The organism is Mesorhizobium sp. M0800, from assembly GCF_040320095.1.
In the GTDB taxonomy this organism is placed as follows: domain Bacteria; phylum Pseudomonadota; class Alphaproteobacteria; order Rhizobiales; family Rhizobiaceae; genus Mesorhizobium.
In genome coordinates this window covers 168,360-223,516 of the sequence record NZ_JAMYOZ010000007.1, presented here as the reverse complement: position 1 = coordinate 223,516, position 55,157 = coordinate 168,360, and the positions used below count along the sequence as shown (strand labels likewise).

Below are 55,157 nucleotides of genomic sequence, written 5' to 3'. Positions count from 1 at the left end.
ACAATGCCCAGACTGCTCTACGCGTCTACTTCCCCCTACAGTTCCAAGGTGCGCATGGCAGCACTTCATGCCGGCATTGCGATCGATCTCGTGCCGATAAAGACCGAGGAAAGGCCGGCCGAACTGATCGGCGCCAATCCGCTCGGCAAGATCCCGGTGCTGGTGCTCGATGACGGCCGCTCGGTCCACGACAGCCGCGCCATCACCCAGCATCTCAACCGGATGTCGAAGAACGCATTGTTTCCGCGCAATCCCGACAAGCGCCTTGAGGCGGAGGTGCTGGAGGCATTGGCCGACGGCATCTGCGACTGCGCGCTGTCGATGGTCTATGAGCGGCGCACACGGCCGGAAGAGATGGTCTACCAGCCTTGGCTCGAGCGCCAGTGGACGAAGATTTCGGACGCGCTCGATCTGCTCAACGCGAACCCGCCGAAGCTGCCGAAGAAAATCACCCTCGGCCAGATCGCATTGCGCGCCTGCCTCGGCTATCTCTCGCTGCGCTTCGCTGGAAAATGGGAAAAGGGCCGCGGCCGGCTGACGCGCTGGGCGGCACGCTTCGACGAGAAATTCCCGGAGCTGAAGCCCGCCATCCCGGCTTGAGGGCGGGCGGCCTCAACCGGTGCCACAAAAAAAGCCGGGCGCGAGGCCCGGCTTTTTCGTGTCGTGGCTTGGACGACTTAGAACTTCATACCGACGCCGAAGGTGACGCGATTGTCGGTCGACTTGACCTTGCCGATACCGTCGAAGTCCTTCCTGCCGAAGTCCGTGTAACGATACTCGACACGGCCGAACACATTGTCGGTGATCTTGATGTCGGTACCCACGCCGGCTGTCCAGCCAAACTGCGTGTTGGTGTCGCTTACGCCGGCAGCTTCAATCTTCTGGTTCTTCAGCGCGCCACCGGCGGTGCCGTAGAGCAGGATGTCCGGGGTGACAGCGTAGCCGAGGCGGGCACGCAGCGAGCCCTCGAAGCCACCCTTGGCCTCGATGCCGGCATCGTCGCCCTTGACGCCGTTGTAGCCGATATCGGCTTCGGCACCGTAGACGAAGTTCTCCTGCTGCCAGTTATAGCCGCCGAAGACGCCGCCGACAAAACCCTTGGTGTCGACGTCGACGCCAATGTCTTTGGCTTTGGCATGGCCAGCGAAGCCGTAGCCGACGCTCACACCGGCATAGGGACCGGCCCAGGATGCGACCGGAAGTTCTGCGATCGGGGCAGGTGCCGGCGGCTCTTCCTGAACCACGTCCGCGGCATAGGCGGTTCCGCCGAGGGCGAACAGCCCAAACGCCACCGCGAGCGGTCGCGCAAATTTAAGATTGGCTTGCATTGTTCTTTACTCCTTAAGCCACAGGACACAGGCTTGTTTTTTCATGAGCGCCCTCAACCCGTCCGGGGGGTGAAACGGATCCGGCGTTCAACGGTTCCAAATGTCGTGTCGAAATGCGGCTGAAGCGAACCTGAACTTGGGTCATTACCTGGCACGAATGAGGCAGAACCTTGACGTTGCATCTTCGCAACAGCGAATGTCAGCAGGTTCGCCGTGCTGCACTGCACACGGCTTGGTGTAAGGGCTCCAGCGCCCTATATTGCGGGCGGGCTGGCCCGAATTCCGGTCGAGCCAAAACGCCCACTGGCCACTTTGCCACAATCTTGCCCCAGGTGGAAATGGGATTTAACGCTTGGCGGGCCATAATTTGCCGGCGCGATCCCGGCAGGTCGGAATCGGCATCGGATTAAGGATTGACAGATGAGCAAGGTCGCCGCGACGGCACTGGTGACGGGCGGGGCGAAGCGGATCGGCAGGGCGATCGTCGAAGATCTTGCCGCGCATGGTTTTGCCGTCGCCATTCACTGCAATCGCTCGCTGGCCGAGGCGGAGGCACTGGCGGCCGAAATCAACAGTGGTCATTTTGGTCGACATGGCCGGGCCGCAGTGGTTGCTGCCGACCTGACCGAGATGGACGCCGTCGGCGACCTAGTCGGTCGCGCGGCGGCGGCGCTCGGGCCGGTGTCGCTGCTGGTCAACAACGCCTCGCTGTTCGAGCACGACAGCGTTGAGGATTTCGACTGGCCGGCCTGGGATCGCCATTTCGCCATGCATGTCAAGGCGCCGGCGCTGTTGGCACAGACTTTCGCTCGGGCCTTGCCGCAGAACAGTGAGGGGCTGATCGTCAACATGATCGATCAGCGCGTCTGGCGACCGACGCCGCGTTATTTCTCCTATGCGCTGTCGAAGTCGACCTTGTGGGCGGCGACCGAGATGATGGCGCAGGCGCTGGGTCCCCGCATCCGTGTCAACGCCATTGGTCCTGGCCCGACCTTGAAGAACACGCGCCAGCACGACAGCGATTTCGATGCCCAGATTGCCGGGCTCATCCTGAAACGCGGCCCGGAATTGCCGGAATTCGGTGCCACTATCCGTTATCTCTGGGCGGCACGCTCGGTCACCGGCCAGATGATCGCGCTTGACGGCGGCCAGCATCTTGCATGGCAGACGCCCGATGTGACAGGCATGACGGAATGAGCCCCATGGACCAGAAACAAAAAACGCGCGGTGGCGCCGACGACCTGCCGCCCGAAATCGACCTCGAGGACGAGGCGGCCGAGGAAGTCGTCGAGCCTGCAGCCAGCGGTCCGGACGTTACCTTCACCGCCATCGACTGGACCCCGCATGCCGGCGACGCCGACGGCATGGTCGGCGCCGAGGTGATCCAGACGCTGGTAAAGCGGCTGCCCAATGCGCCCGGCGTCTACCGCATGATGAATGCCGCCGGCGACGTGCTCTATGTCGGCAAGGCACGCAGCCTGAAGAAGCGGGTCACCAGCTACGCGCAAGGCCGGTTCCACACCAGCCGCATCGGCCGCATGGTGCGCGAGACGTCGACCATGGAGTTCGTCGTCACCCGTACCGAGATCGAAGCGCTGCTGCTTGAAGCCAACCTCATCAAGCGCTTGCGGCCACGCTTCAACGTGCTGATGCGCGACGACAAGTCGTTCCCCTATATCCTGTTGACCGGCGACCATGTCTCGCCCGGTATTTACAAGCACCGCGGCGCGCGCTCGCGCAAGGGCGACTATTTCGGCCCCTTCGCCTCGGCCGGCGCAGTTGGCCGTACCATCAACTCGCTGCAGCGCGCCTTCCTGCTCAGGAGCTGCACCGACTCCTTCTACGAGAACCGCACCCGGCCTTGCCTTTTGTTCCAGATCAAGCGCTGCGCCGGCCCGTGCACCGGCGAAATCTCGCACGGCGACTATGCAAGGCTTGTCGCCGAGGCGAAGGATTTTCTCTCCGGCCGCAGCCAGAAGGTGAAGACGGAGATCTCCGCCGCCATGCAGCAGGCTTCGGAGAACCTCGATTTCGAACGCGCCGCCATCTATCGCGATCGGCTGGCGGCGCTGTCGCATGTGCAGAGCCATCAAGGCATCAATCCGCAGACCGTCGACGAGGCCGATGTCTTCGCCATTCATCAGGAGGGCGGCCAGGTCTGCATCCAGGTGTTCTTCTTCCGCACCGGCCAGAACTGGGGCAACCGCGCCTATTTTCCCAAGGCCGATCCGGCGCTCGAAGCCGGCGAGGTGCTGGGATCGTTCCTGGCGCAGTTCTACGACGACAAGCCGACGCCGCGCACCATCCTGTTGTCGCATGGCGTCGAGGACCAGGAATTGCTGGCGGAGGCCCTCTCCACCCGCGCCGGCCGCAAGGTGTCGATCTCCGTGCCGCAGCGCGGCGAGAAGAAGGACCTGACCGACAATGCGCTGCAGAATGCGCGCGAAGCGCTCGGCCGGCGGCTCGCCGAAACCTCGACCCAGGCGCGGCTGCTCACTGGCTTTGCCGAGACCTTCGGCCTGGAAAAACCGCCGGTGCGCATCGAGGTCTATGACAACTCGCACATCATGGGCACCAACGCCGTCGGCGCCATGGTCGTCGCCGGGCCGGAAGGTTTTGTGAAGAACCAGTATCGAAAGTTCAACATCCGCTCGACCGAGATCACGCCGGGCGACGATTTCGGCATGATGCGCGAGGTGATGCAGCGGCGCTTTTCGCGGCTGTTGAAGGAACATGGTGACGCCCCGCAAACCGAGGGCGCGGACGAGGCGAGCCCTACCGAACCGGGCGACGATATCGAGGACGCGGGCGGCTTCCCCGCCTGGCCCGACGTCATCCTCATCGACGGCGGCCAGGGCCAGATGACGGCGGTGCACAAGATCCTCGCGGATCTCGGCATCGAGGACCGCGTCGTGGCCATCGGCATCGCCAAGGGGCAGGATCGCGATGCCGGCCGAGAACGCTTCTTCGTCAAGGGCAAGGTCCCATTCTCGCTGCCCGTACGCGATCCGGTGCTCTATTTCGTCCAGCGGCTGCGCGACGAGGTCCATCGCTTCGCCATCGGTTCGCACCGCGCCCGCCGCAAGAAGGAGATGGTCAAGAGCCCGCTCGACGAGATCAGCGGCATCGGCCCCGGCCGCAAGCGCGCGCTGCTAATGCATTTCGGTACGGCCAAGGCCGTCAGCCGCGCCGCCGTCGAGGACCTGGTCAAGGTCGACGGCATTTCCGAGCAGGTGGCGAAATTGGTCTACAATCATTTTCACGAGAGCTAAGACCTATTGCCGATATTTCGGCTGGCTAATCGATTCTGGCCTGTTGACCCCCCACATTCGCTTCTGATTTGACTAAGCAGGCAGAAAGAGTTCCCAAAACATGGCTCAGCGCGCGTTCAACTTGCCCAACATGCTCACTTACGCCCGCATCCTGGCGGTGCCGCTGGTGGTGCTGTGTTTCTTCCTGGAAGGGCATCTGAAATCGAGCGACTTCGCGCGCTGGTCGGCGCTCATCATTTTCCTGCTCGCCTCGATCACCGATTACTTCGACGGCTATCTGGCCCGCGCCTGGCAGCAGACCTCCAACATCGGCAAGATGCTCGACCCGATCGCCGACAAGCTGCTGGTCGCCACTTGCCTGCTGCTGCTTGCCGCCGACACCGACCGCCATGCCGGCATCGCCGGCTGGTCGCTATGGGCGGCGATCATCATCCTGTGCCGCGAGATCCTGGTCTCGGGCCTGCGCGAATATCTGGCGGCCTTGAAGGTCTCGGTGCCGGTGACGCAGCTCGCCAAATGGAAGACCACCATCCAGATGATCGCCATCGCCTTCCTGCTTGCAGGTCCCGCCGGCGACAAGATCTTCCCGCTGACCACCCAGACCGGGCTGGTGCTGCTGTGGATCGCAGCCCTGGTGACGCTCTACACCGGCTACGACTATTTCCGCGCCGGCCTCAAGCACATCATGGATGAATAAAATGTCGACGAAGCTCATCTATTTCGCCTGGGTGCGCGAGCGGATCGGCAAACCGGAGGAAGAGGTCGAACTGCCGGCCGGCATCGAAACGGTCGCCGACCTGTTGCGCTGGCTGAAATCGCGCGGCGAGGAGTACGAGAACGCGCTGCAATATCCTGACGTGATCCGCGTCGCCATCAATCAGGAACATGTCGAGCACTGCGAGAAGATTGCCGGCGCGCGCGAGATCGCGCTGTTCCCGCCGATGACCGGTGGCTGAACCATGTCCGCGGTGGTGCCTATCGTGCGCATCCAGGCGGAGGATTTCGACGTCGCCGCCGAGATCGCCAGGATGACCAGGGGTCGCAACGACATCGGCGCTGTGGTGACCTTCTCCGGCCTCTGCCGCGACGAGCAAGGCAGGCTCTCCGCGCTCGAGCTCGAACATTATCCCGGCATGGCCGAAGCCGAGATATCCCGCATCGCCGGCGAGGCAATCGAGCGCTGGCCGCTGCAGGGGCTCACCGTCATCCATCGCCACGGCAAGATCGCGCCCGGCGAAAACATCGTGCTGGTGGTGGCCGCTTCCGCCCACCGGCAGGCGGCGTTCGAGGCCGCGAATTTCCTGATGGACTATTTGAAATCACGGGCGCCGTTCTGGAAAAAGGAACACCATAGCGACGGTTCCGAGGGCGGCTGGGTCGACGCCAAGGAAGCCGACGACAAGGCGGCGGGGCGCTGGAAGCAGCCGCCGTCCAAATAAATCCCTGGACAGCCATGCCCATACCCCGCCAGCCATTCATTGACCGCAATCCTGCGAGACCCTTGGCCGGAAGGGGAGCAGGATCATGCTGGACAGGATCGCCGAGTTCTTCATCTTCGGACTGGTGCCGCTGGCCGTCGGCATACTTGCCGTTCCGGATCATTCCGCGGCTGCCGAAAAGACCCTCAAGGGCGAGGTGATGTATCGCGAGCGCATCGCGCTGCCGCCCAATGCCGTGCTTTCCGTGCAGCTTGCCGACGTCTCGCTGGCCGACGCGCCGGCCGCAATCATCGGTGAGCGCAAGGTGGTGCCGGCCGGCCAGGTGCCGATCAAGTTCGAGATCAGCTTCGACCCGCGGGTGATCCGGCCTGATATGACCTACGCGCTGCAGGCGCGCATCACTGTCGATGACCGGCTGCTATTCGTCACCGATACGCGCCATCAGGTCGACCCGCTCAGCGACGCGCCACAGACCATCATGCTGAAAATGGCGGCGCCGAGCGATGCGCCGGCGGCAGCCTCGGTGTTCGGCCAAAGCTGGCTGGTCGAATATATCGACGGCATCGGCGTGATTGCCGAGCCGCGGGCGACATTCCGGATCAGCGAAGCCGGCAAGGCCGGCGGCAGCGGCCCTTGCAACGTCTATTTCGCCACTGCCAAGGTAGACGGCTCGACGATCGCCGTCAGCGACATCGGCTCGACCTTCAAGGCCTGCGCGCCTCAGGTCATGGCCGAGGAAAAAGCGCTGTTCGAGGCGCTGGCCAAGGCGGCATCCTACCACGTCGACGCCGGCAAGCTTGTCATCGCCGACAGAAACGGCCACGACATCCTGCGCTTCAACGCCGCGAGCTAGCGCATTGGCCCACGCCGATTGGCGCTTGCGGCAGTGCATGCCGATCACGTTGTGTTTCAGCGGGAATAGGCCGGGCAGAGGGCGCGTTAGTTCCACATAAAATGGCGGGTAAGGCAAAAGGGACGTAGTCCCTTCGTTGAAGCCGCCAGAATGGCTGCGGCTTGTTCTGGCCTTAACTCAAAGGAGTCCAGAGATGAAAACGTACGCGCTTATCCTTGCTGCCACAGGTGCATCGCTCCTTGCCGTTACCGGCCTTGCCAAGGCGGACGACCATCTGTTCGACGCCCTTCAGCATGGTCTCAGTCCTGATAGCCAGCCTTTCCAGACCAACAAGGCTGGTAATAGCGGCGATCTCGCGCCCGGGCAGGGCAGCCCGTTCACAGGTCACGATACACAGACGCCGGCCACCGACACGGAAGCGGCGAACGAACATGCGAACGTGAAGGAACGCCAGGCGAAATAGACCGGCAGAACCCGCCGCTAGGGGGCGGCGGGCGACATGTATCGGGCGACGATGCCGCATCTCATGCGATATTCTCAATTCGTCGCGAGTTTGAATACCGCGCCATAATGATAGGGCGGCACATCAACCAGCTCGGCGAGCTTGAACCCGCTCGCTTCCACCGACGCGGTGGTCTGTTCGGGTGACAGCCTCAGCTCGGTCTTTGGCCCGCGCGGCTCGCCCAGGACCGTGGTCTGCTCGCGCGGCTGCTGGTGCCAGTTGACGATGGCAAAACGACCCGCAGGGCCAAGCGTCGCGCGCACGGCGCGGGCAAGCCGCGGCCGATCCGGAACGCCGTGGAAAGCGTTGGCGATAAAGACGAAGTCGACGGTTTGAGGCACCAGCCTGGCAAGTTCATAGGCGTCGCCCGCCAAAAACTCGCAATTGCCCGCGCCTCCTTCGGCCAGCCGCCGCCTGGCGACTTCGAGCAGATCGGCATCGATGTCGATGGCGATCACATGACGGGCGACCCTGGCGATTGGCAGCGTGAACCAGCCGTCGCCGCAGCAGAGATCGACCACGTCCCTGCCGGGCTTCATGCCGACTGCCGCCAGGACGCTGGCGGGCTCGGGCCACAGCGCTTCCCACCAGCCGCCGGTTGGCATTTCGGTGCCTTGGAAGAAACCGGGAATGGTGCTGGTCATGGCTTGGTCGGCTCCATTGTCGGTACCGCGTTTGATCCGCCCCTCCGAGCTTAACGCACCCGTGACCCGTCGAGGAGCCTGAAGCTGAAAATGTCGGCTACTGCATGTCGCGCAAAACTGTGCAGCGGTTTTGCGATACCGACATGCATCAAGACAAGAAACCTGACGCGCGTCGCAGGAGGCCGGTCGAACGCTACGCGCTTTAGCAAAAAAGGCCGGCGTTGTGCCGGCCTTCTTGATGGGGTTCGGGATGCCGGCTCAGCCGACGATCTCGGTATCCGAGAACCAGTATTTGATCTCCTGCGCGGCGGTTTCCGGCGCATCGGAACCATGTACGGAATTCTCGCCGATCGACAGCGCGTGCAGCTTGCGGATGGTGCCTTCGGCAGCGCTTGCCGGATTGGTGGCGCCCATCACTTCGCGGTTCTTGGCAATGGCGTTCTCGCCTTCCAGTACCTGCACGACTGTCGGGCCCGACGACATGGATTCGACCAGCTCGCCGAAGAACGGACGCTCCTTGTGGACGGCATAGAAACCTTCCGCCTCGCGGCGGCTCATCCACACCCGGCGCGAAGCGACGACGCGCAGGCCGGCATCTTCCAGTATCTTGGTGATAGCGCCGGTGAGATTGCGACGGGTCGCGTCCGGCTTGATCATGGAAAAAGTGCGTTCGAGCGCCATGGGATCGTCCTTGTGACGGAGAGTGGAATTGAGGGTGGCGGGCTCTATACAAGCCGCCCGCCGGCTTGCCAAGGGGAGGCCGGTGCAGCGCGCATTTCTGCGCTGGGGCGGCGGACTTTCAAGTCGAACCATGCCGCCGCTCATCTTTTTGTTGAGCATCGGATTTTCCGACAACCGGTACCCACTTTGGATCCGACCGACTGGCCGCCCTATAGCGCGTCGTCGTCAGCCTGACCCAACGTCGTCATAACTGCATCTTCTCGATCGTCAGGTTGGCCGTGTCGCCAGCCCCGAGGCCTTCGCGGACCCGCACCGCGGTCTTGATCGGCAAGAGCAGGCTGCCGGATTTCTTGTCGGGAAACAGCGATGTCCGCCATCTGGTCTGGCCGATGACGGCTTCCACGCCAAGCGAGCCCCAGGGCCTTGCCATCCCCACCATCGCCGTCTTGATCCGGGCTCCCAGCTCCGGCGGCAGCGTCACGAAATGCCAGCCGCCCTTGCCCGGATAGACCCAGATCTCGGCCTGCATGTCGTAGCGAAACATTCTATGCCCTTCCTCAGGTCAAGCCCGTCACGACTGGCTTTGCCATGGTGTCTTGCTGGCAATGCTGACGATCGGCGAAACCATCCATGACATCCACAGCCCTGCAGGGAGGAGTCATTCTTCCCCGCGCAGCGCCGCCATTCCACTACCGCCTTGTCACGATAGACGGTCGCCGGGTTTCCCAGCCTTCCCGTTCCAGTTCCGGCACGCTGTGTTCCTCCGAGGGATAGCCGATGCAGAAGTAACCGATCAGCGTCCACTCCGGCGGCACATCCAGGATCGTCGCCATCTCGGCCGGATCGAGGATCGAGACCCAGCCCATGCCTATTCCTTCGGCGCGCGCCGCCAGCCACATCGTGTGGACCGCCATGACAGCGGAATAGTCTATGGTGGCTGGCATGGTCAGGCGGCCAAGCCCATGCCCTTGCTCGGTTGCGCGGTCGGCGAAAACCGCAAGCTGGCAGGGCGCCTCATTCAGGCCGGCAAGCTTCAGGCGCGAATACAGGGCGGCGCGTTCATCGCAAAAGCTTTGGAGTGCCTCCGCATTGCAGCGCTCGAAGCAGGCCCTGACGGCGGCGCGGCATGCTTCGCTCTCGGCGACGACGAAGCGCCAGGGCTGGCTCAGCCCGACGGACGGTGCGGCGCTGGCAAGCTCGAGCAGCCGCTCCAGCGCTCCATCGGGGAGCGGCGTCGGCTTGAACCGCCTGACGTCGCGCCGCCACAGGAAGAGGTTGGCGAGCGCAGCGCGAAAATCGGCCGGGAACTCTGGGTTTGCGGTCATGGCGCGCTGCCTTTGTTGTGATTGCCCGGTTCGCCGGATGTTCGTCTTGTTTGCTTCGATCCAGGCGCTGATGAGGCGCTTCGAGCGACACTTCGTCTACCCGCATTGTCGCATTTCGCCGGCTGGCAACTTTCAGCTAAGGCCGGACGACATCGCCACGATCTACGCCGTTGGACCTCGATCGGCAAAACAAAACCCGCCTCGGCAGGCCGGGCGGGCGTCGGTGCGAATCATCACCATATCGAGATTAGTAGCATAGCTGCCGGCACAAAGCAAGAACAAAATGTGCCGCCGCCGATGAAAACTGCCGATTTCAACTCTCAAGGCGGGAGATCGCTGCGGCCGCAACTGTGCGGCCGAGGCCGCCATGCAGATCGAGGCATCGTTCGAACCATTGCGCCACGACATCGGTGTCGTCGAGCAGCCGGTAGGGCGTGGCGATGCGCGCCCATTGCAGCGCGCCGAAAACGATGTAGTCGGCAAATAGCGGCGACCGGCCTCCGATGAAGGGCTGATAGCCAAGCATCGAGCGCAGCGGCTCCAGCGAGGCACGGAAGCTGGCGAGCCCGGCGTCGCGGGTGGCGTAAACCGCCTCCAGGGGCTTGCCGAAGCGCTGCTCGCGGTTCTGCCGGAAATAGGCGGCGTTCGCCTCGTCCTGCCTGGCGTGCAGGTCCAGTATCGCAGCGGTGGTGACGTAGGGATGGATGGTCAGCTGCGACCAGCGTTCGATGAAGCGCGCCGTCGCCTTGCCGCCGTCGCCGGAAAACAATGTCGGCCGCTCGGGATAGGTCTCCTCGAGATAGAGCGCGATGGCGAAGGAATCGGCGACCACCGTCTCGCCGTCGCGGATCACCGGAACGAGCTTCGAGACGCCGCCTTCCACCTTCGGCACTTCAAGGAAACGGGTCGGCACGCTGGCGATGTCGAGCCCTTTGTGGGCCACCGCCATCGCCGCCTTCCAGCAATGTGGGCTGAACGGGCGGGCGGCGTCGCGTCCGACAAGGTCGTAGAGCAGAATGGTCATTGGCGGCAGCGTCCTTGCAGTCTAACTATGGCCGAAACGGACCCGCGCAGGGGGTCTCGCAGGTCGAGAGAAAATGAAACAGCATTTCAGGATGTTTGCGGCCTACAATCAATGGGCCAACGGCCGCATCTACGATGCCGCTGCCGATCTCGACGAGGAAGAGTTCGACCGCAATATCGGCGTCTTCTTCGGTTCGATGATGGGAACGCTCAACCACCTCCTGGCAGCCGACCGTATCTGGATGAAACGCTTCACCGGCGAGGGCGACGCGCCGGCAAGGCTCGACACGATCCTGCACCGCGCCTTGCCAGGCTTGCGGCTGGCGCGCGAGGCCGAGGACAAACGGATCATCGACTGGGTCGACGGCCTGAGCGACAAGGCGCTGTCGGGCCGCTTCTCCTACATGACCGTCTCGGATATGCGCACCGTCTCGCAGCGGCTGGCGCCGGCGCTCGACCACTTCTTCAACCACCAGACCCACCACCGCGGCCAGGCGCATGCGATCCTGACCATTCTGGGCAAGCCAAGCCTCGGACTGGACCTGACGATGTTCCAGCGCAGCGAGGAGGGCAGGGCTTTCGCCTGAACCTGGGGCGGCTGGTGAAGCGGACGGTGGATAGAGGACGATCTGCCGAGATTGCAAAACGCGCCGAAACATTTTATGGAGCGGACGGTCGTGAGGGCGGCCGCTTCAGCAGCATTCAGCAGCAACAGCGAGAATTGGCACGCATGCCCAATGAACCCTTGCGCCTTGTGGCGTTCTTCGCCGTGGTCCTGGCGCTTCTCAACTCCGGTTATTATTTCCACCAGGGCGACATCGTCGCGACCATCTATTTCATGATCGGCGCCATTCTTGTGACCGCGGTGACGCGGATGAGCATCAGAAGGCAGCTGATTTAGGATCCGCCGGGCCAGCACTGATGACCGGAATCCGGCCGGCCATGATGACGAAGAGGCTTGTCAGGCGGCGTAGCCGCCGAGGCCGCGGGCGACCGGCTTGACCGAGACCGCCGGCTGGGCGGCCGGCCAGAGGATGCCTGCCGTCACGGCGAAGGTGATCAGGGCGTCGCGTGCCGCTTCGGCCGAGATATCGCCGGCACGTGCCGCCTCGCAGGCCTTCACCGCGGCGCCATAGCTCAGCCGGCGGCGCGAAGGCGGGAACTCGGTCAGGAATTCGTGCATCTCGGAGAACGAAGCGATCGTACGCTTGTAGCCGGCGCCGACGGTTAGGGCGACCGGGGTGGAAAACGTCCTGTCGTGCATTCTGGCCTCTCGAATGGGCGGAGGTCACGGCGGACGCCGTTCTCCGGTCTGGGGGTCGGGCAGAAACGCGGATCACGGCGCGAGGTTCCATGTTGCCGGGATTGTTTTTTCGCCGGCTCTGGGAGCGGTCGCCGGGCGAGCAGCGCCGACGTCGAGGCGGGTGCCTATTTCCACATGCCGCGCATGCGGGCGCCGAGGTCGACACGCACCTGCGGCTGGCGGCGCGGATCGTCTCTGGCCTGGACGCTGGCCCATGCCACCTGCTCGAAGGCGCCGAGGATAGAGCGCGGGATGAAGCGCGTGCGCGAGGCATAGACATGGCGGTCGCCGCGCGCCGCCTGGCCGTGGACGAAAAAGCGATGCGGCATGACCAGGTGCAGGCTGTCCTTGGCCCGCGTCATCGCTACGTAGAGCAGCCGCCGCTCCTCGTCGACGTCCTCCTTGCTGCCGACGCCGAGATCGATCGGGATGCAGCCGTCGACGGTGTTGAGCACAAAGACGTTCTTCCACTCCTGGCCCTTGGCCGAATGGATCGTCGACAGGATCAGATAATCCTCGTCGCGGTGCGGCGGGCCGGCCTCGTCGCTGGTCGCGTCCGGCGGATCGAGTGTCAGCTCGGTGAGGAAGCGCTCGCGCGACGCATAGCCGGAAGCGATCTGCTCGAGCTGCAGGAGATCGGCCCGGCGCGTCGTTGCATCCTCGTGGATACGTTCCAGATGCGGCTCGTACCAGAGCCTGACCTGTTCGATGTCGGCCGGCCATTTTTGCGCGCCTGCGCGCAGGCCGCTATAGAGCGCGACAAAGCCCGGCCAGTCGTCGGCGGCACGCTGCGGCGGGCGATAGCGGGCAAGCCCCATCGTCTCGTCAAGCGAATTTGCCATGGTCTCGACGATCGCATTGGCGGCCGAAGGGCCGATGCCCGGCAGAAGTTGCAGCACGCGAAAGCCGGCGACGCGGTCGCGCGGGTTTTCGGCAAAGCGCAGTACGGCCAGCAAGTCCTTGACGTGAGCTGCATCGAGAAATTTCAGCCCGCCGAACTTGACGAAGGGGATGTTGCGGCGCGTCAGCTCGATCTCCAGCGGGCCGCTATGGTGCGAGGCGCGAAACAGCACCGCCTGTGCTTTGAGAACGGTGCCGGCCTCGCGCTCGGTGAGTATCGCCTGGCAGACATAGCTCGCCTGCTCGGTCTCGTCGCGCACGCTGACCAGCTTCGGCTTTTCCGCAGATTTGCGCTCGGTCCAGAGATTTTTGGTGAAACGTTCCGACGCTTCGCCGATCACCGCATTGGCGGCCGCCAGAATGGTCGCGGTCGAGCGGTAATTGCGCTCCAACATGACGACTTCCGCCGGCTGCGCGAACTGCTTGGGAAAATCCAGGATATTGCGCACTTCCGCGGCGCGGAACGAATAGATCGACTGCGCGTCGTCGCCGACCACCGTCAGCCCCGATCCGTCGGGCTTGAGCGCCGTCAGGATCGAGGCCTGCAGCCGGTTGGTGTCCTGGTATTCATCGACCAGCACATGGTCGAAACGTGCACCCAGATGCGCGGCGATTTCCGGCTCGCCGGCCATCTGCGCCCAGTAGAGCAGCAGGTCGTCGTAATCGAGCACGTTCTGCGCCTGCTTGGCCTCGACATATCGTGCGAATAATTGCTTCAGCTGTTCGGCCCAGCCGACGCACCACGGGAACACCGAACCCAGCATCTCGCCGAGCGGCGCCTGTGCGTTGACGGCGCGCGAATAGATCGCAAGGCAGGTGCCCTTGGTCGGGAAGCGGGCTTCGGTCTTCGAAAACCCAAGCTCGTGGCGGGCGAGGTTCATCAGGTCGGCGGAATCCTCGCGATCGTGGATGGTGAAGGCCGGATCGAGACCGATCTCCAGCGCATAATCGCGCAGCAGCCTGGCGCCGATGCCGTGGAACGTGCCGGCCCAGCTCAGCGCATCGGTGATCACCGAGGCATCGCGCCCCAGCACCTCGCCGGCGATGCGCTCGACCCGCTTGGCCATTTCCGCTGCGGCACGGCGCGAAAATGTCATCAAAAGGATGCGGCGCGGGTCGGCACCCCTGACGATCAGATGCGCGACCCGGTGCGCCAGCGTGTTGGTCTTGCCGGAGCCGGCGCCGGCAATGACCAGCAACGGTCCGGCGATCTTGCCGTCGCCATGTTCGACGGCAAGCCGCTGCTCGGCGTTGAGCTTCGCCAGATAGGCCGGCTGGAAGGACGAATCACGGGCGGCGAGGTTCATCGCCCATCAAGCATCGTTTCTGCTTTGTTCGCAACGGTTTGCGGAGCCGGAATAGGGCCCGTGAGCGAAGAAGCCTTGCGGGCAGGCCTGTCGACTAACGCTCGGGCTCGACGCCCATCCTTGCCGATTGCCGCCGCAGCGCCTCGCGATCGTCCTGCGGCGGTGGCAACAGCAGCGGATCGAAATCGTCGGGCACCTCGTCGATCACTTTCTTGGCGACGCGATAGGCAATATAGACGATTGCCCCGGCGATGAGCAGACGGATCATGCCTTCCTCCATTGATTGTGCAGCAACCGGAGACGCGGCATTTTGTTCCCAGGCCCCTTGGCGAATGCAGGAACGACACCGGCCGCGCAACCAAATCGCCGACGCCTCGTTGTCGGGCGAGAGGAGACTGCGATGAAAAAGCGCTCAATCCTGCTGCTTATGGCAGCTCTGACTGTTGCGGGTTGCGACAACAATATCCAGCCGACCAAGGCCCCTGGCGACACGGTCGATCAGAACCCGCAGGTCGACAAGAATCCGGTGCCGAAGTCGACGACCGGCGGCGATCAGCCCGGCACGCCGCCGAAACAATGACCGCCTCAAATGGCGTCGGCGCCGGTCAAGGAAGGTGGCCGGCGCCGCTTGGGAGGAAGCTGATGGCGCCGGCCAGGCGGAGATCAGGCCCGCCGCACATCCAAGGATAGCCGAGTCTTTCCGCAGCGTCATGGTCGATAGCGTACAGACGGCACGCCCCTGTGGACAAACCTGCCGGCCACAGCAGCGTTTGTTCATCACATAGTTCGTTCTTCCCATGGAACAAACCAAGCTGCTGCGTGTTTGGATGTCGATCGGACGCTCCCAAGGCCGCCGTTCACGAAAGAGCCCGCTCTCCTTGTCCCCCCTCAGGATAGCGGGTTCTTTTTGCGTTTTGCGGGAAGTCGCGGCGCGGCCGCTGACTTGCTTGCCGGTTTTCGCGGCTTATGCGGCGAACCGGGGCTCAAGCCCTTGCGAAGCATGGTTGTCCCGTGCAAAAGCCCGGCCATGCTGATCATCAACGACCTTTCGCTCCGCATGGCCGGACGCCTGCTTCTCGACCATGCCTCGCTGACCTTGCCGGCCGGCAGCAAGGCTGGCCTTGTCGGCCGCAACGGCACCGGCAAGACGACCTTGTTCAAGGCGATCACCGGCGATCTCGCCTCCGAGACCGGCTCGATCAGCCTGCCCAAGAACACGCGCATCGGCCAGGTCGCGCAGGAAGCGCCGGGCACCGAGGAGCCGCTGATCGAGATCGTGCTCAAGGCCGATCTCGAGCGGAGTGCGCTGCTCGAAGAGGAAAAGACGGCGACCGATCCGCACCGCATCGCCGACATCCACATGCGGCTGGCCGATATCGATGCGCACTCGGCCGAGTCACGCGCCGCCACCATTCTCGCCGGCCTCGGCTTCGACGATGCGGCGCAGCGGCGGCCGGCCTCGTCCTTCTCCGGCGGCTGGCGCATGCGCGTCGCGCTGGCCGCCGTGTTGTTTGCCGAGCCCGATCTGCTGCTGCTCGACGAGCCGACCAATTATCTCGATCTCGAAGGCACGCTGTGGCTGGAAAACTACGTGTCGAAATACCCGCACACCGTGCTACTGATTTCGCACGATCGCGACCTGCTCAACCGCGCCGTTAATTCGATCGTCCATCTCGACCAGAAGAAGCTGACCTTCTGGCGCGGCGGCTACGACCAGTTCGAGCGCCAATACACCGAGCAGCGCGAATTGCAGGAGAAGGGCCGCGTCAAGCAGGAAGCCGCGCGCAAGCACATGGAATCCTTCGTCGAGCGCTTCCGCGCCAAGGCATCGAAGGCGAGGCAGGCGCAGTCGCGCATCAAGGCGCTGGAGAAGATGAAGCCGATCGCCGCGATCGTGAACGACACGGTGCGGCCGTTCTCCTTTCCGGAGCCGGTGAAGATGGTGGCCTCGCCGATCATTGCGCTGAACAACGTCAACGTCGGCTACACCGAGGGCGAGCCGATCCTGAAGAAGATGACGCTGCGCATCGATGCCGACGATCGCATCGCGCTGCTCGGCGCCAACGGCAACGGCAAGTCGACTTTCGCCAAGCTTTTGGCCAGCCGGCTGAAGCCGGAGACCGGCAGCATGACGGTGGCGCCCGGCCTGAAGGTAGCAATCTTCGCCCAGCACCAGCTCGACGACCTCAGGCCCGACGAAAACGCCTATGAGCATGTCCGCCGGCTGATGCCGGATGCGCCGGAATCCAAGGTGCGCGGCCGCGTCGCCCAGTTCGGCCTGACCACCGAAAAGATGAACACCGCCGCCAAGGATCTGTCCGGCGGCGAAAAGGCACGGCTCCTGATGGGCCTGTCGGCCTTCGAGGGGCCGAACCTGTTCATCCTCGATGAGCCGACCAACCATCTTGATATCGACAGCCGTGAATCGCTGATCCATGCGCTGAACGATTTTCCCGGCGCGGTCATCCTGATCTCGCACGACCGCCATCTGCTCGAAGCGACCGCCGACCGGCTGTGGCTGGTCAAGGACGGCGCGGTTAATCCGTATGACGGCGATCTCGAGGATTACAAGACGCTGGTCACCGGCGTCTCCGGCGACCGCCGCGGCAAGCGCGAGGCGGACAAAGCCTCGAAGGCCGACCGCCGCCGCGACGCAGCCGCGCGCCGCGCCGCCTTCGAGCCGCTGGCCAAGGAAATCCGCGCCACCGAAGCGCTGATGGACCGCCTCCGCAAGCGCATCGACCTGATCGAGGACGAACTCGCCAACCCGGCCGTCTACGAAAAGGACCCCTCGACCGCGACAAGGCTGGCCAAGGAGCGCTCACAACTTGCGCAACAGCTGGCCGGCCATGAGGAAAAATGGCTGTCGATGTCGGCGGAGTACGAGGAAGGCACGGCGGAGTAGGAAGAGCGTAATCTCCCCCCTCGTGGGGGAGATGCCCGGCAGGGCAGAGGGGGGCGCTGTCCCGCCGGCTTGGCAGCTGTTCGCCGCGGCCGACTGCCGTCTTGGTCAGAGCGGCATCATCCCCAATGGTTGGCGATCCTTCACGCCCCCCTCTGTCCTGCCGGACATCTCCCCCACTTGGGGGGAGATTGGCTCGTCATCTGGCCCTACACGTCGCCATAACAACCGGCTAGTTTGCACCCATGAATCAGCATGCCAAGCTCAAAATCGGCCATTCGGCCTGCCCGCATGATTGCCCTTCGACCTGCGCGCTCGAGGTCGAACTGCTCGACGCCAAGCGCATCGGCCGTGTCCATGGCGCCAAGACCAACAGCTATACGGCCGGCGTCATCTGCGCCAAGGTCGCCCGTTACGCCGATCGCGTCCATCATCCCGACCGCCTGCTGAAGCCGCTGGTGCGGGCCGGCGCCAAGGGCGAGGGCGCCTGGAAGGAATCCAGCTGGGAGGCGGCGCTCGATCTGGTCGCTGAAAAATTCATCGCGGCGGAGGCAAAATATGGCTCGGAGACGGTCTGGCCCTATTACTATGCCGGCACGATGGGTCTGGTGCAGCGCGACGGCATCGAGCGGCTCAGGCACGCCAAAAAATATTCCGGCTTCTTCGGTTCGATCTGCACCAATCTGGCCTGGACCGGCTGGATGATGGGCGCCGGCGCGCTGCGCGGCCCCGACCCGCGCGAAATGGCGAAGTCCGACTGCGTGGTGATCTGGGGCACCAACGCCGTGGTCACGCAGGTCAACGTCATGACCCACGCCATCAAGGCGCGCAAGGAACGCGGCGCCAAGATCGTCGTCATCGACGTCTACGAAAATGCGACGATGAAGCAGGCCGATCTCGGCCTGGTGCTGAAGCCCGGCACCGACGGCGCGCTGGCATGCGCTGTCATGCACGTGCTGTTCCGCGACGGCATGGCCGACCGCGCCTATCTGGAAAAATACACCGACGATCCGCACGGTCTGGAAGCGCATCTCAAGACGCGGACGCCGCAATGGGCCGCTGACATCACCGGGCTTTCCGTCGACGAAATCGAGGCGTTCGCCCGTCTCGTCGGCACGACGAAGAAGACCTATTTCCGCCTCGGCTACGGTTTTTCGCGGCAGCGCAACGGTTCGGTCAACATGCATGCCGCAGCCTCGATCGCGGCGGTCACCGGCTGCTGGCAGTATGAGGGCGGCGGCGCCTTCCATTCCAATTCGGGCATCTTCAAGCTCAACCAGGAGCTGCTCGAAGGCACGCGGATGCGCGATCCCGCGATCCGCCATCTCGATCATTCGCGCATCGGCCCGGTGCTGACCGGGGCTGAGGATGCGCTCTATGGCGGCCCGCCGGTGACGGCGCTGCTGATCCAGAACACCAATCCGGTGAATGTCGCGCCGGAGCAGCGGCTGGTGAAGCAAGGTTTTCTGCGCGACGATCTGTTTTCCTGCGTGCACGAGCAGTTCATGACCGACACCGCCAAGCTCGCTGATGTGGTGCTGCCGGCGACGATGTTTCTCGAGCATGACGACGTCTACAAGGGTGGCGGCAACCAGCACATCACACTCGGGCCGAAGCTGATCGACCCGCCGGAAGGCCCGCGCACCAACCATTTCGTCATCGAGGAGCTGGGCAAGAGGCTCGGTGTCGCCGATCGTCCTGGCTTCGGCATGACCGAGCAGCAGCATATCGACATCATTCTGGGCAAGCGCGGGCTGGGCAGCTTTTCGAGCCTGAAAGAGCAGAAATGGGTCGATTTGCAGCCGGATTTCGCGGCCGCGCATTTCCTGGAAGGCTTCGGCCATGCCGACAAGAAATTCCATTTTCGCGCCAACTGGACCGGGCAGGCGTCGCCCAATCGGCCACCGAAAAGCATGGGCCTGTTCGGGCCGGTGGCGCGCCTGCCGGAATTCCCCGATCATGTCGACCTGATCGAGGTGGCGGACGAGGCGCACCCGTTCCGGCTGACCACCTCGCCGGCGCGCAATTTCCTCAATTCGACCTTTGCCGAAACGCCGGTATCGCAGGCAAAAGAGCGCCGGCCGGAGCTGCTCTTGCATCCCGATGATGCGGCGGCACTCGGCGTCGCCGACGGCGGCCGTGTCGAAGTCGGCAACCAGCGTGGCGAAGTGGTGCTGCACGCAAAACTGTTCGACGGCATCAAGCGCGGCGTGGTCGTCGCCGAAGGCATCTGGCCGAACAGCGCCCATGAGCGCGGCGAGGGCATCAACGTGCTGACCGGCGCCGATGCGCCGGCGCCCTATGGCGGCGCCGCCTTCCACGACAACAAGGTCTGGCTGCGCCCGGCGGATTGAGCGTCGGAACGATATCTCCATCCGGCCGTTTTCGCGTGGCGGGTGGAGGCATTGTCATGGCAGAAGTGTTGCCGGCGCCGGATCCCATCGGAAGGACACTGTCGTCCGGCGAACTCGTAACCACGATGTCCCACTTTCATCGCGCCGAGATTGCGCGCATGGCTGGGTGGCGCGACCGCCTGGACCGGACGAGCAACTGGGCGATAACCGTTGTCGCAGCCATGCTGTCCGTTTCGCTTTCGACAGCCAGCGCTCACCATGGCGTGCTGCTGTTTGCCATGCTGCTTGTTCTGCTGCTGCTGTGGATAGAGGCCCGCCGATATCGCTTCTTCGACTTCTATCGGGCTCGCGTGCGCCAGTTCGAACGGCACTATTTCGCGCAGATATTCTCGCCGCAGCCGGACTTCGCGTCCGATTGGCTGTTGATCGTCGGCGAGAGCCTGCGCGCGCCGAAATTCCTGATTTCGCAACGCGTGGCTTTGGCGCGCCGCCTGCGTCGCAATTACATTTACATGCTGCTGATTCTGCTGCTGGCCTGGATCCTCAAACTGTCGACCCCCAGTCTTCTGACCGAAGGCGTCCGCATCGGCTTCGTCGGGTCGATGCGTGAGGCCGTCACCAGTGCTGCCCTGGGTCCCGTTCCTGGTGGCGCCATCGTCGTGCTGGTCGCCGTCCTCTATGCAGGCCTGCTGGTGACAGCCTTTCTGACAGAGAGCGACGACGGCGAACTCTCCTTCGGTGACGTCCACGTCTAGCAACGCAACGCCCTGTCGCGCGTTGTTGGACACGTGCATTGGGCGATGGGGGTTTCATGGCTTGGCAGGCTCCGACACGTTCCAGCCTGGCGCTGCTGGTTTGCGCTTTCGTCCCCGCGGGCGCGGCCTGGGCAGCGGAGACGCTCGTGGCCGGTACCCGGGCCTCCGGCATGGGTGGTTCGGGCGAAGGCGCTTTCGTCGCCGAGATCGTGCTTCTGCTGCTTGTTGGGCGCGGCCTGGGCGAAGTGCTGCAGCGTTATGGCCAGCCGGCAATCATGGGCCAACTGATCGGCGGCATCCTGCTCGGTCCTTCGCTGTTCGGCTGGCTGTGGCCGTCGGCCCAGCACCTGATCTTTCCCAGTGATCCTGCGCAAAAGGGCATGATCGACGCCGTCTCGCAGCTCGGCATCCTGATGCTGCTTTTGCTGACCGGCATGGAGACGGACCTGCGGCTGGTGCGCCGGGTTGGCGCGGCCTGTTTTTCCATTTCGGCTACCGGCGTCGTGGTGCCCTTCATCTTCGGTTTCGCGCTGGCGCAGTTCCTGCCGGACGCATTGCTGGCTGACCCCACGCAGCGCACCGTCGCCGGGCTGTTCCTGGGCACGGCGCTGTCGATCTCGTCGGTCAAGGTCGTCGCCATGGTGGTGCGCGAGATGAACTTCATGCGCCGCAACCTCGGACAGGTGATTATTTCCTCGGCGATCATCGAGGACACGATCGGCTGGCTGGTCATCGCCGTAACCTTCGGCATCGCCACCAATGGCAAGCTACAGTTCGCGCCGCTGGTGACCACCATCGCCGCGGTGGCACTGTTCATGGTGTTCTCCTTCACCATTGGCCGCCGTCTTGTCTTCACCTTGATCCGCTGGACCAACGATCAATTCCGCAGCGAGTTTGCGGTGATCACCATGATCCTCATCATCATGGGAGCGATGGCGCTGATCACTAATCTGATAGGCGTCCATACCGTGCTGGGAGCGTTCGTCGCCGGCATCCTGGTCGGGGAATCGCCCATCCTCTCCAGCCATATCGAAGGCCAGCTGCGCGGCGTCATCACCGCGCTGTTCATGCCGATCTTCTTCGGCATGGCGGGGCTTTCCGCCGACCTCACAGTGCTCGCCGATCCGACCCTTGCCATGCTGACGGGCGCTCTCGTGGTCATCGCCAGCATCGGCAAGTTTGGCGGCGCCTTCATCGGCGCCAAGCTCGCCGCCATGTCGTTCAAGGAAGCAATCGCCGTCGGCAGTGCCATGAACGCACGCGGCTCGACCGAGGTGATCGTCGCCAGCATCGGCCTGTCGATGAACATCCTGTCGCACAATCTCTTCACCATGATCGTCACCATGGCCGTGATCACCACCTTGGCCATGCCGCCGATGCTGCGCTGGGCGCTCGGCCGGCTGCCGGTTGGGCACGACGAGCAACAGCGTGTCGAGCGCGAGGCGTTGGACGAATACGGCTTCATTTCCAGGCTGGAGCGGCTGCTTGTGCTGGTCGACGACAGCAGGATCGGCAAGTTCACTGCATATCTCGCCGGACTGGTCGGCGGAGGCAGCGGCATGCCCACCACCTTGCTTCGCCTGCCCACCACCTTGCTTCAGCCGAAAGACGGCCGAGTTGACAGGCCGACCGACAGCAAGGGACAGGAGCGCGCCCTGCAGGAAATCAAAAAGGGCGCAAAAAAGAGCGCCCGGGCAGTGAAACGGATCGAAGATACGCTTGTCGAGAAAGTCCACCTGACGGCCCGCACCGAATTGGAAGCCACGGGTGAGACGATCGCCGAAGAGGCCCGCAAGGGATACGGCCTGTTGCTGGTCGGCCTGGACAATGTGCTGACCGCCGATGGCGCCTTCGCGCCGGCCCTCAACGACATTGCCGCAGGATTTGACGGCCCGCTTTGCCTGGTCCTGAACGGCGGCAATGCTGGCGAAAAGATGCCGACGCTGAAGGCCGGCACCAGCATTCTCGTCCCCGTCAACGGTACCCAGGTGGCGCGTCGCGCCGCCGACTTGGCGCTGGCGCTGGCCCGTCCAAACCGGGCGCGGATCAAGGTTCTCTACGTCTCGCAAAAGGCAGCCAAGGACCGCAGGTCGATATCGGTGTCGCATAGCCGCGAAGAGGCCGTCCTGAAAGACATCGCTGATCTGGCGGGCCGCTACGGCCTGCATATCGACACAGCGTTCCATACCCGCGTTACACCCGACAAGGCGATCACCCGGGAGGCGGCCAAAGGAGCGGTGATCGTCGTGATGGGCGTCACCCAACGTCCGGGTGAGGACCTGTTCTTCGGTGAAACCGCCGGCGCTGTCTTAGCCGCCTGCAACTGCCCGGTCGTGCTTCTGGCCAGCGCGCGGCCCAAGCACGACGCCGCTGGCGCTGAGCTGGCAGCGTGAATTTCACCGCGCATTGATCGGTCGGCAGGAATGTCGATCGAGCCTCTGAAAGCGCTGATCAGCCAAGCGTAAAAGAACTCGAACCGAACGGCTCGGTTCCGTTAGCAGAGAGTACAGGAAAGGGTGAACGCCGGCTCAAAGAATGTTCGCGCGGCAAATCACCACTGACCGCATAACTAATTGAAAAGAAATCAGAAGATTGTGGCAGAAGGGACCTTATGCCGGATTTTCAAGCGGCCAATTTGGCGCACCGGCACAAAATTTTCGTGATTGGAAACGACAGACTTGCCGACCCATCTCGGGGTGGTCCGAGCGACGCGAATTCCTCCCGAGGCACGCCACTTGACGGACAGACCAAAGAACTACCGGAGTACCGAAATGACCAAGCTCGCTCTTACCGCCGCCGCCATCCTCGTTGCCACCGGCACTGCTTTTGCCGGCAGCGACCATTATGGCTCGGACAACGTCAACCAGCCGGCCGCTGCTGCTGCCAACGTCGACAACACCTTCACCGGTTCGATCCGCAAGCCAGTTACTTCCGAGCATACCGGTGCCAAGACAACCTCCGAGTCGGTGGCGCCTGAATCCGGCCAAGGCATCTGGGGCCGCTGATTATCACGGCCCGCAACACAAAGAGCGGCGGGCTTGGCCCGCTACTCTTGCTGTCGCGTATCAACGGGCGTGTGCGCCGAATAGCATCCTGCGCCAATCGAATACTTTGATTTGCAGGTTTCATCTGTAGCCACAATCTCGGTTGCTGAAATCGTCCAGCAACGTGCACATCGGAAAAAGCCGGGTGCGTATTCGTCGGCGCGGACAGCGCTCTCATCTCGAATGCGTCGAAAGCAACGACAACTCACGAATGACCAGTACATTGGAGTACCTGAAATGACCAAGACTGCTCTTACCGTCGCCACCATCGTCCTCGTCGCCACGGGCAGCGCCTTTGCAGGCAGCGATCACTATGGCTCGGACGGCGTCAACCAGCCGGCCGCGCCTGTTGGCAACGCGCCTGTCGGCACCGTCGACAGCGGGTTTACCGGTTCCATCCGCAAGCCGCTGACGGCCGAGCACAACGCCGTCGACACCGAGGCGACGACCTGGTTCGGCACGGATCAGCCCGTAGTGCCCCAATCTGGCCGGGGCAATTGGGGCCGTTAGTTCCTTAACCGGGAGCACAAAGAGCGGCGGGCCTGGCCCGCCGCTCTTGTTTGGGCAAAGCCCGGTCGGTCGAAGGGGTCGGCGATCCCCGGGCCTGTTGGTAAATCCCTAACGCAGATCCTTCGGCCAAATGCAGTGCGTCAGCCGGGCGCTGCCGAAGGTGAGACCGGCCCAATCGCCATCGACGTCGAACCGAGCCAGGGCCGCGGTGGGGTATTTTTCCGCCAGTTTTTTCAGCGCCGCTTCATCAGATCCAGCCCCGGCAAGACCGCGCGCGAACTCCTCCAACCCGGGATTGTGGCCAAGCACCAGCAGCGTTCCGGTCCCCGCCTTCACTTGCCGCACCTTGGCGAGGATGTCCGCCGCCGCTGCCTCGTAAAGCGCCTGGGCAAATTTGGCCTGCACCTTCGCCGGCAATTCCGCCGAGACCAGCCGCCACGTGTCGCGGGTGCGCAGCGCCGGCGACACCAGCGCCAACTCCGGCAGCCAGCCGCGCCGGGCCAGTTCGCGGCCGACCAGCGGCGCTGCCTTCAGCCCGCGCGCGGACAGCGGCCGGTCGAAGTCGATGAGGTCGGGATCGTCCCAACTCGACTTGGCGTGACGCAGGAGCAGCAGTTGCTTCATGGATTCAAAATAAGGCCGAAGCGTCGCGTGCGCCATGCACGACGCGGACGATCTCGACCCGCTGTTCGGCCAGCTGATAAAGCACGAGATAATTGCCGATCGTCAACGCACGCACATCGGCAGCGATGTCGGGCCTCTCGGAACCGGATTCCGGGAATGTGCCCAATTGCACGATGCGCTCGGCAATAGCATTCAAAAAGCGGTCCGCGGCAAGCGGGTTGTCCCTTGCAATGCCAAACCAAATATCGATCAGGTCGTCTTCTGCCGCCGGGCTGCGGACAATGCGGATGTCAGCCATTCCGCCGGTTTTTGCTGGTGTTGCCCAACCGGCTGCGGGCTTTCTGTTTTATGTTCTCGATGTCGAACGGCGCAAACGGACCGCTCTCCAGCCCTTCCGTCCAGGCTTTCCGCAACCGCTCCGCTTCGGCCTCGCGCAAGGGCTGGCGAAGCCGCCATTCGCGCAGTGCCTCGCGGATCACTTCGCTTGCCGAACCGTACTGCCCGCTGGCCACCGCGCCTTTGACCATGTCCAGCAGTTCCGGGGAAAGCGCTACGCTGACTTTTTCGACTGTCGCCATCAAGCCGTCTCCTCACGAAAACGGTAGCAAAATTTGCTACCAAATTCAAGAACTGACCCTCACGGCGTGATCCGCGCCAGGTGCTCGAGATCGGTCTCTTCGCGCAGCGGGTCGGGCGCGATCACCACCGACGTGGCGTTGTCGGCATCATCGGCGAAGCGCGAAAACACCGTGCGGCCGCCTTCTATCCGCGCCTTGCCTTCGGCGACAAGGCCCAACGCCAGCGGATAAAGTTGGTGCTCGGCCTTGAGCACGCGCGCGGCCAGCGTGTCCTCATTGTCGCCGACCATCACCGGCACGGCGGCCTGGGCGATGATCGGCCCGTCATCCATGTCGAGCGTGACGAAATGCACCGTGCAGCCATGGATGCGCATGCCTGCGCGCAGCGCCCGCGCATGCGTATCCAGCCCCTTGAAGGCAGGCAGCAGGGCAGGGTGGATATTGATCATGCGGCCCTGCCACTTCTCCACGAAGCGCGCGCCGAGGATGCGCATATAGCCGGCCAGCGCGACGATCTCGGCGCCGAACGACAAGAGGGCCGCGTCGATCGCCTCGTCGTGCGCTTGCTTGCTGGCATAGTCGGAGCGCGAAATCACTCTGGTGGCGATGCCGCGCGCCGCGGCGATGCCAAGGCCGGTGGCATTGGCGCGGTCGGAGATGACGCCGACGATCTCGGCCGGATAGGCCGGGTTGCTCGCCGCCGCAACCAGCGCCGTCATGTTGGAGCCGCGCCCCGAGATCAGTACGACCGTCCGTTTCCTGGTCATAGGCCAATCGAGCCCCGATAGATGACGCCGGCATCGCGGCGCGGCACGATCTGGCCGATCGGCGTCACCGTCTCGCCGGCCTCCTGCAGAACGGCGGCGACCTGCGCCGCCTGGCCGGAGGCGACGACCAGGATCATGCCGATGCCGCAATTGAAGGTGCGCATCATCTCTTCCGGCGCGACGCCGCCGGTCTTGGCCAGCCATGAGAACACCGGCGGCACCTCGATGGCGCCGAGATCGAGCTCGGCCGAAAAATCCTTGGGCAGAACGCGCGGGATGTTTTCGGGAAAGCCGCCGCCGGTGATATGGGCCAGCGCCTTGATGCCATGCGTGTTGCGGATCGCCTTGAGGATCGACTTGACGTAGATGCGCGTCGGCTCGAGCAGCGCCTCGGCCAGCGTCGCCTCGTCATTGAACGGCGCCGGATCGCCCCAGCCAAGGCCGCTTACGGCGACGATGCGGCGGACCAGCGAAAAGCCGTTCGAATGCAGGCCCGACGAGGCGAGGCCGAGCAGCACGTCGCCTTCGACGATGTCGTCGGTCGGCAGCAGCTGGCCGCGTTCGGCGGCACCGACGGCAAAGCCGGCAAGGTCGTAATCCTTGTCGTGATACATGCCGGGCATTTCCGCCGTCTCGCCGCCGATCAGCGCGCAACCGGCCTGCCGGCAGCCCTCGGCGATGCCGCCGACGATGGAAGCACCCTGGTCGGGATCGAGCTTGCCGGTGGCGAAATAGTCGAGGAAGAACAGCGGTTCGGCGCCCTGCACGACGATGTCGTTGACGCACATGGCGACGAGGTCGATGCCGATCGTGTCGTGCTTGCCGGCGTCGATGGCGATCTTCAGCTTGGTGCCGACGCCGTCATTGGCGGCGACCAGCACCGGATCGGTGAAGCCGGCTGCCTTGAGGTCGAACAGGCCGCCGAAGCCGCCGATCTCGCCATCGGCGCCCGGCCGGCGGGTGGCGCGCACCAGCGGCTTGATCTTCTCGACCATGAGATTGCCGGCGTCGATGTCGACGCCCGCTTCGGCATAGGTGAGCCCGTTCTTGCGCTTGCTCATTTCCGGCGCCTGCTCATCTGTTGCGCTTGCCTGTCGCTGTTTTCACTCGCGTGCGGGCTCTTCGCATGAACGGTTTTGCCCCGCAAGGCAAGCGCGCGATTAATGGTGTTTTCAGTTGGATGCCGCGGGAACCGGGCGTGATACACTCCAACAGTAAAAAGAAATCCCTGCCAGAATTGCGGCGAGGCCACCGACGGTGGCAAGAGATCTGATTTCACCGTCGAAGGGCAGGGTTCCATACGAGAAGCCGGCGGCGACCAAAGCCGCCGCGACAGCCCACAGACCTGGATTTGCAACGACCGACCGCGCGAACAGGAACGCCACGACCGCAGCCGTCAGCCAGAGGGGCCAAGAGACGACCACGCCCACGGCCAGCTCAAGAGCGAAGGCCCACAGAAGATCTTGCGTCGCTATGTTGCGGTGCGGGGCTCCGAAAGATGCGAAAGCCAGCAGACTTTCTGTCAGTCCGGCCAGATAGCAAAGCGTTACTCGCCAAGCGATTGTGATTCTCTGCGCCATCGTCATTCAGCAGTGGGGAAATAGGCTGTCGCTTCGCGGGCTCTTCGCATGAACGGCCGCACCTCGCAAGGATGACGGCGGGATCAGACGGTCTTGGCTCGACAAAAGAGTGGACAGTCGCCCAAGCTGCCGCCCTTACGGACGCCCCTCTCGTTCCGCTAGAACCATGTCGACGCGGTCGAGTTGTGCCTTGGCGTAGCCGCTCAGCGCTATTCCGCTATTGTTCGTTCGAATCCAGTGCACAGCCTGCTTCACCCGCTCGTAGTGCCCAAGTTCGATTTCGCAGGCAATCAGCGCGAGGATTCGAACTGCGAAGGGCTGTGTGAATTCGTAAGGTTTGTCGAGCAACTCGCTATGTCCGGCGACGTAACTGGCGAGGTCCGGGTTCTGAGCCCTGATCCGTCGCGCCAGCTCGACATATTTCCCCAGCAACCTGTCTATGCTCGTCTGGTCAAGATGCTCGAAGTAACGAGCATAAGCTTTCAGCTCATTGTTAAATATCGTTTCAGGATGAAACTGCGACAGTCCGGGCCAGATCCATTTTTTGCCGTACAGCCTTTCAAGCAACGGCCTGACGGTAAGAAAGTCCAGGTAAACGAGCATGTTCACATGAACATCGCCATGGCTTGCAGTAAAGGCCTCTTCGAGAATCAGGCTGATATCGTCGCTCCGGTCGACTTCGAAGACGCCTTTCCGGATGCGGCGAAAGCCATGTCCCGTCATGAACGTATCGAGATACTTACGCGCTTCGCCAACGGCCAAAGACAAGGTTCCACTCCCTCTTTGTTGCGCATCGTGCCTTGCTAGCGGCCTATTAGTCCATCCACAGCGCGCCTTGTTTCCTAACGGCCAAAGGATAGCGCGCTTCGGGCTCGCTTCCATTTGGTTAGTTCAACGCTGGCTATTCTTCACGCCCCCTCTGCGTTGATTACAAATTGCGCGGCGAAAGCCCGGATATAAGCCGGCCGAGCTTCCCCGCGCGCTACATAGGCAGCCAAGTTTTGATATTCGTCCAAAATGCCTGACATTCTTAGTCGCAGCAGCACCGATACCATCAATAAATCGCCTGCGCTGAACGTATCATCGAGCCAGTCGGCGACGCCCAAGTGGGCCGAGAGTTTGTCCAGCCGAGCGCGAACACGGTCCTTTACCAACGGCAAGCGCTCCTCGCTCCAAGGCTTGTCACGTTCGAATATTCTTGCCGTCGTTAATTCGAGGATCGGCGGCTCGACGGTGTTAAGTGCGGCAAACATCCACGTGATCGCACGCGCGCGGGCATTGCGATCCTTCGGCAGCAATCCCGCATGCTGCTCAGCAAGGTGAAAGACGATCGAGCCGGTTTCGAACAGCGAGAGAGAACCTTCCTCATAGGTGGGGATCTGGCCGAAGGGATGGATGGCCAGATGGCCAGGCGCCTTCATTTCTGCGAAGGAAACAAGACGAACCTCATACGGCTGCCCCACTTCTTCGAGCGCCCAGCGAACGCGCGTATCGCGCGCCAGTCCCTTGCCGCCATCGGGCGATCGTTCAAATGCTGTGATGGTGATTGTCATCGCGTCCGTTTCCTCGCTGGGCAAATTTCCTCGGCTTCCTATCGTGAGACGAATGAGCCTCCCCGAAATCGACATCGGTCTTGACCTATTTCATTGCTGGCGCCCTCGTGGGGAGATTGGCAGCTTCTGTGTCGCTTCTCACTTGCCGTAACCCTCCATCTCCATCATGTATCGACAAACAAGAGCGACGGGATATGCGTTTGACCATCCCCAACATGATCACGATCATGCGCTTCGTGCTGGTGCCGGCCGTGGTGCTGGCCATGCTGCAGGAACGCTGGGACTGGGCCTTTGCCGGCTTCCTCATTGCCGGCATTTCCGACGGCGTCGACGGCTTCATCGCCCGTCATTTCAACCAGTTTTCCAGGCTCGGCGCCTATCTCGATCCGATGGCCGACAAGCTGCTGCTGGTCTCGGTTTTCGTGGTCCTGGGCTTCAGCGGCGAACTGCCGCTGTGGCTGGTCGTTACCATGGTGTCGCGCGACGCACTGATCGTCTGCGCCGTGCTTTTATCCACCGTCATGGCGCATCCGGTCGAGATGAAGCCGCTCCTGGTGTCGAAGGCCAACACCGCGATCCAGATCGTGCTGGCGGCAGTGGTGTTGGGCGAACTCGCCTTCGACATCCGTCTCGATCCGCTGAGGCCGGCCCTCATATTGCTGTCCGGGGTCTTGACCGTGGCTTCGGCCGCGGCCTATCTCGTGGCTTGGCTGAGGCATATGAGCGGCTATGGCGAAGGCTCCACACCCGGCACCTGAACGCGGGGCACCTGACCACCGGGCACCTGACGAACGGTCCATCGACGCCGAGGCCGAAGCCGCGGCAGCGGAGGCTGCGGCATCGGCGTCGTTTCGCCGGCAGATCCGCTTCTGGCTGGTCAGCGCCATCATCCTCGCCGTCTTCCTCTATGTCTTCAGCGGCATCCTTCTGCCGTTCGTCGCCGGCATGGTGCTCGCCTATTTCCTCGATCCTGTGGCCGACCGGCTGGAGCGGCTCGGCCTGTCCAGGCTGATGGCAACGGTGGTCATCCTCATCGCCTTCATTGTCGTCCTGGTGCTGGCCGTCGTCATCCTGGTTCCGGTGCTCGCCTCGCAGATGGCTGATTTCGCCAGCAAGCTGCCGGACTATCTGACCCGGCTGCAGGGCCTGATCACCAGCTTCGACCCGAAATGGCTGGAAGAGAAATTCGGCGTCGACGCCAACGGCCTGCGCGAAGGCCTGAACTCGCTGCTGACCTCCGGCTTCGGCCTCCTGACCACCGTCTTCACCTCGATCTGGAGCTCCGGCGTGGCGCTGGTCTCGGTCGTCAGCCTGTTCGTGGTGACGCCGGTCGTCGCCTTCTACATGCTGCTCGACTGGGACCGCATGGTGGCAATCGTCGACAGCTGGGTGCCGCGCGACTATGTCAAGACCGTCAGGACGATCGCCAGGGATATCAACACGGCGACCGCCGGTTTCGTGCGCGGCCAGGGCACGCTGTGCCTGGTGCTCGGCGCCATGTATGCCACCGGCCTGACGCTGACGGGCCTGAATTTCGGCATCCTCATCGGCCTGTTCGCCGGGCTGATCTCGTTCATCCCCTATGTCGGCTCGCTGACCGGTCTGGTGCTGGCGGTCGGCGTCGCCTTCGTCCAGTTCTGGCCGGACTGGACCATGATCGCGGCGGTGGCCGGTGTGTTCTTCGTCGGCCAGTTCATCGAGGGCAACATCCTGCAGCCCAGGCTGGTCGGCAAAAGCGTTGGCCTGCATCCGGTATGGCTGATGTTTGCGCTGTTTGCCTTCGGCGCGCTGTTCGGCTTCGTCGGCCTGCTGATTGCCGTGCCGGCTTCCGCCGCCGTTGCCGTTCTGGTGCGTTTCGCCATCGCCCGCTATCTGGAATCGCCGCTCTACAAGGGCCATGCCGACGAGCCGGTGCCGCCGCTGCAGGTGCGGCGTCGCGGGGGCGCGCGCGGTTGAGCCAGATGCCGGACAAGATCGATCCGCCGCGTCAATTGCCGCTCGATCTAGGCCACGGCACCGGCTATTCGCGCGACGAGCTCGTCGTCTCCAGCACCAACAGCCAGGCGGCGGCGCTTGTCGACCGCTGGCCGGACTGGCCGTCGCCGGTCGTTGTGCTGGCCGGGCCGGCCGGCTCGGGGAAAACCCATCTGGCCTCGATCTGGCGGACCCGCGCCGACGCCGTGAAAGTGGAGGCCGGCCGCATCGGCGACTGCATCGAAAATCTTGGCGCGCATCCGGCCCTGATCGACGATGTCGATGCCGAACCGATCGACGAGCACGGCCTGTTCCACCTGATCAACGCGGTGCGCGGCGCCGGCTCGAGCTTGCTGTTGACGGCGCGGCGCTTTCCGTCCGCCTGGGGCGTCAGGCTGCCCGACCTGGCGTCGCGGCTGAAGGCGGCGGCTACCGTCGAGATCCACGAGCCCGACGACCTCTTGCTGGCCGGCGTCATCACAAAGCTATTCGCCGACCGCCAGGTCGAGGTCGAGCCGCATGTCGTGCAATATCTGGTGCGCCGCATCGAGCGCTCGCTGGCCACTGCCATGCGCGTGGTCGAACGGCTCGACCGCACGGCACTGGAGCGCAAGACGCCGATAACGCGAGCCCTCGCAGCCGAGACCGTCAGCGCCATGGACGAAGGGCAGGGCGAGTTCGAGATTTGACGATTCCAGTTCCGCCACTGTCCCATTTCGGGAACAAAAGCTGGCATCTGTCTTGCAGCAAAGAGCTTGCCGGCTAATCCCGGTCCTGATTGCGTATCAAATCAGGTAGTAGGCTCGCCGGGAGATGGGGCGGTTGGGGTTCTCTTCCCGGCGAGCTTGCCATATGCGGTGATCCGACCAGTCGCCTTGAAGTGTGATTTTCCCGCCAGCTGATAGCGCTATTCTCAACGCTGTCGGTCTTGCCTGGAAATGATATCGGCGACGTATTTTGATTGAGAGCCGTCCCACCCGCAGGCCGTGCATCGGCCGCTTTCGAAATGATGTTCGCAGTTTGGATATCCATAGAGCAGAGATGCGCATTCGGCACATAGACTGGCCATTGCGCTGCTGTCGGAAAAATACGTGCTGCCGCACTCATCGCAGGTCGCGATTGGTCGGTCCGTCATTGCTCTAGCCTCGCTACCGTTTCAGACCGATCGTCTCCCCCAAGCGCCGCTCGTTCCACGCCAAAGCGCCGGCGGTAATCACCAGGCACCAATCCGGTTATCCTGGCGAATACCTTGCGGAACGAGCCGGGATCGTCATAGCCGACCTCCCAGGCGATCTGGTCGATCGATCGCATCGTGGTTTCCAGCATCTCGCGCGCCTTGCTGACGCGCAGGTGCTGGCAATATTCGGTCGGCTTGAGGCCGGTGGCGTTGCGGAACCTGCGCAGAAAAGTCCGCTCCTCCAGCCCGGCGTGATCGGCCATGGCGCCAAGCGTCACATCGCGCGCGCCGTTCGCCTGCAGCCAGTGCTGCACCTTGAGAATCGCTTCGTCGCCGTGGGTCAGCCGCGGCGCAAACGGACTGTAAAAACGTTGCTCGCGGCCCGGCGGGTCGATCAGCATGAAACGCGCCGTGTCCATCATGACGGCTGACCCGAGCACCCTGTCCACCAGCTTCAGGCCGAGATCGGTCCAGGCCATGTAGCCGCCGGCGGTGATGATATCGCCATCATCGATAACCAGCCTGTCGGCGTCGAGCAGGATGTCTGGAAAGCGTAGCGCCAGCGCGTCGCGATAGGCCCAGTGCGTCGTCGCCGCGCGACCGGACAACAGGCCGGTCTCGGCAAGCACGAAGGCGCCGGCGCAGACCGAGCCGAGGGTCGCGCCTGCCGCATGACGGTCCCTGAGCCAGCCGGCATAGGGCGCGGCTGCTTCCCGAGCGATCGGATCTCCCAAGGTCGGCGGGAGGATAACCATGGCTGGTTCATTGTCGGCGCCGGGGTCGCTGTCGAAGGTGCGGACTACGGTGTGGCCCGCGTCTTCCAATTGCCAATGACTGACGCGAAGCCTCGCCGCCCCGGGCGACCGCTCGACAGCCAGCCGGTTTGCCAGCATAAAAAGATCGGTCAGGCCGAGCACGGCTGCTTCCTGCACACCGGGATACAAGACAAGGCCGATTTCGATCAGATCACGCGCCGCCGTCATTTGTCAGTTTTGCCACGTTGAATGTCCGTTTTGCCAATGCTCACCCTGGCCGCACTGTTATAATTTGTCCAGCTGAAGGGGCTAAAAGCTTCCCTGTTACCCCCCGACTTTTCCATCAAGGAGTAGGACGATGAGCACATTCACCACCCATGACGGCACCGAGATTTTCTACAAGGATTGGGGCAAGGGCCAGCCGATCGTGTTCCATCACGGCTGGCCGCTGAGCTCAGACGACTGGGACAACCAGATGCTGTTCTTCCTCGAAAAGGGCTACCGCGTCATCGCACATGACCGCCGCGGCCACGGCCGCTCGTCGCAGACCGCGACCGGCAACGAGATGGACACCTACGCCGCCGATGTTGCGGCGCTGGCGGCGCATCTCGATCTCAGGGACGCGATCCACATCGGCCATTCGACCGGTGGCGGCGAGGTGGCCCGTTACGTCGCGCTTTATGGCGGTGGCGGCCGCGTTGCCAAGGCGGTGCTGATCGGCGCCGTGCCGCCGATCATGGTCAAGACCGACAGCAATCCGGGTGGCCTGCCGATCGAGGTCTTCGACGGCTTTCGCGCCGCTTTGGTCGCCAACCGCGCCCAGTTCTACAGGGACGTGCCGGCCGGCCCGTTTTACGGTTTCAATCGCGAGGGCGCCAAGGTCTCGCCAGGGGCTATCGACAATTGGTGGCGCCAGGGCATGATGGGCGGAGCCAAGGCCCATTACGACTGCATCAAGGCGTTCTCGGAGACCGATTTCACTGACGACCTCAAGAAGATCGAGGTTCCCGTCCTGATCATGCATGGCGACGACGACCAGATCGTACCGATCGCCGATTCCGCGCTGCTTGCGGCCAAGCTGGTGAAGCACGGCACGCTCAAGGTCTACAAGGGCCTTCCGCACGGCATGTGCACCACCCACCCGGAGATCATCAATCCGGATCTGCTGGCCTTCATCCAGGGCTGACGGCTGGATATCGGACGGGCAGCGCGGGCTCGTGCTGTCCGTCCGTCGCTTAAACATGACCGGCGACGGGAGACACACTCGAGCGTGATCCGCTTGCCCTGCCGACGAGATTTGCTTGATGAATGGTCGGAGTGGAGAGATTCGAACTCCCGACCCTCTGGTCCCAAACCAGATGCGCTACCAGGCTGCGCTACACTCCGAACGGTCTGTTGCCTAGTGATTTCGGCCCGCCAAAGCAAGCGCAAAAACCATCGGCCTTGCTGCCGGCGGCATTGCGCAGTAATGACGGGCTAGTGCATGGCCAGAGAACAGTAATGTGGTCTCGGGGTCGTGTGCTTGCAACCAGCAATGAGGTGGTCATGTCAGCCCGCATTTTCAGCCCAGCCAAAACCGCGATGCAGTCCGGCAAGGCCAAGACCGGCTATTGGGTGCTGGAATTCGATCCGGAGCAGCGCAAGAAGATCGATCCGCTGATGGGCTACACCACGTCCGGCGACATGCGCAGCCAGATCAGGCTGACCTTCGACACAAGAGAAGAGGCGGTGGCCTATGCCGAGAAGGAAGGGCTGGCTTTCCGCGTCGAGGAGCCGAAGGAAATCAAGCGCCGCCAGATTTCCTATGCGGAGAATTTCCGCTATGACCGCAGGACGCCCTGGACGCATTGATCCCATACCGGCCCTGCCGGCACAATTCGCCGGTCATGCGGCCGGCCAGCGGTCCCGTAGCTCAGCTGGATAGAGCACCGGCCTTCTAAGCCGATGGTCACAGGTTCGAATCCTGTCGGGATCGCCAATATCTTCAGGTCCATTCCGGACAGGTTCACTCGCCAGTCGCACAGGATTTTCCAACACATGACAGCGATGGGCGCGGCGGCATTGCTGATCCTTGTCCTGACCTATGCCGGCGTTGCAATCGGCAGGATACCCGGGCTGCGCCTCGACCGGGCAGGGATCGCGCTGCTCGGCGGTGCGGCGATGATCGCCATCGGCGCGCTCGACATGGAGGACGCCTACCGCGCCATCAGCTTCGACACCATCACGCTTCTGCTCGGCATGATGATCGTCGTGGCGCATCTGAAAGTGTCGGGCGCCTTTCGCGCGCTCGGCGGGTTCGCCATCGAGCATGCGCATGCGCCGTTCATGCTGCTGGTGATGGTGACGCTGTTGACCGGCGTCCTGTCGGCGTTCCTGGTCAACGACGCCATCTGCCTGGTCATGGCGCCGATCGTCGTCCATGTCACCCGCGTCATCAACCGCAACCCGGTTCCCTATCTGATCGCCACCGCCACGGCCTCGAATTGCGGCAGCGTCGCCACCATCACCGGCAATCCGCAGAACATGGTCATCGGCGCGCTGTCGGGGATTTCCTATCCGGCCTTCTCGGCGGCACTGGCGCCAGTCGCGCTGTTCGGCCTGGTCGCCGTCATCGTCATCATCCGCATCGTCTACCGCGCCGAATTTTCGCGCAAGGCCGAGCTCAGCCCCGAAGTCTATCGCGGCCGCATGCTGCCGGGGCAGGTGCTGAAGGCGGTGGTCGTCTGTGTCGGTTTGGCGATCGCCTTCTTCGCCGGCGTTCCAGTCGCCAAGGCAGCGCTGATCGGCGGCGCCATTCTGTTGCTGACCCGCGCCATCAAACCTGAGCGCATCTATCGCGAGATCGATGGGCCGCTGCTGTTCATGTTCGCCGGGCTGTTCATCGTCGTCGCCGGGGCGGAGAAGACGCTGCTGACGCCCGACATCGTCGCCTCGGCAAAGGACCTCGGGCTGAATGATGTCTGGCGGCTGTCCGGCTTCACCGCAGTGCTATCCAACATCATGAGCAATGTCCCGGCCGTGCTGGCGCTGAAGCCGTTCGTGCCCGGACTGGAAAACCCCGAGCGGGCCTGGCTAGTCGTCGCCATGAGCTCGACGCTGGCCGGCAATTTCACGCTGCTCGGCTCGGTCGCCAATCTGATCGTTGCCGAGCACGCGCGGGTCTCCGGCAAACCGCTGGGCTTCATCGCCTTCTTCAAGGTCGGCCTGCCGTTGACGCTGGTCACGCTTCTTGTAGGGACGGCATGGCTGGCGGCCTAAAAGCGCGTCGCATTCGACCGGCCTCATGCGGCGCGCTTTAGGCCCTTTTTTATGCATGTCGTTATCGCAAACCGCTGCACACTTTTGCGCGGCATGCATCAGCCAGTCAGGGCGACGTCACCGTCACATGACCCTTCATGTTCGGATGGAAGCGGCAGAAATAATCGACCGATTCCGCCTTCTTCACCGTCAGGCTCGCCGCCTTCTTCGGCAGGATCATCAATTCCCAGGCGCCGTTGACGGTTGCCGTGTGGGCGAACACGTCCTTGTTTACCCACCTGATCGTGTCGCCGACCTTCGCCTCGATCTTTGCCGGCGAAAACACAAGCTTGTCGATCGTCACCTCGATGGTTTCGGCCTTGGCCGGCGCGGCACCCAAGGCCAATGCCAGCGCAACCCACAGATGCCGCCTCGACATCATTGGCCCAATCCTCACTTCAGCATGCCGGCGACGTGTTCGGCGTGCTGTTCGTGGCCCTGGAATATTTTCAAGCCGGTTTCCAGCAGGCTCTTCAACTCGGCATTGCTGGCCGACGGAATCAGCAGTGTTTCGAGCGCGCCATTGACCTGCTTGTGGTAGGCCACTTCGCTGGCGACATAGGCCTTGTCGAACGCCGCGCCCTTCAGCTTGGCAAGCTTGGCACGTTCCTCGGCCGCCGCCTTGGTCAGCGCCTTGCTGGTCGGATTTTCCTCAGGCGTGACCTTGAGCTTCTTGACCAGGTCGAGAGCCTGTTTGTTGACCGCCTCGTGATCTCGCACCATGTCCTTGGCGAAATCCACGACCTCCTTGTTCTTCGATTTCTTCAGCGCCTGCTTGGCCGCCTCGACGTCAAGCACGCCCGCTGTGTAGGCGATATGTGCGATCTGCGGATCGGTCGGTTTGTCGGCAGCTTGCGACAAGGGCGCTGCGCTAAGCAGGAAAACTGCGGCCAGTGCCGTGGTCGATCGAATAAACATGATGCTCTCCTTCGCCCCGACGCGGAACTGCATCGGGCTTCGTTTTCAGTGATGCTCATTGGATGCAGGTCGCCGCCAAACGTTCCCGCGAAAATCGGCGCGGCCTATCCGGAAAGACCAAGCCGCTGCATCACGGCATTGGTCAGCCGTTCGCAGCGCCGGCCCGCGAAGGGAAAGGCGTCGAGCAGCACCGGGCCGATCTGGTCGTCCAGCGCCTTGCGCACCAGCGCGGGCGCGGTGCAGCCGGGTCTTGATGGTTTCTGGCCGCACGCCAAGCAGTTCGGCGGTTTCCTCGATGCTCAATCCCTCGATGACGCGCGCCACGAACACCATCCGGTAGACATCGGGAAGACTGTCGGTTGCCCGTTCGACAAGCTCAAGGATCTGCCGTTGCGCCATCGTCCGCTCCGGATCGTCGCTCGGGTTGAGGGGAAACCGGATGATTTCGGCTTGCGGGTTTTCAGGCATCGCTACCATTCGCCGCCTTTTGCGCAAGCGACCGAGCGCTTCGTTGATGACGATACGCGATAGCCACGTAGCGAGCGAGGCATCGCCGCGAAAGGCCTCGAGATGGGCAAAGGCGCTGACATAGGCCTCCTGGACGATGTCCTCGGCCTCGCTGTCGTTACGCACGACGCCTCGGGCGATGCGGTAGAGCCTTTGGTTGTGCGTCTTGATGATGGTGCGGAATGCATCGCCATCACGTGCCAGCGCGCGGCGGACAAGCTGCATGTCGCCGGAAGCGGCGGGCGTTGCCGTCAACGCAGCAGGCATGGCCGATCTCCTGATAGGCTTCTCATCGCGACATTGGATGCATCGGCCGACAAAGGTTCCCGACCGATCCCGCCGGCCAGCCTCAATCCGTGTCAAGGACTGGCAGAGGCTATTCTATCGCTTCCGCCACGCCGCCGTCTCTATTTTGTAGACCGTTTCATCGGCTGGTCGGTCGCCCCGACATCGCTCCGGATCGCAATTTTCCAGCCGTTAGGCCGATTTCCTGACTCAGTCTGGAAAGGTGCTGGCTCAGGCCTTTGCGGCCGCCGCCAGCCCCCGCGCGAGGTCGGCCTTCAAATCCTCGACGTCCTCGAGCCCGATCTGCAGGCGCACCAGCGGCCCGTCATACGGGCCCTTGGCGATGGTGCGGTCGCCAAGGAATACCGGCACGGCAAGGCTCTCATAGCCGCCCCAGGAATAGCCGAGGCCGAAAAACTTCAACGCGTCGAGGAAGGCGTGCTGCTGCTTCTGTCCGCCGCCCGCGAGAACGATCGAGAAGATGCCGCTCGATCCGCAAAAATCGCGCTTCCACATTGCGTGGTCGGGATGACTGGGCAGCCCCGGATGCAGCACCTGCGCTACGCCCGGCTGACCCTCCAGCCAGCCGGCGAGGGAAAGCGCGCTCTTTTGATGATGCTCCAGCCGCACGCCCATCGTGCGCAGGCCGCGCAGCACCTGGTAGACGTCGTCCGGCCCGGCGCAGCAGCCCATCGTGTTGAACGTCTCGAAAAGCTGCTTCCAGCAGTCCGCATTGGCCGACACCGTGCCGAGCAGCACGTCGGAATGGCCGGCCGGGTATTTCGTCGCCGCGTGGATCGAGATGTCGACGCCATGGTCGAGGGGGCGAAAGTAGAGCGGCGTCGCCCAGGTGTTGTCCATCATGACGATGGCGCCGGCGGCATGCGCTGCCTTGGCGATGGCCGGTATGTCCTGCACCTCGAAAGTGTTGGAGGCCGGCGATTCGGTGAACATCACCTTGGTATTGGGCTTGATCAGCGCCGCGATGCCGGCGCCGATGCGCGGTTCGTAATACTCGACCTCGATGCCCAGCCGCTTCAGCATCGTGTCGGCGAAGTTGCGGGTCGGGTGATAGACGGAATCGACGATCAGCAAATGATCGCCGGCCGACAGGAAGGCGAGCAGCGGCAGCGTCACCGCCGCCAGGCCGGACGGTACCGCGACCGTGCCTGCCGAACCTTCCAGCGCATCGATCGCGCTGTTCAGCGCATCGGTGGTCGGCGTGCCGCGCGTGCCGTAGGTGTATCTCTGGCTGCGTGAAGCCATCGCCGCCGCATTGGGATAGAGCACGGTCGAGGCATGCACCACCGGCGGATTGACGAAGCCGAAATAGTCATGCGGGTTGTTGCCGGAATGGGCGAGCCGCGTGTTGACGCCCATCTCGCTGTCGTCTTTTGCCATTGCTTTTCGTCCCATGGGTTGGTCGTTAGCCATAGTGCGGCGGCATTGGCCGCGCAACCGCACCGCACTCGCCAGGCCAAGGTCTTGAATATGCCAATTCAGCAACGAGCCGTGGATCCGCGGGAAGGCTGCCAAGTGCGCTTGGCAACTCACGGTCGGACTTTGCCGGCTTTATTGGCGCGCTGACCAATTTGCGAGCGCGTTTGTCTGCAATTTCAGGCATTTCAGGCGGTTGGTTTTCAAAGTCTTTCGGATTTGGTCATTTCCCTTGACCTCACAGGAATAATCGCCTTCGATGTTGTTCGTGAATGGGAGGCAGCGCGTCGGTGACGATGCGGGATTCCGGTAACGGGCCGGGATACTTAGCTGCGTTCACACGGGAAAAAGTCAGGTTCGCCTGGAAAAAACAGAAAAGGGTCTGTGGGTCATGAAACACATTGCAATCGGCCTTTTGGGCGCCGCCGCGTTTGGATTCGCGGCTTCGGCCGCATCGGCGAGCACGCTCGACGATGTCAAGGCGAAAGGCTTCATCCAGTGCGGCACCAATACTGGTCTTGCTGGCTTCGCGGCGCCTGACGACAAGGGTGAATGGAAAGGCATCGATGTGGATTTCTGCCGCGCCGTGGCGGCCGCCGTCTTCGGCGATGGCACCAAAGTCAAGTTCACGCCGCTCAGCGCCAAGGAGCGGTTCACCGCGCTGCAGTCGGGCGAGGTCGACATCCTGTCGCGCAACACCACCTGGACCATCAACCGCGATACGGCGCTTGGCCTGAACTTCGTCGGCGTCACCTATTATGACGGTCAGGGCTTCATGATCAACGCCAAGAAGCTTCCGGGCGTGAATTCGGCACTGCAGCTTTCGGGCGCGGCGGTGTGTGTGCAGAGCGGCACCACGACCGAGCTCAACCTTGCCGACTATTTCAAGTCGAACAAGATGGAGTACAACCCCGTCGTTTTCGAAAAGCTGGATGAGGTCAACGCCGCGTATGACGCCGGCCGCTGCGACGTCTACACCACCGACCAGTCGGGTCTCTACGGCATCCGCCTGACGCTCAGCTCGCCGGCCGACCACGTCGTGTTGCCCGAGATCATCTCCAAGGAGCCGCTTGGGCCGGCCGTGCGCCAGGGTGACGACCAGTGGTACCACATCGTCAAGTGGACCTATTTCGCGCTGCTCAACGCCGAGGAACTGGGCATCACCCAGGCCAATGTCGACGAGATGAAGAACTCGGACAATCCCGAGATCAAGCGCGTGCTCGGCCAGGAAGCCGACACCAAGATCGGCACCGATCTAGGTGTCTCCAACGACTGGGTCGTCAACATCGTCAAGGCCGTCGGCAATTACGGCGAGATGTTCGAACGCAACGTCGGCTCCGGCAGCCCGCTGAAGATCGCCCGCGGCATCAACGCGCTGTGGACCAAGGGTGGCCTGCAGTACGCTCCGCCGATCCGCTGATCGAAAATGGATCCGGAAGGCAGGTCGTCTGCCTTCCGGTCTCTCTTTCCAGGGGACTGTCGAATGGCATCGCAGGAAGTTCTTCGCGAGGAGCCAAGCCGCGGTTCCTTCATCAATGATCCGCGCGTCCGCGGCATATTCTTTCAAGCACTGGTCCTCGTCCTGCTGGTAGCGGGTGTCTGGTGGGTTACCCACAACGTCATCGCCAATTTGACGCGGCTGCACATCGCTTCCGGCTTCGGCTTTCTTAAGGGCCGCGCCGGCTTCGACATTAGCGAAAGCGCCATCGCTTATTCATCGGATTCGACCTATTTCCGTGCCATCCTGGTTGGCTTTATCAACACCGTGATCGTTGCTGTCGTCGGCATCATCACCGCCACCATCATCGGTTTCATCGTCGGCATCGGCCGGCTGTCGCATAACTGGCTGATCAGGAAGATCTGCACCGTTTATGTCGAGGTGTTCCGCAACATCCCACCGCTGCTGGTCATCTTCTTCTGGTATTCCGGCGTGCTTGCCGTGCTGCCGCCGCCGCGCGAGAGCATCAATCTGCCGTTCGGCTCCTTTCTCAACCAGCGCGGCTTCTATTTTCCCCGCGCTGTATGGGGCGAGGGCTCCTGGCTGATCCTGGTCGCACTGCTCCTCGGCATCGCCATGGCCTGGTTCGTCGCCCGCAAGGCGCGGCAGCGGCAGATGGCGACGGGACAGCCATTCCCGGTGTTCTGGACATCCATGGCGTTGATCGTCGGCCTGCCGCTGCTGGCCTACGCGCTGAGCGGCTTTCCGCTGAGCTTTGAATTTCCAAAGCAGTCGACCTTCAATCTCGTCGGTGGCTTTCAGGTCAGGCCCGAGTTCCTGTCACTCTATCTGGCGTTGTCCTGCTATACGGCCGCCTTTATCGCCGAGATCGTGCGCGCCGGCATCAGGGGCGTCAGCGCAGGCCAGACCGAGGCGGCCGCGGCACTCGGGCTGCGCTCGGGATCGATCCTCAGGCTTGTCGTCGTGCCGCAGGCGATGCGCATCGTTATTCCGCCGCTGACCAGCCAGTATCTCAACCTGACCAAGAATTCCTCGCTCGCCATCGCCATCGGCTATCCGGACCTGACGGCGACGGCCGGCACGGTCTTGAATCAGACCGGGCAGGCAGTCGAAGGTGTGGTGATCATGATGGCGGTGTACCTGGCGCTCAGCCTGATCACGTCGGCGATCATGAATGTCGTCAATGCCCGGATGGCGCTGGTGGAGAGGTAGGGCCATGCAAGAGCACGATATGTCCTGGGTGCGGACGGAGATGGCGCTGGCGCAGCCGGCGCCGTCGAGCGAGCGCGGCCTCACCGCCTGGGTCCGCAAGAATCTGATCGCATCGACCGGCGACGCCATCCTGACCATCATCGGCATCGTGCTGGTTGCCATGATCCTGCCGCAGATCGTCAATTGGGCTTTCATCAACGCCCAGTGGACGGGACCGGACCGCACGGTCTGCGCCACCGTGGCGCAGGGCGGCATCCAGTCGGACGGCTGGACCGGCGCCTGCTGGGCTTTCGTCAACGCCAAGTTCGGCCAGTTCATGTTCGGCCGCTATCCCCTGGAAGAGCGTTGGCGCCCGATCCTGGTGGCCATCCTGTTCGTGGCGCTGCTGGTGCCGCTGCTCGTTCCGCGCGTACCGCGCAAGGGGCTGAATGCCATTCTTCTCTTTTTTGCACTGCCGGTCGTCGCCTTCGTTCTGCTGATCGGCGGCATGTTCGGCCTGCCCTATGTCGAAACCCCGCTCTGGGGTGGACTGCTGGTGACACTCAGCCTGTCTTTCGTCGGCATAGCTGTGTCGCTGCCGGTCGGCATCGTGCTGGCGCTCGGCCGGCGCTCGAACATGCCGATCGTCAAGCTGCTGTGCGTGATCTTCATCGAGACGGTACGCGGAATCCCGCTGATTACGGTGCTGTTCTTTGCCAGCGTGATGCTGCCGCTGTTCCTGCCGGCCGGCGTCAGCTTCGACAAGTTCCTGCGCGCGCTGATCGGCGTGTCGCTGTTTGCCGCCGCCTACATGGCCGAAGTGGTGCGCGGCGGCCTGCAGGCGATCCCCAAAGGCCAGTATGAGGGCGCCGATTCGCTCGGCCTCAGCTACTGGCAGAAGATGGGTCTGGTCGTCATGCCGCAGGCGCTGAAGCTGGTCATTCCCGGCATCGTCAACACCTTCATCGGCATGTTCAAGGACACCAGCCTGGTCATCGTCATCTCGATGTTCGACCTCCTCGGCATCGTCAAGCAGAACTTCTCCGACGCCAATTGGGCGACGCCGCAGACGGCCAGATCCGGCCTGGTCTTCGCGGCCTTCATCTTCTGGCTGTTCTGTTTCGGCATGTCGCGCTATTCAATGTACACGGAACGCCGTCTCGACACCGGCCACAAACGCTAAAAAAGGGACCTTGTCATGGCCATAGAAAACGCCGTCAGCGCGGAAGAGATCAAGGTCAATGCCGCCAAGATGCACATTTCCACCACCGATGTCGCCATCGACATCATCGCCATGCACAAATGGTACGGCGAATTCCATGTGCTGAAGGACATCAATCTAAAGGTGATGCGCGGCGAGCGCATCGTCATCTGCGGCCCGTCGGGCTCCGGCAAATCGACGATGATCCGTTGCATCAACCGACTGGAGGAACACCAGAAGGGCAAGATCATCGTCGACGGCAAGGAACTGACCAACGATCTGAAGAAGATCGACGAGGTGCGCCGCGAGGTCGGCATGGTGTTCCAGCACTTCAACCTGTTCCCGCATCTGACCATTCTGGAAAATTGCACGCTGGCGCCGATCTGGGTGCGCAAGATGCCGCGGAAACAGGCCGAGGAAATCGCCATGCATTTCCTCAAGCGCGTCAAGATCCCGGAACAGGCCAACAAATATCCCGGCCAGCTTTCCGGCGGCCAGCAACAGCGCGTGGCGATCGCCCGCTCGCTGTGCATGAACCCGCGCATCATGCTGTTCGATGAGCCGACCTCGGCTCTCGATCCGGAAATGATCAAGGAAGTGCTGGAGACGATGGTCGGGCTGGCCGAGGAAGGCATGACCATGCTCTGCGTCACCCACGAAATGGGCTTTGCGCGCAAAGTCGCCAACCGGGTGATCTTTATGGATCAGGGTCAGATCGTCGAGCAGAACACGCCGGCCGAGTTCTTCGACCACCCGCGCCATGAGCGCACGAAGCTGTTCCTGTCGCAGATCCTGCACTGATCCTGTACGCCGGTTCGGGACAAGACCGGCGGACCGGGGTCTCTGTCTTGATGGCTTCGCGCGTATTCGACGAGCGCTGACCGTGCGCTGCGCGAGAAGATAGCAAGCGTGCTTCAGGCCGTTCGAGTGGTCACATTGCAACCTGGTAACTAAGGCCGGCGCGGATCATAAGCGCGCCTTCCGCGTTCATTTCCATTGGGAGTTGTATAACAAGCAGCGTGGGCGAATGCCGCGATAGGTCAAGGGTTCATCCTGATGCTCATCCAACCGATCGATTATTTTCTTGTCGTTTGGTTCGCGCTGGCGCTGGCTTCGACGCTTTATGTCGGCTTCGACCAATATCGCAACAATCCCGAGCCGGTGGTGATGAAATGGGGCTTCATCCTGGTCACCCTCTATATGGGTCCGCTCGGCTTGCTGCTTTACGTGCTCGCGGACAAGGAGCCACGGCCGGGCGAGCATGAGGTGTTCACCCGGCCGCTCTGGAAGCAGGGCGTCGGCTCCACCATCCACTGCGTCGCCGGCGATGCCACCGGCATCATTCTTGCCGCCGCCGTCACGGCGGCACTCGGCCTGCCGATGTGGATCGACCTGATCGTCGAATATCTCGCCGGCTTTGCCTTCGGCCTGTTCATCTTCCAGTCGCTGTTCATGAAATCGATGATGGGCGGCACCTATTGGGAAAACGTACGCAAGAGCTTCCTGCCCGAGTTCATCTCCATGAACTTCATGATGGCCGGCATGGCGCCGGTCATGAGCTTCCTGATGATGGGCCGCGACATGCGCGCGATGGAACCGACGGAGCTGCTGTTCTGGGGCGTGATGTCGATCGGCGTCATCGCCGGTCTTGCGCTTGCCTATCCGGCCAATGTCTGGCTGGTCGCCCGGGGGCTGAAGCATGGGTTGATGACACAGCGCGCGCAGGCAGCCGGCATCGATGGTCGAGAGCAGCCTGCAACGAGGCAACATGCGCAGATGCAAATGCAGCAGGCCGACGCCAGTGGCCATCGCGGACAGCGCCACGATATAGCTTCCCACAAAGGCAAAGGCGGCGGCAATCACATGGAGACAGATGCCACGACGCCGCAGGTGGCTGCCCTGGGTGCCGTCTCCCTGCTGGCGCTCGCCATCGGCATGATCGCGCCGGCGAATTGGCTGAACCTGACGCTGTCGGCACGTGACGTCGGCGGGGTGATCATGCCGCAAGGCATGATCATGGATCGCGACACGCCGGCTGATACGATGCGCGACATGGCCGCTACCGATCCACGCCTCGTGGCCGCCTCTTATGGCCTGACGGCAAGGGGCGACCAGGAACTGCCGTTTCGGATAGAGAACGGCATCAAGGTGTTCGAGCTCAGGCCTTCAGTGGTCCGCTGGCAGATCCTGCCGGACGTCGCGGTCGACGCCTATGCCTATAATGGCCAGATTCCCGGCCCGCGAATTCACATTCGCCAGGGCGATCGGGTCAGGATCAACGTCACCAACGGCCTGCCTGAGGAAACGACGGTGCATTGGCATGGCTTGATCCTGCCGAACCAGATGGATGGGCCGGCCGAGGTCACCCAGGCGCCGATCGAGCCCGGCCAATCCTATTCATACGAATTCACCGCAACCCAGCGCGGAACCTATTTCTACCACCCCCATGCCAAGCCGGACCGGACCCAGGCGCTCGGCCTCTACGGTGCGCTGATCATCGATCCCGCCAATCCCGCCGACGAGGTCGCGGCCGACCATGATTACGTGATCCAGCTTCAGGAATGGCTGGTGCGGGAAGGGCTGACCTACCCGTCGATGCCGATGGACGGCGGCATGCCGAATTTCTTCACCATCAACGGCAAGGCCTATCCCTCGACCGAGACGATCCCGATGAAGGTCGGCGAGACGCTCAAGGTGCGGTTCATCGGCACCAACAACGGCTTCATCCATCCGATGCATATCCATGGCGGACCGTTCGAGGTCGTTGCCCGCGACGGCGAGACGGTCCCCGCTTCGGGTCGTTTCCTTGCCGATACGATCAACGTCGGGCCGGGTCAGCGCTACGACGTGATCTGGAAGGCGCAGCGTCCGGGCAAATGGCTGATCCATTGCCACATCCCGCATCACACCACGAACAACAATGTCGAGGAGAAGGGCGGCGGCGGGCTGATGGTCGTGATCGATGTGACATGACCGGCGTCGCCTAGGCTCGTTCCAGCCGGTGCACCGGCCCGGACGCCATGCCGTGGCTGGGGCCAAATTTTCTCTCAAGCTGAGGTGATCTGCCAGACAGCGACGCCGGCAAGGGCGAGACCGGCGCCGCCCTCGATGGCCCGGGAGATGCTTTCGAACAGCCGTGGCTGGCGCGCGAAAAACTGTACAAGCCGTTCCCGAAACACGATCGACAACACGGCGACGCAGGACAGCGTCAGCGCCACGCCGACCATCATGGTGATGGCAAACAGGACGCCCGCTGCCGGAACACCCCTGGACATCGCGAAAGTCATCGCGAAAAGCGTAAGCGGACATGGGATCAGGCCTGCCATGACGCCGACAGCCTCGCCCTCGTGCCTGTGGTGATGGCTGTGGCTCAAAGCGCGCCAGAGCATCCAGACGCCAATGAGGCCGAGCAGCCCGCGACTGATGTGCTCCAGAAGCGGAGCGCGGCCGACGCTGCCCAATGCTATTGAGACCAATGGCAGCGAGAGAGCCGCAATCAGAACGGCAATCGTCACATGCGTGAACGATAGCGTGATAGATACGAGCAGACCACGCGAGACCTTCGCATCCGAACCGGCAAGATAAGTCGCCAGGACGGCCTTGCTGTGCCCCGGCGTCAGCGCATGGGCAGCCCCGAACACGACGCCCATCGGCAGGAAGGCCATGAACGCCAGCCAATTGCCTCCGGCCGCAAGCAGCTTGATCTGTTCGCCGAGCGTCAGATAGATCGTGCGCTGAAATTCGACGAGCGTCTGGAACATCGGACGAGACTAGCAGAAAATCGGCGAGCGTCAGTGCATGTGGCCGTGGTCATGCGTGTGCTCGTGAGGAGTCGTTCTCTCCACGTTCTGTTGAAAACCGCACATTCGCCTCAGCCAGGGCCGGCATATGCTGGGATAGTTCGTCCTTCAGCGCTGCGGCGATCTTGTTCGCCGCCGACAGCGGCAGGGTTTCGTCCGCGGCAATTGCGATGTCGGCGTGCAATCTATGACCGATCCAGCGCGCCTTGGCATCGACAATGCGCGCGCCCGGAACATGCTCGGCGGCATGTCGGATTTCGTCCATCACACCGGGTTCGATTCCATCCAGCATGCGGGTCAGCACCGAGCGGGCCGATTGCCAGACGATACCGAAGATCGCAATCGTGATCAGCAGACCGACGATCGGATCGGCCAAGGAAAAGCCGAACCAAACGCCGATGGCTCCGATGACCACGGCAAGGCTGGTAAGTCCATCTGTGCGGGCGTGGTAGCCGTCGGCAATCAGTGCCGCGCTGTTGATTTCGCGACCGACGCGGATACGGAACACGGCAACCGCCTCGTTGCCGAGGAAGCCGACAATGCCCGCCGCAGTCAGCCAGCCCAGGTGTGTCACCACTTGTGGATTGATCAGCCTGTCGATGGCTTGGTAGGCAGCGACTACAGCGCTGAACAGGATGATGAGCACGATGATGATGCCGGCCAGATCCTCGACCCGGCCCAAGCCATACGTGAAGATCCGCGACGGCTTGCGCCGCGCCAGCACGAACGCAATCCATAGCGGGATCGCCGTGGTCGCATCGCCGATGTTATGGATCGTGTCGGCCAGCAATGCCACGCTCCCCGACAACGCAACCACGACCATCTGCAATGCCGCGGTGATGGCCAGGATCACGAACGACCATTTGATTGCCCAGATGCCCCGGTCGGTGGTGGCAATTGTCGCATCGATGACGCCATGGCTGTGACCGTGCGGACCGTGACCGCCGTGATGATGTGCGGCGTGCGAGCCGAACCCGAGCCATTCCAGAATGGGGGCTACGATGGCATTCATAGATATTTCGCCAGCTGCTTGAGTTCCGCCAGCGAGTTGCCGCCGGTTTCGACGCTGTCCGTAAGGCAATGCTCGATGTGATCGTTGATCAGCTCGCGCTTGGCGCTGCTGATGGCCCTTTCGACGGCATGAAGCTGCTGCGCCAGGTCAACGGCAAGGGCGATGCGCCTCGATCATCGCCAGCACCGCCGCAAGGTGGCCTTGCGCGCGCTTCAGGCGCTTGATGATGGAAGGATGCGAGGCGTGGAGGTGATCTGACATGCTTGAGCATATCCTCCCGGGGAGGATACGCGTCAAGCTCTAAGTCAGCTGTGCAACTTTCGGAGGGGCTTCACCTTGAGCATTGCTTGTTCTATGCCTTTCCCATGAAGAAGCTTGCCCGTTTTCTTGGCCTGCTGGTCGTTGCAGCAGTCCTTGCGGTGGCGTTGGGCACGCTGCTGCCGCGCCCGCTCTGGCCGGCGGCCGTTGCCGATCCGATCGGCACAAGCCACCGTATCCTGGTGCTGCAAAATCCGATCCACACGGACATCGCCATCCCGGTCGACGACGATGTGCGCCGGCGCTTCCATTTCCTGGTCGATGCCGGCATTCCCGCAGACACGGCGGAGGTCCGCTACATCGTCTTCGGCTGGGGCGGCCGCGCCTTCTATCTGGAGACGCCGACCTGGTCGGAGCTGAAGGCGGTGCCGGTGATGAAGGCGCTGACGGTCGATGGCTCGGCAATGCATGTCGACATTTCCGTTGACATCGCCGAGCCGCATCGCGACGTCGCTGGCTTCGACATCGGCGAGGAGCGGTTTACGGCGCTGCTCGATTACGTTGCGGCAAGCTTCCGGCAGGGGCCGAACGGGGCCATCCCGATCGAGAGTGCGGCCTATTCCCGCTTCGATCGGTTCTTCGAAGCCAATGGTCATTTCAACGCGCTGATCGGCTGCAACACCTGGACGGCGGCGGCACTGCGCACGGCCGGGCTGCGCACCGGCTGGTGGAATCCGCTGCCGGCCTCGCTCGGCCTGTCGATGCGGCTTTACAATTGACAAGGCGACTTAGGACCGCCGAGCGTCCTACGCCCACCAACCATAGAGCCAGTCGAGATCGGCGGCGAGCTTTTCGGGCGAGCGCATCGCCAGGAACAGGTTGCGGGCCATCGCCACCGGCCCGGCCGCATGCCAGGCGAGGCGGTTGATGGCGCCGCGGCGGGCGACCTGGGCGACGCGCGGCCGCCGCGCCTGTTCCCAGGCGACAAGCGCCCCCTCAAGATCGGCTGTGGAGGCTGCAACGAAGCCGGCAAGCGTCGCCGCGTCCTCGATCGCCATCGCCGCGCCCTGTGCGGCAAACGGCGTCATCGCATGCGCCGCATCGCCGATCAGGGCGATGCCTTCCGGCGTCGTCCACCGCCGCTGCTCGACGGTGTGGATCGGCCATGCCATCCACGGCGCGGCCTCGCTCGCCAGACGGACCAGCGCCGGCGCAGTGCCGCGCATGGCGCTGGCGAGGCTGGCGGGGTCGGCATGCCCCGACCAGCCCTCGGCGATGCGCTCGTCCTTGGTGAAGGCCGCGAGGTTGAAGGCAGTGCCACGGCTGACCGGATAGGCGACCATATGGAAGCCGGAATAGAGGAATGCAGTAACACAATCGGGCGCACCGATCGCCGCAAAGGCTTGTCCGGCGAGGCTGTCGGCGGCCACCGTGGCGCGCCAGGCAAGCTCGCCCGAAAACCGGCTTCTCCGGAAATCGGCTGCCTTGCGGGCCAGTTTTTCTCGCACCGACGACCAGACGCCATCGGCGCCGATCAGCAGACAGCCAGCCTCGACCGTTTCGCCATCAGCCGATGCAGTAACGGCAACACCTTTCGGTCCGGCTGCGATGTTGGTCACCCGCGCGCCGGCGATTAGATCGATACCGGGCTGCTCCGAAACTCGTGCCATCAGCGCTGACTGCAGATCGGCGCGGTGGGCGACGAGATAGGGTGCTCCCCAGCGCGTTTCGGCCGCCTGGCCAAGCGGTACGCGCGCCAGCTTGCGCAGCGTGGCGGCATCCTTGAGCACGACCGCCTCCGGCCGCACCGCCGTCGCCAGCAGCCGATCGAGTACGCCGAGTTGCCGTAGGATGCGCGTCGCGTTGGGCGAAAGCTGGATACCGGCGCCGCCAGCCTCGAGGTGCTGTGCCTGTTCGAACAGTTTTATCCGGTAGCCGCGCTCGGCGAAGGCCAGTGCCGCGGTCAGCCCGGCGACGCCCGCCCCGGCGATGACCACCTGCCGGGACTGCGTTTCCTGCATCAGGTTTGTCGCGGAAGAATCAGGCGGCCTGGTCGATATAAAGGCAGCCCGGCGGCACCGTTTCCAATGCCTTCAGCTTCGGCGAATAGCGATAGAGCGTCGAGCAATACGGGCAGACCTTTTCATTGTCGTCGCCCATGTCGAGAAATACATGCGGGTGGTCGAAAGGCGGATTGGCGCCGGTGCACATGAATTCCTTGACGCCGATGTCGATTGCCGGATAGCCCGCATCGTTCTGGAAATGGGGAATGGAACCGCCTGCCATCGTCGTCTCCTGATCTTGTCGATTGCATCTGGATCATAACCCGTCTCTTTGCAAGATCGATGAAATGAAACTGTCGCAAAAGCCTGTCAGAGGATAAGTTAAGCCGGTTAAGGCTATGGTCGTCGAACGGTGTGGGAAGAGCGGAAACCATGAACGAACTGAAGCCGGTGCAGAACGAATTCATCACCGTCGAGGCGGCGAGCCGCGAAGGCGGCAATCCCGACCGCTTCGTCAATCGCGAGTTTTCCTGGCTGCAATTCAACCGGCGCGTGCTCGAAGAGTCGCTGAACGCCAATCATCCGCTGCTCGAGCGTGTTCGCTTCCTGTCGATATCGGCCGCCAACCTCGACGAGTTCTTCATGGTTCGCGTTGCGGGTCTTGCCGGCCAGGTGCGCGAGGGCATCGTGCTGAAGAGCCCGGACGGACGCACGCCCGAGCAGCAGCTTGAACAATTGCTGCGCGAGGTCGAGCGCCTGCAGGAGGACCAGCAGAAAAGCCTTTCGGCGCTGATGCTGCTGCTCGACAAGGAAGGCATCGAGAGCATCACCCGCGATGCACTGAGCAAGGACGAGAAGATCTGGCTTGAGGACCATTTCCAGGAGCAGGTATTTCCGGTGCTGACGCCGCTGTCGATCGACCCGGCGCATCCGTTCCCGTTCATTCCCAATCTCGGTTTCTCGATGGCGTTGCAATTGCGCCACCGTAAGAACGGCGAGGAAATGAGCGCGCTTTTGCGCCTGCCGGTGGCGCTGAGGCGCTTCATCCGCTTGCCGGATCGCAAGCGCCATGTCCGCTTCATCCCGCTCGAGGAGGCGGTCGGTCTTTATATCGGCAAGCTGTTCCCGGGCTACGAGGTCAAGGGTTCCGGCACGTTCCGTATCATCCGCGACAGCGATATCGAGGTCGAGGAAGAGTCCGAGGATCTGGTGCGCCTGTTCGAGACGGCGCTGAAGCGCCGCCGCCGCGGCTCGGTTATCCGGATCGAATTCGACCGGCTGATGCCGCCCGAACTGCGCGACTTCGTCGCCGGCGAGCTTGGCGTTTCGGCAAGCCGGATCAGCGTGCTCACCGGTCCGCTGGCGCTCAGCCAGATCTCGGAGATCGTCGCCGTCGCCCGCGACGATCTGAAGTTCACGCCCTACAATCCGCGCTTCCCCGAGCGCATCCGCGAGCATGGCGGCGATTGCTTTGCCGCGATCCGCGAGAAGGACATCATCGTCCACCACCCTTACGAATCCTTCGACGTGGTGGTGCAGTTCCTGCGTCAGGCGATGGCCGATCCGGAAGTGGTGGCGATCAAGCAGACGCTCTATCGCACCTCCAACGACAGCCCGATCGTACGCGCTTTGGTCGACGCCGCCGAGGCCGGCAAGTCGGTGACCGCGCTGGTCGAGCTCAAGGCGCGTTTCGACGAAGAAGCCAACATCCGCTGGGCCCGCGACCTCGAGCGAGCCGGCGTCCAGGTCGTCTTCGGCTTCCTCGAACTGAAGACCCATTCGAAAATGTCGCTGGTCGTGCGCCGCGAGGATGGCAGGCTGCGCAATTACGTGCATCTCGGCACCGGCAACTACCACCCGGTCACCGCGCGCATCTACACCGACCTGTCCTTCTTCACCACCGCCCCGACGATCGCGCGCGATGTCGCCCAGCTGTTCAACTTCATCACCGGCTATGCCGAACCGGCCGAGCAGATGCGGCTGGCCATATCGCCGTTCACGCTGCGCGACCGCATCCTCAAGCACATTTCGGACGAGATCAGCCACGCGCTGGAGGGCAGGCCCGCCCGCATCTGGATGAAGATGAACGCCTTGGTCGATCCGATCGTCATCGATGCCCTCTATGATGCCAGCCGCGCCGGCGTCGAGATCGATCTCGTCGTGCGCGGCATCTGCTGCCTGAGGCCGCAGGTGCCCGGCCTGTCGGAGAACATAAGGGTGAAATCGATCGTCGGCCGCTTCCTCGAGCACAGCCGCATCTACTGCTTCGGCAACGGCCACGGCCTGCCCTCGGACGGGGCGATCGTCTACATCTCCTCGGCCGATTTGATGCCGCGCAATCTCGACCGCCGTGTCGAGACCATGGTGCCGATCACCAATCCAACTGTGCACGAACAGGTGCTCGGCCAGATCATGCTCGGCAACATCATGGACAACCAGCAAAGTTTCGACGTATTGGCTGACGGAACCTCCCGGCGCGTCGTGCTGGAGGAGGGCGAGGAACCGTTCAACGCGCAGGAATATTTCATGACCAATCCGAGCCTGTCCGGACGGGGCGATGCGTTGAAGTCGCATGCGCCCAAGCGCATCGCGCAGTTCAAGCGCCGCAAGAAACAGAACGCAGCGACGGGCTGATGATTTCAGCATCCCAGGGCCGGCTTCAGGACCGCCGACCGCTGTCCATCATCGATATCGGGTCGAATTCGATCCGTCTTGTCATCTATGAGGGGCTGGCGCGCTCGCCGACCTTGCTGTTCAACGAAAAGATGCTGGCCGGCCTCGGCCGCGGCATCGTTTCGACCGGAAAACTCGATCCCGAGGCGGTGACGCGCTCGATGGAAGAGTTCCGCCGCTTCCGAGCGCTTTCCGACCAGGCCGGCGCCGAGCGCATATATGTGCTGGCGACCGCCGCCGCTCGCGAGGCCGTCAACGGCCCCGACTTCATCCACCGCGCCGAGGATGTGCTCAAGACCGAGATCCAGGTGCTGAGCGGCCGCGAGGAAGCCCATTATTCGGCGCTCGGCGTCATCTCCGGTTTCCACCCGGCCGACGGCATTGCCGGCGACCTTGGCGGCGGCAGCCTCGAACTGATCGACATCGATGGTGAGACGATCGGTGACGGCATCACGCTGCCGTTGGGCGGCTTGCGCCTGCAGGACATGGCGAAGAATTCGCTGACCCAGGCGGCAAGGATCACGCGCGAGCAACTGGCGCGGGCGAAATTGCTGAAGGGCGGGCAGGGCAGGGCGTTCTACACGGTCGGCGGCACCTGGCGAAACCTCGCCCGGCTGCACATGGAAATGACCAACTACCCGCTCGGCGTCATGCACCATTACGAGATCGGCATCGAAAGCGCCGCGAACTTCCTCCGGCAGGTCGCCAAGGCCGAGATCGATAAGATCAAAGGCATCGAGGGCATCTCCAAGAACCGCCGCTCGCTGCTGCCCTATGGCGCCATCGTGCTGCAGGAGATCATGGCGGCGATGCAGCCGTCGAAGATCATCGTGTCGGCGCTGGGCGTGCGCGAGGGCTTTCTCTACTCGCTGCTCGACAAGGCCGAGCAGAAGGCCGATCCGCTGATCTCGGCGGCGGAAGAGCTTGCCCGCCTGCGCTCGCGCTCGGTCGACCACGCGCATGAGCTTGTCGAGTGGACCGGCAAGGCCTTCGCTGCCTTCGGCATCGACGAGACCAGGGATGAGGCGCGCTACCGCCACGCCGCCTGCCTGCTCGCCGATATCGGCTGGCGTGCCCATCCCGAATATCGCGGCAAGCAATCGCTCAACATCATCGCCCACGCCTCCTTCATCGGCGTCGATCATCCCGGCCGCGCCTTCCTGGCGCTTGTCAGCCTGTTTCGCCACGAGGGCGTCTTCAATGAAGCCGCTCCGGAAATCCGCGGGCTGGCGACACCGCGCTATCTCGAACGGGCCCGCGTGCTGGCCGCGCTGCTGCGCGTCGTCTATTTGCTGAGCGCGGCAATGCCCGGCGTCATGCCACGGCTGAAATGGGAAAACCGCGGCAATGGCGTGCTGGCGCTGGTGCTGCCGGCAGCGCTCGCCGATCTTTACGGCGAGCGGCCCGCCGGCCGGCTGGCACAGCTGGCAAAGGTCACCAATCGGCGGCTGGTGCTGGCAGTCGAGGGCGGGCCTAGCGTTTCTGTCAAATAGAGGCCCGCGCTATCGCGTCGCGACAGTTGAGGAAAGAAGGGAAACGCCGTGAAATCCAGGCAGGTTCTTCAGCTGTTGGTTGCGGGGATCTTCGTCCTCTTCGCGGGCACCGCCAGTGGCCAGACGCTTTACACTCTGTCCGTCGTGGCCAAGGGGACGTTCGATCTGGATCGACATTATCCCAAAGAGCCGGGCGTCAGAATGCCGTTCAATTTTCATAGAATGCTTCGCGCACCCAAAAACAGAGAGAAAATAAACTACTTCGTGTTCAAGCCGAGCGCCGACATATTCAAGCTCATGAAATCCCTCTCGAAGAGCGATTTATTCTCACGCCTCGAGCCGTGTTCGAGAGGGGGCGATCGAACGCTTTCCGACAAGGCTCAGACCATTGGCGGATCGATCAAGCCCATTTTGGGTCGGGCCGATCTGTTACCATACTTGAAGAGACAAGAACTGATCCAATCAGATGGCTA

Annotated in this window: 56 protein-coding genes, 2 tRNA genes and 3 pseudogenes (1 of these 61 only partly in view); 33 read left to right on the top strand and 28 right to left on the bottom strand. The window is 63.0% G+C overall.

The genetic code is table 11. From position 1 onward, the window contains the following. Positions 1-3 precede the first annotated feature (3 nt). Positions 4-600: a glutathione S-transferase family protein gene (locus NKI18_RS12455; RefSeq protein WP_352616663.1), complete on the top strand. Its 597-nt coding sequence runs from the start codon at positions 4-6 to the stop codon at positions 598-600. A 77-nt stretch (positions 601-677) separates the two neighbouring features. On the opposite strand, the gene NKI18_RS12450 is transcribed toward NKI18_RS12455, so the two are convergent. Beyond that, a complete protein-coding gene (locus NKI18_RS12450) occupies positions 678-1,328 on the bottom strand; it encodes an outer membrane protein (protein ID WP_292662341.1) in 651 nt (216 codons plus the stop codon). A 420-nt stretch (positions 1,329-1,748) separates the two neighbouring features. On the opposite strand from NKI18_RS12450, the gene NKI18_RS12445 reads away from it, so the two are divergent. The 7 genes from NKI18_RS12445 (at position 1,749) to NKI18_RS12415 (ending at position 7,355) form a co-directional block, all read left to right on the top strand. Further along, the gene (locus NKI18_RS12445) at positions 1,749-2,525 is read left to right on the top strand and encodes an SDR family oxidoreductase (protein ID WP_352616666.1); all 777 of its coding nucleotides are present in this window, start codon (positions 1,749-1,751) and stop codon (positions 2,523-2,525) included. Continuing rightward, positions 2,522-4,600 (top strand): excinuclease ABC subunit UvrC, encoded by a 2,079-nt coding sequence (gene uvrC / locus NKI18_RS12440; protein ID WP_352616669.1) that lies wholly within the window; start codon positions 2,522-2,524, stop codon positions 4,598-4,600. Before NKI18_RS12445 ends, uvrC begins: the two co-directional genes overlap by 4 nt. Before the next feature lie 100 nt (positions 4,601-4,700). Further along, a complete protein-coding gene (gene pgsA, locus NKI18_RS12435; protein WP_352481786.1) occupies positions 4,701-5,297 on the top strand; it encodes a CDP-diacylglycerol--glycerol-3-phosphate 3-phosphatidyltransferase in 597 nt (198 codons plus the stop codon). 1 nt (position 5,298) lies between these two features. Further along, entirely contained in the window at positions 5,299-5,556 is a 258-nt protein-coding gene (moaD, locus tag NKI18_RS12430; protein ID WP_352616672.1) for a molybdopterin converting factor subunit 1, read from the top strand. Positions 5,557-5,559: 3 nt separating this feature from the next. Further along, a complete protein-coding gene (locus NKI18_RS12425; protein ID WP_352616675.1) occupies positions 5,560-6,039 on the top strand; it encodes a molybdenum cofactor biosynthesis protein MoaE in 480 nt (159 codons plus the stop codon). An 85-nt stretch (positions 6,040-6,124) separates the two neighbouring features. Then, positions 6,125-6,892 (top strand): YbaY family lipoprotein, encoded by a 768-nt coding sequence (locus NKI18_RS12420; RefSeq protein WP_353019794.1) that lies wholly within the window; start codon positions 6,125-6,127, stop codon positions 6,890-6,892. Positions 6,893-7,085: 193 nt separating this feature from the next. After that, a complete protein-coding gene (locus tag NKI18_RS12415) occupies positions 7,086-7,355 on the top strand; it encodes a hypothetical protein (protein WP_352616680.1) in 270 nt (89 codons plus the stop codon). Positions 7,356-7,429: 74 nt separating this feature from the next. Here NKI18_RS12415 and NKI18_RS12410 read toward each other — a convergent pair whose 3' ends face one another. From NKI18_RS12410 to NKI18_RS12390, 5 genes are all read right to left on the bottom strand, one after another. Further along, a complete protein-coding gene (locus tag NKI18_RS12410) occupies positions 7,430-8,038 on the bottom strand; it encodes a class I SAM-dependent methyltransferase (RefSeq protein WP_352616683.1) in 609 nt (202 codons plus the stop codon). Positions 8,039-8,296: 258 nt separating this feature from the next. Further along, the gene (ndk, locus tag NKI18_RS12405) at positions 8,297-8,719 is read right to left on the bottom strand and encodes a nucleoside-diphosphate kinase (protein WP_023677669.1); all 423 of its coding nucleotides are present in this window, start codon (positions 8,717-8,719) and stop codon (positions 8,297-8,299) included. Positions 8,720-8,963: 244 nt separating this feature from the next. Then, a complete protein-coding gene (locus NKI18_RS12400; protein WP_352616686.1) occupies positions 8,964-9,263 on the bottom strand; it encodes a DUF1905 domain-containing protein in 300 nt (99 codons plus the stop codon). A 145-nt stretch (positions 9,264-9,408) separates the two neighbouring features. Then, positions 9,409-10,044: a 5,6-dimethylbenzimidazole synthase gene (gene bluB, locus NKI18_RS12395; protein ID WP_352616689.1), complete on the bottom strand. Its 636-nt coding sequence runs from the start codon at positions 10,042-10,044 to the stop codon at positions 9,409-9,411. 313 nt (positions 10,045-10,357) lie between these two features. Next, positions 10,358-11,068, bottom strand: a complete 711-nt coding sequence (locus NKI18_RS12390) for a glutathione S-transferase family protein (protein ID WP_352616692.1) — start codon at positions 11,066-11,068, stop codon at positions 10,358-10,360. A 73-nt stretch (positions 11,069-11,141) separates the two neighbouring features. Between NKI18_RS12390 and NKI18_RS12385 the strand changes: the two genes are divergently transcribed. Next, positions 11,142-11,654 (top strand): DinB family protein, encoded by a 513-nt coding sequence (locus tag NKI18_RS12385; protein WP_352457652.1) that lies wholly within the window; start codon positions 11,142-11,144, stop codon positions 11,652-11,654. A gap of 14 nt (positions 11,655-11,668) precedes the next feature. Beyond that, entirely contained in the window at positions 11,669-11,968 is a 300-nt protein-coding gene (locus tag NKI18_RS12380) for a hypothetical protein (RefSeq protein ID WP_352616695.1), read from the top strand. Positions 11,969-12,028: 60 nt separating this feature from the next. On the opposite strand, the gene NKI18_RS12375 is transcribed toward NKI18_RS12380, so the two are convergent. The 3 genes from NKI18_RS12375 to NKI18_RS12365 all read right to left on the bottom strand — a co-directional run bounded on the left by NKI18_RS12375 (position 12,029) and on the right by NKI18_RS12365 (position 14,845). Beyond that, complete coding sequence (locus NKI18_RS12375) at positions 12,029-12,331, bottom strand: DUF982 domain-containing protein (RefSeq protein ID WP_023677662.1); 303 nt, start codon at positions 12,329-12,331, stop codon at positions 12,029-12,031. Positions 12,332-12,495: 164 nt separating this feature from the next. Continuing rightward, positions 12,496-14,577, bottom strand: a complete 2,082-nt coding sequence (locus NKI18_RS12370; RefSeq protein WP_352616698.1) for an ATP-dependent helicase — start codon at positions 14,575-14,577, stop codon at positions 12,496-12,498. 94 nt (positions 14,578-14,671) lie between these two features. After that, positions 14,672-14,845: a hypothetical protein gene (locus NKI18_RS12365; RefSeq protein ID WP_352616700.1), complete on the bottom strand. Its 174-nt coding sequence runs from the start codon at positions 14,843-14,845 to the stop codon at positions 14,672-14,674. A 132-nt stretch (positions 14,846-14,977) separates the two neighbouring features. Between NKI18_RS12365 and NKI18_RS12360 the strand changes: the two genes are divergently transcribed. From NKI18_RS12360 to NKI18_RS12330, 7 genes are all read left to right on the top strand, one after another. Further along, the gene (locus NKI18_RS12360) at positions 14,978-15,157 is read left to right on the top strand and encodes a hypothetical protein (RefSeq protein ID WP_023677659.1); all 180 of its coding nucleotides are present in this window, start codon (positions 14,978-14,980) and stop codon (positions 15,155-15,157) included. Between the two features lie 447 nt (positions 15,158-15,604). Further along, positions 15,605-17,482, top strand: coding sequence for an ABC-F family ATP-binding cassette domain-containing protein (locus tag NKI18_RS12355; RefSeq protein ID WP_352616702.1), 1,878 nt, complete (start codon positions 15,605-15,607; stop codon positions 17,480-17,482). Positions 17,483-17,724: 242 nt separating this feature from the next. Then, positions 17,725-19,833: a molybdopterin-containing oxidoreductase family protein gene (locus NKI18_RS12350; protein WP_352616704.1), complete on the top strand. Its 2,109-nt coding sequence runs from the start codon at positions 17,725-17,727 to the stop codon at positions 19,831-19,833. Positions 19,834-19,889: 56 nt separating this feature from the next. Further along, positions 19,890-20,588 carry a DUF2270 domain-containing protein gene (locus NKI18_RS12345; protein WP_352616706.1) on the top strand — a complete coding sequence of 233 codons (699 nt, stop codon included), beginning with the start codon at positions 19,890-19,892 and terminating at the stop codon, positions 20,586-20,588. A gap of 170 nt (positions 20,589-20,758) precedes the next feature. Next, the gene (locus tag NKI18_RS12340; RefSeq protein ID WP_502900690.1) at positions 20,759-22,981 is read left to right on the top strand and encodes a cation:proton antiporter domain-containing protein; all 2,223 of its coding nucleotides are present in this window, start codon (positions 20,759-20,761) and stop codon (positions 22,979-22,981) included. A 378-nt stretch (positions 22,982-23,359) separates the two neighbouring features. Further along, positions 23,360-23,593 carry a DUF680 domain-containing protein gene (locus NKI18_RS12335; RefSeq protein WP_352472617.1) on the top strand — a complete coding sequence of 78 codons (234 nt, stop codon included), beginning with the start codon at positions 23,360-23,362 and terminating at the stop codon, positions 23,591-23,593. Positions 23,594-23,869: 276 nt separating this feature from the next. After that, positions 23,870-24,142, top strand: a complete 273-nt coding sequence (locus tag NKI18_RS12330; protein WP_352616713.1) for a DUF680 domain-containing protein — start codon at positions 23,870-23,872, stop codon at positions 24,140-24,142. 108 nt (positions 24,143-24,250) lie between these two features. Here the strand turns inward: NKI18_RS12330 and NKI18_RS12325 are convergent, their stop codons facing one another. The 8 genes from NKI18_RS12325 to NKI18_RS12290 form a co-directional block, all read right to left on the bottom strand. Then, positions 24,251-24,766: a SixA phosphatase family protein gene (locus tag NKI18_RS12325; RefSeq protein WP_352783901.1), complete on the bottom strand. Its 516-nt coding sequence runs from the start codon at positions 24,764-24,766 to the stop codon at positions 24,251-24,253. Positions 24,767-24,770: 4 nt separating this feature from the next. Continuing rightward, positions 24,771-25,064, bottom strand: a complete 294-nt coding sequence (locus NKI18_RS12320) for a type II toxin-antitoxin system RelE/ParE family toxin (RefSeq protein WP_352616718.1) — start codon at positions 25,062-25,064, stop codon at positions 24,771-24,773. Beyond that, positions 25,057-25,344: a type II toxin-antitoxin system ParD family antitoxin gene (locus tag NKI18_RS12315; RefSeq protein WP_352616721.1), complete on the bottom strand. Its 288-nt coding sequence runs from the start codon at positions 25,342-25,344 to the stop codon at positions 25,057-25,059. The genes NKI18_RS12320 and NKI18_RS12315 overlap by 8 nt, the downstream gene beginning before the upstream one ends. A gap of 59 nt (positions 25,345-25,403) precedes the next feature. Beyond that, positions 25,404-26,111, bottom strand: a complete 708-nt coding sequence (purN, locus tag NKI18_RS12310; protein WP_352616722.1) for a phosphoribosylglycinamide formyltransferase — start codon at positions 26,109-26,111, stop codon at positions 25,404-25,406. Further along, on the bottom strand, positions 26,108-27,172 hold the full coding sequence (purM, locus tag NKI18_RS12305; protein WP_023677649.1) for a phosphoribosylformylglycinamidine cyclo-ligase: 1,065 nt from the start codon (positions 27,170-27,172) through the stop codon (positions 26,108-26,110). Before purM ends, purN begins: the two co-directional genes overlap by 4 nt. Before the next feature lie 111 nt (positions 27,173-27,283). Next, on the bottom strand, positions 27,284-27,691 hold the full coding sequence (locus tag NKI18_RS12300) for a hypothetical protein (RefSeq protein ID WP_352616725.1): 408 nt from the start codon (positions 27,689-27,691) through the stop codon (positions 27,284-27,286). 135 nt (positions 27,692-27,826) lie between these two features. Then, positions 27,827-28,459: a hypothetical protein gene (locus NKI18_RS12295; protein ID WP_352616727.1), complete on the bottom strand. Its 633-nt coding sequence runs from the start codon at positions 28,457-28,459 to the stop codon at positions 27,827-27,829. A 140-nt stretch (positions 28,460-28,599) separates the two neighbouring features. After that, positions 28,600-29,244 (bottom strand): glutathione S-transferase family protein, encoded by a 645-nt coding sequence (locus NKI18_RS12290; RefSeq protein WP_352616730.1) that lies wholly within the window; start codon positions 29,242-29,244, stop codon positions 28,600-28,602. 200 nt (positions 29,245-29,444) lie between these two features. Between NKI18_RS12290 and NKI18_RS12285 the strand changes: the two genes are divergently transcribed. The 3 genes from NKI18_RS12285 to hdaA are packed head-to-tail and all read left to right on the top strand — an operon-like array spanning position 29,445 to position 31,907. Continuing rightward, positions 29,445-30,002: a CDP-alcohol phosphatidyltransferase family protein gene (locus tag NKI18_RS12285; RefSeq protein WP_023677645.1), complete on the top strand. Its 558-nt coding sequence runs from the start codon at positions 29,445-29,447 to the stop codon at positions 30,000-30,002. Continuing rightward, positions 29,974-31,200 (top strand): AI-2E family transporter, encoded by a 1,227-nt coding sequence (locus NKI18_RS12280; protein ID WP_031212006.1) that lies wholly within the window; start codon positions 29,974-29,976, stop codon positions 31,198-31,200. The genes NKI18_RS12285 and NKI18_RS12280 overlap by 29 nt, the downstream gene beginning before the upstream one ends. Positions 31,201-31,205: 5 nt before the next feature. After that, positions 31,206-31,907 carry a DnaA regulatory inactivator HdaA gene (hdaA, locus tag NKI18_RS12275; protein WP_352617009.1) on the top strand — a complete coding sequence of 234 codons (702 nt, stop codon included), beginning with the start codon at positions 31,206-31,208 and terminating at the stop codon, positions 31,905-31,907. A gap of 442 nt (positions 31,908-32,349) precedes the next feature. Here hdaA and NKI18_RS12270 read toward each other — a convergent pair whose 3' ends face one another. Then, complete coding sequence (locus tag NKI18_RS12270) at positions 32,350-33,378, bottom strand: GlxA family transcriptional regulator (protein ID WP_352616732.1); 1,029 nt, start codon at positions 33,376-33,378, stop codon at positions 32,350-32,352. Positions 33,379-33,508: 130 nt separating this feature from the next. On the opposite strand from NKI18_RS12270, the gene NKI18_RS12265 reads away from it, so the two are divergent. Then, entirely contained in the window at positions 33,509-34,336 is an 828-nt protein-coding gene (locus tag NKI18_RS12265; RefSeq protein ID WP_352616734.1) for an alpha/beta fold hydrolase, read from the top strand. A 123-nt stretch (positions 34,337-34,459) separates the two neighbouring features. Here the strand turns inward: NKI18_RS12265 and NKI18_RS12260 are convergent. Beyond that, a tRNA-Pro gene (locus NKI18_RS12260) sits at positions 34,460-34,536 on the bottom strand. A 159-nt stretch (positions 34,537-34,695) separates the two neighbouring features. On the opposite strand from NKI18_RS12260, the gene NKI18_RS12255 reads away from it, so the two are divergent. The 3 genes from NKI18_RS12255 (at position 34,696) to NKI18_RS12245 (ending at position 36,408) form a co-directional block, all read left to right on the top strand. Then, on the top strand, positions 34,696-35,001 hold the full coding sequence (locus NKI18_RS12255; RefSeq protein WP_023677641.1) for an ETC complex I subunit: 306 nt from the start codon (positions 34,696-34,698) through the stop codon (positions 34,999-35,001). Positions 35,002-35,051: 50 nt separating this feature from the next. Next, positions 35,052-35,128: transfer RNA gene (locus NKI18_RS12250), tRNA-Arg, on the top strand. Positions 35,129-35,187: 59 nt separating this feature from the next. Continuing rightward, on the top strand, positions 35,188-36,408 hold the full coding sequence (locus NKI18_RS12245) for an anion transporter (protein ID WP_352616736.1): 1,221 nt from the start codon (positions 35,188-35,190) through the stop codon (positions 36,406-36,408). A gap of 106 nt (positions 36,409-36,514) precedes the next feature. Here the strand turns inward: NKI18_RS12245 and NKI18_RS12240 are convergent, their stop codons facing one another. The 4 genes and pseudogenes from NKI18_RS12240 to NKI18_RS12225 form a co-directional block, all read right to left on the bottom strand. Then, positions 36,515-36,826 carry a cupredoxin domain-containing protein gene (locus tag NKI18_RS12240; RefSeq protein ID WP_352617012.1) on the bottom strand — a complete coding sequence of 104 codons (312 nt, stop codon included), beginning with the start codon at positions 36,824-36,826 and terminating at the stop codon, positions 36,515-36,517. Between the two features lie 14 nt (positions 36,827-36,840). Continuing rightward, positions 36,841-37,365 (bottom strand): DUF4142 domain-containing protein, encoded by a 525-nt coding sequence (locus tag NKI18_RS12235; protein ID WP_352616738.1) that lies wholly within the window; start codon positions 37,363-37,365, stop codon positions 36,841-36,843. Positions 37,366-37,469: 104 nt separating this feature from the next. After that, positions 37,470-38,139, bottom strand: a pseudogene (locus NKI18_RS12230) (RNA polymerase sigma factor). A 249-nt stretch (positions 38,140-38,388) separates the two neighbouring features. Then, positions 38,389-39,558, bottom strand: coding sequence for a cystathionine beta-lyase (locus tag NKI18_RS12225; RefSeq protein ID WP_352616740.1), 1,170 nt, complete (start codon positions 39,556-39,558; stop codon positions 38,389-38,391). A gap of 427 nt (positions 39,559-39,985) precedes the next feature. On the opposite strand from NKI18_RS12225, the gene NKI18_RS12220 reads away from it, so the two are divergent. The 5 genes from NKI18_RS12220 to NKI18_RS12200 all read left to right on the top strand — a co-directional run bounded on the left by NKI18_RS12220 (position 39,986) and on the right by NKI18_RS12200 (position 46,418). Further along, positions 39,986-41,014 carry an amino acid ABC transporter substrate-binding protein gene (locus NKI18_RS12220; protein ID WP_023677635.1) on the top strand — a complete coding sequence of 343 codons (1,029 nt, stop codon included), beginning with the start codon at positions 39,986-39,988 and terminating at the stop codon, positions 41,012-41,014. Between the two features lie 63 nt (positions 41,015-41,077). Continuing rightward, positions 41,078-42,265, top strand: a complete 1,188-nt coding sequence (locus tag NKI18_RS12215) for an amino acid ABC transporter permease (protein WP_352616742.1) — start codon at positions 41,078-41,080, stop codon at positions 42,263-42,265. A 4-nt stretch (positions 42,266-42,269) separates the two neighbouring features. Beyond that, complete coding sequence (locus NKI18_RS12210; RefSeq protein ID WP_352616744.1) at positions 42,270-43,427, top strand: amino acid ABC transporter permease; 1,158 nt, start codon at positions 42,270-42,272, stop codon at positions 43,425-43,427. 69 nt (positions 43,428-43,496) lie between these two features. Further along, entirely contained in the window at positions 43,497-44,246 is a 750-nt protein-coding gene (locus NKI18_RS12205) for an amino acid ABC transporter ATP-binding protein (protein WP_031212005.1), read from the top strand. Between the two features lie 255 nt (positions 44,247-44,501). After that, a complete protein-coding gene (locus NKI18_RS12200) occupies positions 44,502-46,418 on the top strand; it encodes a multicopper oxidase domain-containing protein (protein ID WP_352616747.1) in 1,917 nt (638 codons plus the stop codon). A gap of 74 nt (positions 46,419-46,492) precedes the next feature. Here NKI18_RS12200 and NKI18_RS12195 read toward each other — a convergent pair whose 3' ends face one another. From NKI18_RS12195 to NKI18_RS12185, 3 genes and pseudogenes are all read right to left on the bottom strand, one after another. Then, entirely contained in the window at positions 46,493-47,206 is a 714-nt protein-coding gene (locus tag NKI18_RS12195; RefSeq protein ID WP_352616749.1) for a nickel/cobalt transporter, read from the bottom strand. Between the two features lie 88 nt (positions 47,207-47,294). Beyond that, positions 47,295-48,248, bottom strand: a pseudogene (locus NKI18_RS12190) (cation diffusion facilitator family transporter); the annotation flags it as partial. A gap of 5 nt (positions 48,249-48,253) precedes the next feature. After that, a pseudogene (locus NKI18_RS12185) lies at positions 48,254-48,518 on the bottom strand (metal-sensing transcriptional repressor). A 104-nt stretch (positions 48,519-48,622) separates the two neighbouring features. Here NKI18_RS12185 and NKI18_RS12180 point away from each other — a divergent pair. After that, positions 48,623-49,294, top strand: coding sequence for a TIGR02117 family protein (locus tag NKI18_RS12180; protein ID WP_352616751.1), 672 nt, complete (start codon positions 48,623-48,625; stop codon positions 49,292-49,294). 27 nt (positions 49,295-49,321) lie between these two features. Here NKI18_RS12180 and NKI18_RS12175 read toward each other — a convergent pair whose 3' ends face one another. Both NKI18_RS12175 and NKI18_RS12170 read right to left on the bottom strand, forming a co-directional pair. Next, positions 49,322-50,536: an FAD-dependent monooxygenase gene (locus NKI18_RS12175; RefSeq protein WP_352616754.1), complete on the bottom strand. Its 1,215-nt coding sequence runs from the start codon at positions 50,534-50,536 to the stop codon at positions 49,322-49,324. Between the two features lie 19 nt (positions 50,537-50,555). After that, the gene (locus NKI18_RS12170; RefSeq protein WP_023722726.1) at positions 50,556-50,801 is read right to left on the bottom strand and encodes a zinc-finger domain-containing protein; all 246 of its coding nucleotides are present in this window, start codon (positions 50,799-50,801) and stop codon (positions 50,556-50,558) included. Between the two features lie 149 nt (positions 50,802-50,950). Here NKI18_RS12170 and NKI18_RS12165 point away from each other — a divergent pair, with 149 nt between their 5' ends. The 3 genes in view from NKI18_RS12165 to NKI18_RS12155 are tightly spaced (at most 48 nt apart) and all read left to right on the top strand, a layout consistent with a single transcriptional unit that may run on beyond the window. Then, the gene (locus NKI18_RS12165; protein WP_352616756.1) at positions 50,951-53,152 is read left to right on the top strand and encodes an RNA degradosome polyphosphate kinase; all 2,202 of its coding nucleotides are present in this window, start codon (positions 50,951-50,953) and stop codon (positions 53,150-53,152) included. Continuing rightward, on the top strand, positions 53,152-54,684 hold the full coding sequence (ppx, locus tag NKI18_RS12160; protein ID WP_352616758.1) for an exopolyphosphatase: 1,533 nt from the start codon (positions 53,152-53,154) through the stop codon (positions 54,682-54,684). The genes NKI18_RS12165 and ppx overlap by 1 nt, the downstream gene beginning before the upstream one ends. Positions 54,685-54,732: 48 nt before the next feature. Then, positions 54,733-55,157 carry the 5' portion of a hypothetical protein gene (locus tag NKI18_RS12155; RefSeq protein WP_352616760.1) on the top strand. It continues 202 nt past the right edge of the window, so 425 of the gene's 627 nt are visible here — the first part of the coding sequence; its start codon is at positions 54,733-54,735; its stop codon lies off the right edge, out of view.

Bases quoted from the DNA above. Each gene is read 5' to 3' on its own strand.
- NKI18_RS12455 (WP_352616663.1), top strand. From the start codon at position 4: ATGCCCAGACTGCTCTACGCGTCTACTTCCCCCTACAGTTCCAAGGTG.
- NKI18_RS12450 (WP_292662341.1), bottom strand. From the start codon at position 1,328: ATGCAAGCCAATCTTAAATTTGCGCGACCGCTCGCGGTGGCGTTTGGG.
- NKI18_RS12445 (WP_352616666.1), top strand. From the start codon at position 1,749: ATGAGCAAGGTCGCCGCGACGGCACTGGTGACGGGCGGGGCGAAGCGG.
- uvrC (WP_352616669.1), top strand. From the start codon at position 2,522: ATGAGCCCCATGGACCAGAAACAAAAAACGCGCGGTGGCGCCGACGAC.
- pgsA (WP_352481786.1), top strand. From the start codon at position 4,701: ATGGCTCAGCGCGCGTTCAACTTGCCCAACATGCTCACTTACGCCCGC.
- moaD (WP_352616672.1), top strand. From the start codon at position 5,299: ATGTCGACGAAGCTCATCTATTTCGCCTGGGTGCGCGAGCGGATCGGC.
- NKI18_RS12425 (WP_352616675.1), top strand. From the start codon at position 5,560: ATGTCCGCGGTGGTGCCTATCGTGCGCATCCAGGCGGAGGATTTCGAC.
- NKI18_RS12420 (WP_353019794.1), top strand. From the start codon at position 6,125: ATGCTGGACAGGATCGCCGAGTTCTTCATCTTCGGACTGGTGCCGCTG.
- NKI18_RS12415 (WP_352616680.1), top strand. From the start codon at position 7,086: ATGAAAACGTACGCGCTTATCCTTGCTGCCACAGGTGCATCGCTCCTT.
- NKI18_RS12410 (WP_352616683.1), bottom strand. From the start codon at position 8,038: ATGACCAGCACCATTCCCGGTTTCTTCCAAGGCACCGAAATGCCAACC.
- ndk (WP_023677669.1), bottom strand. From the start codon at position 8,719: ATGGCGCTCGAACGCACTTTTTCCATGATCAAGCCGGACGCGACCCGT.
- NKI18_RS12400 (WP_352616686.1), bottom strand. From the start codon at position 9,263: ATGTTTCGCTACGACATGCAGGCCGAGATCTGGGTCTATCCGGGCAAG.
- bluB (WP_352616689.1), bottom strand. From the start codon at position 10,044: ATGACCGCAAACCCAGAGTTCCCGGCCGATTTTCGCGCTGCGCTCGCC.
- NKI18_RS12390 (WP_352616692.1), bottom strand. From the start codon at position 11,068: ATGACCATTCTGCTCTACGACCTTGTCGGACGCGACGCCGCCCGCCCG.
- NKI18_RS12385 (WP_352457652.1), top strand. From the start codon at position 11,142: ATGAAACAGCATTTCAGGATGTTTGCGGCCTACAATCAATGGGCCAAC.
- NKI18_RS12375 (WP_023677662.1), bottom strand. From the start codon at position 12,331: ATGCACGACAGGACGTTTTCCACCCCGGTCGCCCTAACCGTCGGCGCC.
- NKI18_RS12370 (WP_352616698.1), bottom strand. From the start codon at position 14,577: ATGAACCTCGCCGCCCGTGATTCGTCCTTCCAGCCGGCCTATCTGGCG.
- NKI18_RS12365 (WP_352616700.1), bottom strand. From the start codon at position 14,845: ATGATCCGTCTGCTCATCGCCGGGGCAATCGTCTATATTGCCTATCGC.
- NKI18_RS12360 (WP_023677659.1), top strand. From the start codon at position 14,978: ATGAAAAAGCGCTCAATCCTGCTGCTTATGGCAGCTCTGACTGTTGCG.
- NKI18_RS12355 (WP_352616702.1), top strand. From the start codon at position 15,605: ATGCTGATCATCAACGACCTTTCGCTCCGCATGGCCGGACGCCTGCTT.
- NKI18_RS12350 (WP_352616704.1), top strand. From the start codon at position 17,725: ATGAATCAGCATGCCAAGCTCAAAATCGGCCATTCGGCCTGCCCGCAT.
- NKI18_RS12345 (WP_352616706.1), top strand. From the start codon at position 19,890: ATGGCAGAAGTGTTGCCGGCGCCGGATCCCATCGGAAGGACACTGTCG.
- NKI18_RS12340 (WP_502900690.1), top strand. From the start codon at position 20,759: ATGGGTGGTTCGGGCGAAGGCGCTTTCGTCGCCGAGATCGTGCTTCTG.
- NKI18_RS12335 (WP_352472617.1), top strand. From the start codon at position 23,360: ATGACCAAGCTCGCTCTTACCGCCGCCGCCATCCTCGTTGCCACCGGC.
- NKI18_RS12330 (WP_352616713.1), top strand. From the start codon at position 23,870: ATGACCAAGACTGCTCTTACCGTCGCCACCATCGTCCTCGTCGCCACG.
- NKI18_RS12325 (WP_352783901.1), bottom strand. From the start codon at position 24,766: ATGAAGCAACTGCTGCTCCTGCGTCACGCCAAGTCGAGTTGGGACGAT.
- NKI18_RS12320 (WP_352616718.1), bottom strand. From the start codon at position 25,064: ATGGCTGACATCCGCATTGTCCGCAGCCCGGCGGCAGAAGACGACCTG.
- NKI18_RS12315 (WP_352616721.1), bottom strand. From the start codon at position 25,344: ATGGCGACAGTCGAAAAAGTCAGCGTAGCGCTTTCCCCGGAACTGCTG.
- purN (WP_352616722.1), bottom strand. From the start codon at position 26,111: ATGACCAGGAAACGGACGGTCGTACTGATCTCGGGGCGCGGCTCCAAC.
- purM (WP_023677649.1), bottom strand. From the start codon at position 27,172: ATGAGCAAGCGCAAGAACGGGCTCACCTATGCCGAAGCGGGCGTCGAC.
- NKI18_RS12300 (WP_352616725.1), bottom strand. From the start codon at position 27,691: ATGGCGCAGAGAATCACAATCGCTTGGCGAGTAACGCTTTGCTATCTG.
- NKI18_RS12290 (WP_352616730.1), bottom strand. From the start codon at position 29,244: ATGACAATCACCATCACAGCATTTGAACGATCGCCCGATGGCGGCAAG.
- NKI18_RS12280 (WP_031212006.1), top strand. From the start codon at position 29,974: ATGGCGAAGGCTCCACACCCGGCACCTGAACGCGGGGCACCTGACCAC.
- hdaA (WP_352617009.1), top strand. From the start codon at position 31,206: ATGCCGGACAAGATCGATCCGCCGCGTCAATTGCCGCTCGATCTAGGC.
- NKI18_RS12270 (WP_352616732.1), bottom strand. From the start codon at position 33,378: ATGACGGCGGCGCGTGATCTGATCGAAATCGGCCTTGTCTTGTATCCC.
- NKI18_RS12265 (WP_352616734.1), top strand. From the start codon at position 33,509: ATGAGCACATTCACCACCCATGACGGCACCGAGATTTTCTACAAGGAT.
- NKI18_RS12255 (WP_023677641.1), top strand. From the start codon at position 34,696: ATGTCAGCCCGCATTTTCAGCCCAGCCAAAACCGCGATGCAGTCCGGC.
- NKI18_RS12245 (WP_352616736.1), top strand. From the start codon at position 35,188: ATGACAGCGATGGGCGCGGCGGCATTGCTGATCCTTGTCCTGACCTAT.
- NKI18_RS12240 (WP_352617012.1), bottom strand. From the start codon at position 36,826: ATGTCGAGGCGGCATCTGTGGGTTGCGCTGGCATTGGCCTTGGGTGCC.
- NKI18_RS12235 (WP_352616738.1), bottom strand. From the start codon at position 37,365: ATGTTTATTCGATCGACCACGGCACTGGCCGCAGTTTTCCTGCTTAGC.
- NKI18_RS12225 (WP_352616740.1), bottom strand. From the start codon at position 39,558: ATGGCAAAAGACGACAGCGAGATGGGCGTCAACACGCGGCTCGCCCAT.
- NKI18_RS12220 (WP_023677635.1), top strand. From the start codon at position 39,986: ATGAAACACATTGCAATCGGCCTTTTGGGCGCCGCCGCGTTTGGATTC.
- NKI18_RS12215 (WP_352616742.1), top strand. From the start codon at position 41,078: ATGGCATCGCAGGAAGTTCTTCGCGAGGAGCCAAGCCGCGGTTCCTTC.
- NKI18_RS12210 (WP_352616744.1), top strand. From the start codon at position 42,270: ATGCAAGAGCACGATATGTCCTGGGTGCGGACGGAGATGGCGCTGGCG.
- NKI18_RS12205 (WP_031212005.1), top strand. From the start codon at position 43,497: ATGCACATTTCCACCACCGATGTCGCCATCGACATCATCGCCATGCAC.
- NKI18_RS12200 (WP_352616747.1), top strand. From the start codon at position 44,502: ATGCTCATCCAACCGATCGATTATTTTCTTGTCGTTTGGTTCGCGCTG.
- NKI18_RS12195 (WP_352616749.1), bottom strand. From the start codon at position 47,206: ATGTTCCAGACGCTCGTCGAATTTCAGCGCACGATCTATCTGACGCTC.
- NKI18_RS12180 (WP_352616751.1), top strand. From the start codon at position 48,623: ATGAAGAAGCTTGCCCGTTTTCTTGGCCTGCTGGTCGTTGCAGCAGTC.
- NKI18_RS12175 (WP_352616754.1), bottom strand. From the start codon at position 50,536: ATGCAGGAAACGCAGTCCCGGCAGGTGGTCATCGCCGGGGCGGGCGTC.
- NKI18_RS12170 (WP_023722726.1), bottom strand. From the start codon at position 50,801: ATGGCAGGCGGTTCCATTCCCCATTTCCAGAACGATGCGGGCTATCCG.
- NKI18_RS12165 (WP_352616756.1), top strand. From the start codon at position 50,951: ATGAACGAACTGAAGCCGGTGCAGAACGAATTCATCACCGTCGAGGCG.
- ppx (WP_352616758.1), top strand. From the start codon at position 53,152: ATGATTTCAGCATCCCAGGGCCGGCTTCAGGACCGCCGACCGCTGTCC.